The following is a 57,478-nucleotide window of genomic DNA, read 5'->3' as shown; positions in this document are numbered from 1 at the left end:
CTCGCGGCTGTTGTCCCCGGTGACCAGGACGACCCTGATCCTGCCGTCCCGGTACAGCCGCGCCGCCGCGTCCAGCCGGTGCGCGAGGTACGGCGACGGCTCCCCGTCCCACAGCCCGGCGCCGAAGACGACGGCGACGTCGGTGCGCGGCGCGTCCGCGGTCGTCCGGAGCCGGCCGGCCGTCGACACGTACAGCCAGGTGGCCGGCAGCAGCGCCAGCACGCACACGGTCATCACGGCCTGCACCAGGTGCCGTTGCCCGGCGCGGGTGCGCGGCCACCGCGGTCGACGGATCCTCATCCAGCCTCCATCCCTTCGGCTTCGACCATGGAGGACGCGAGGGACACCGATCCGGTTCGCCTCACGTCCCCCTCACGCCCGGCGACTGTCCGCCGTGATCGTACGGAAAACGCCCGTGACGGCCCGGCAACAGGGGGGCAACCTCACGGCGGCAGGATCCTTCCATGACGGCGCCGAACCCTCCCCGCGACGAGCCCCGCACGCCGCTCGCCCAGCTCGATCAGCTCGATCAACTCGACAGCGTGGCACATCTCATGGACAGCATCAGCAGCCGGCTCGCCGGCCGGCTCCGGCTCGTCCCGCCGCCCGTCCGCCGCCGCCCGGATCCGCCCGCCCTCGTCCTGGTCGCCCACGGCAGCCGCGACCCCCGCGCGCTCACCACGGTCCGGGCCCTGATGGACCGCGTACGACACCTGCGCCCCGCCCTCCCCCTCCACCTGGGCCACATCGAGCTGAACGAGCCCGCACTCCCCGACACCCTTGCCGCGCTCGCGTCCCGCGGCGACACCCCCGCCGTCCTCGTCCCGCTCCTCCTCGGCCGCGGCCACCACGTCAAGCACGACATCCCGCAGATGGCGGCAGCCTCCCCGGTACGCGCACGCGTGGCCGCCCCTCTCGGCCCCCACCCCCTGCTCGTGGACACCCTGCACGCCCGCCTCACCGAGGCCGGCTATCCCGCCGCCATGGACCCCGCCACCCGCCGCTCCACCGCCGTCGTCCTCGCCGCGGCGGGCTCCCGCGACCCCGACTCCGCCACCGACACCCACCGCACCGCCCGCCTCCTCGCCGCCCGCCTGAACGTCCCCGTGGTCCCCGCCTACGCCTCGGCGGCGACCCCGACGATCCCCACGGCGCTGCGGGCACTGGCAGCACGTGGCCGCCAGCGAGTGGCCATCGCGTCGTACTTCACGGCCCCGGGCCGCTTCGCCACCCAGTGCGCGGACCTCGCCCCCTGGCTGTCCTCGGCCCCCCTGGGCGCCCACGACTCCATGGCCCACCTGATCCTCCACCGCTACGACCAGAGCCTGGCGACGAGGGACGTCGAACTGGCTTCAGCCTGAAACCAGGGGCGCGGGGAACTCCCTCTGAAACCAGGGGCGCGGGGAATTCCCTAGGGGCGCGGGGCTGTGTCCGATATGCGGCTCCGCCGCGTGGGCGCGACCGACCACAACGCACCCGTACCCGCCCGAAAACAGATCCACGCAGACGATGAGGCGCACCACCATCCCCCGATTGTCACTGCCGACCTTTACTGTCGAAGCATGGAAGGCACAGCAGCACCCCTCCCCGCTTACGACCCGGCGTCAGCCGACCGCTGGGCACCCGAGCCGGACAAACGCCCCGGCCGCACCGCCTTCCAGCGCGACCGCGCCCGCATCCTCCACTCCGCCGCCCTGCGCCGCCTCGCGGGCAAGACCCAGGTCGTCACCCCCGGAACCCAGAGCCAGGCCTGGGACGCCAGCCCCCGCACCCGCCTCACCCACTCCCTGGAGTGCGCCCAGGTGGGCCGCGAGCTGGGCGCGGCCCTCGGCTGCGACCCCGACCTCGTCGAGGCCGCCTGCCTCTCCCACGACCTCGGCCACCCCCCGTTCGGCCACAACGGCGAACAGGCCCTGAACGAGTTCGCCCACGACTGCGGCGGCTTCGAGGGCAACGCCCAGTCCCTGCGGATCCTCACCCGTATCGAGCCCAAGCGGTTCACCCCGGAGGGCTCCGTCGGCCTCAACCTCACCCGCGCCGCCCTGGACGCCGCCACGAAGTACCCCTGGCAGCGCGGCGAACACCCCAGAGACCCGGCGTCCCCGAAGTTCGGCGTGTACGAGGACGACCGCCCGGTCTTCGACTGGGTCCGCAAGGAGGCCCCCGGCACCCGCACCTGCTTCGAGGCACAGGTCATGGACTGGTCGGACGACGTCGCCTACTCGGTGCACGACGTCGAGGACGGCCTGCACGCCGGCCACATCGACCCGGGCAGCCTGCACGCCGAGCCCGAGCGGCAGGCCGTCTTCGAGGTGGCCGTCGGCCGCTACGTCCCCGCCGGCACCGACCCCGCCGAACTCGCCGCCGCCCTCGACCGGCTCCTGGACGAGGAGTGGTGGCCGCACGGCTACGACGGCACGGCGGTCGCCCAGGCCCGCCTCAAGGACGCCACCAGCCAGCTCATCGGCCGCTTCTGCCTGGCCGCCGAGGGCGCCACCCGCGCCGCCCACGGCAGCGGCCGCCTCACCCGCTACGGCGCCGAACTCGTCGTACCCCACGAGACCCGGCTGGAGTGCGCGGTGCTCAAGGCGGTCGCCGACCGGTACGTGATGCAGCGCGCCGAGCAGGAGCGGCTGCGCGCCGATCAGCGGATCGTCGTCGCCGAACTGGCCGAGGCGCTCACCGCCCGCGCGCCCGAAGGCCTCGACCCGCAGTTCCGGGCGCTGTTCGAGACGGCCCCCGACGACCTCGCCCGCAAGCGGGTGATCGTCGACCAGATCGCCTCCCTGACCGATGCCTCCGCCCGCTCGCTGCACGCGAGACTCACCGGGGCATATGTGAAGGGAAAGTGACTCCGGATGGCCTGATTGGGTCACTCCCCCTTCCCGCACCACGCCGTGTGCGGGACGCTCGCATGTGGCGGCACCCTTAAGAGGAGGCATCAAGTGGTCGACGCGGATCAGACATTCGTCATCGTCGGAGGCGGCCTCGCCGGCGCGAAGGCGGCCGAGACGCTCCGGACGGAGGGCTTCACCGGGCGCGTGATACTGATCTGCGACGAACGCGACCAGCCGTACGAGCGCCCGCCGCTGTCCAAGGGCTATCTGCTCGGCAAGGAGGAGCGCGACAGCGTCTTCGTGCACGAGCCCGCCTGGTACGCGCAGAACGACATCGAACTGCACCTCGGCCAGACCGTCGACCGGATCGACCGCGCCGCGAAGACCGTGCACTACGGCGACGACGGCACCCTCGTGCACTACGACAAACTGCTGCTCGTCACCGGCGCCGAACCCCGCCGCCTGGACATCCCCGGCACCGGCCTGGCCGGCGTCCACCATCTGCGCCGGCTCGCCCACGCCGAGCGCCTCAAACACGTCCTGCACAGCCTCGGCCGGGACAACGGCCACCTGGTGATCGCCGGCGCCGGCTGGATCGGCCTGGAGGTCGCCGCGGCGGCCCGCGGGTACGGCGCCGAGGTCACGGTGATCGAGCCGGCCTCGACCCCGCTGCACGGCGCGCTCGGCCCCGAGCTGGGCAACATCTTCGAGCAGCTGCACCGCGAGCACGGGGTCCGCTTCCACTTCGGGCGACGGCTCACCGAGATCGTCGGCCAGGACGGCATGGTCCTCGCGGTCCGCACCGACGACGGCGAGGAGCACCCGGCGCACGACGTCCTCGCCGCGATCGGAGCGGCTCCGCGGGTCGGCCTCGCGGAGGCCGCCGGGCTGGAGCTGGCCGACCGGTCGCAGGGTGGCGGTGTCGTGGTCGACGAACGGCTGCGCACGTCCGACCCCGACATCTACGCCGCCGGTGACGTGGCCAACTTCCCGCTCGCGCTGTTCGGCACCCGGCTGCGGGTGGAGCACTGGGCCAACGCGCTCAACGGCGGCCCGGCCGCCGCCCGCGCGATGCTCGGTAAGGAGGTCGTCTACGACCGCGTGCCCTACTTCTTCACCGACCAGTACGACCTGGGCATGGAGTACAGCGGATGGGCGCCCCCGGGGTCGTACGACGAGGTGGTGATCCGGGGTGACGCGGGCAAGCGGGAGTTCATCGCGTTCTGGATGAAGGAAGGGCGGGTGCTGGCCGGGATGAACGTGAACGTGTGGGACGTCACAGAGCAGATCCAGAAACTCATCCGCTCCCGGGCCCAGGTGGACACCGAGGCCCTCGCGAACCCGCACACACCGCTCGACGGCCTGGCCTCCTGAGGCTCCTGACCTCCGAGGGCACCAGGACTGTCACACCGGCCCCGTAGAATTCATCCGTGGCAGGACGGATCAACGATGAGGACGTGAAGGCGGTACGGGACGCCGTTCCGATCGACGCCGTCGTGTCCGAATACCTCCAGTTGCGCAACGCCGGTGGCGGCAACCTCAAGGGGCTGTGCCCCTTCCACGACGAGAAGTCGCCGTCCTTCCAGGTCAGCCCGAGCAAGGGACTCTTCCACTGCTTCGGCTGCCAGGAGGGCGGCGACACCATCACCTTCGTGATGAAGGTGGACCACCTCACCTTCTCGGAGGCGGTGGAGCGCCTCGCCGGGCAGGCCGGCATCACGCTGCGCTACGAGGAGGGCGGGTACAACCCGGCCCACCAGCGCGGCGAGCGCATCCGGCTGGTCGAGGCGCACAAGGTCGCCGCGCAGTGGTACGCGGAGCAGCTCGCCACCAGCCCCGAGGCCGAGACCGGCCGGCTCTTCCTCGCCGAGCGCGGCTTCGACCAGGCCGCCGCCGTCCACTTCGGCGTCGGCTACAGCCCCCAGGGCTGGGACCACCTCACCCGCCATCTGCGCGGCAAGGGCTTCACCGACAAGGAACTCGTCCTGTCCGGGCTCGCCCAGGAGGGCCGCCGGGGCCCCATCGACCGCTTCCGGGGCCGCCTCATGTGGCCCATCCGGGACATCGGCGGCGAGGTCGTCGGCTTCGGCGCCCGCAAGCTGTACGAGGCGGACAACGGCCCCAAGTACCTGAACACGCCCGACACCGCGATCTACAAGAAGTCGCAGGTCCTGTACGGCATCGACCTCGCCAAGCAGAACATCGCCAAGGTCAGCCGGGCCGTCGTCGTCGAGGGCTACACGGACGTCATGGCCTGCCATCTGGCGGGCGTGACGACGGCCATCGCGACCTGCGGCACGGCCTTCGGCGGCGACCACATCAAGATCCTGCGCCGGCTCCTGATGGACAACGGATCGGCCCGTGTGATCTTCACCTTCGACGGCGACGCGGCCGGCCAGAAGGCGGCCCTGCGCGCCTTCGAGGACGACCAGAAGTTCGCCGCCGAGACCTACATCGCCATCGCCCCGGACGGCATGGACCCCTGCGAACTGCGCCTGGCCAAGGGCGACGAGGCGGTCGCCGACCTGACCGAACCCCGCACCCCGCTCTTCGAGTTCGCGCTCCGCCAGATCGTGGGCCGCTACGACCTCGACACCCCGGCCGGCCGCGCCGCAGCCCTGGACGAGGCCGCCCCGGTCGTCGCCCGCATCAAGAACAGCGGCGCGCAGCACGAGGTCGCCGTCGAACTCGCCGGCATGCTCGGCATCCTCGACACCCAGTTCGTCGTCAAGCGGGTGGCCCAGCTGGCCCGTTGGGCCCGCGAGCGGGGCGGCAAGGGTGGTCCGGGGCCCCAGCAGCAGCCACGCGGCCCCCAGCAGCAGTGGGACACCGCCCCCCGCCAGGCGAACGGCGGCCCGGCCCTCACCCTGCGCAACCCGGTCTTCGCCACCGAACGCGAACTGCTCAAACTCGCCCTGCAGCGGCCCGAGCTGGTGTCGCCCGCGTTCGACGCGTACGGCGTCGACGAGTTCACCGCGCCCCCGTACGCGGCGGTCCGCCAGTCGATCGCGGAGGCGGGAGGCGCCGAGTACGGCACGCAGGACGCCCAGGAGTACCTGGTCCGGGTCCGCGAGGCCGCGCCCGACGACGCGGTCCGGGCGATGGTGACCGAGCTGGCGGTGGAGGCGATCCTGCGCCGTACCGTCGACGAGTCGTACGCGGGCGAGCAGCTCGTCACCGTCCGTCGCAGGGCCGTCGGCCGCAGGCTCGCCGATCTGCAGAGCACGCTGACCCGGCTCGGGCACACGGACCCGGCCCAGTCGGCCGCCGTCCAGAACGAGATGATGGTCCTGACCAGGTACGAAAGGGCTCTCCAGCACGAGGGGCCGGCCGCTCTCTGACCCGCCCGCCGGGAGCGGGGTTCACCCGTCGGTCACGGGCCGGACGCAAAAAGTCACCGCACGCCCCTCGTGGCGGCGATGTGTCTTACTCCACACTGGGTGCGGTGCCCGAGTCCTCGGAGCGCAGGCCGTCGACTCTCCGCCCCCTCGTGCCGCTGCCGCACACCTTGAGCAGCGATCCTCCTGGAGGTCGCCCCCGTGCAGACCCAGACCCTCACCCAAAACGACAGCACCACCAGCGCCACCGCCGACGAGCCGGACGAGGACTCCGACGTCCTGGCCGCCGTCCCCCCGCAGGGCCGTGCCCTCCACCACCCCGAGTCCGGCCCGGAGCCGGGCCACGAGCAGGGCCTCGACCAGGGTCACGAACAGGGCCGCGAACAGGTCCTCGACCAGGGCCGTGAACCGGCCGACGAACCCGCGGAGCCGCCCGCCGAGGCGCTGGCGGAGGACCCCGACGAGCCGGGTGCGCCCGGCGCGTCCGACGAGGCCCCGGAACCCGCCGGGACACCGGCCGCCGCGCGTGGGGACACCGGCACCCCCACCTCGGACCTGTTCCGCCAGTACCTGCGTGAGATAGGCCGCATCCCGCTGCTCACCGCCGCCGAGGAGGTCGAACTCGCCCGCCGGGTCGAGGCCGGCCTGTTCGCCGAGGAGAAGCTGACCAGCACCCCCGACCTCGACAGCCATCTCGCGCTCGACCTGGACCGGCTCGTCGTCCTGGGCCGGATGGCCAAGCGCCGCCTCATCGAGGCCAACCTGCGGCTCGTGGTCTCCGTCGCCAAGCGGTACGTCGGCCGCGGCCTGACCATGCTCGACCTGGTCCAGGAGGGCAACCTCGGGCTGATCCGCGCGGTGGAGAAGTTCGACTACGCGCGCGGCTACAAGTTCTCCACGTACGCCACCTGGTGGATCCGGCAGGCCATGTCCCGCGCCCTCGCCGACCAGGCCCGCACCATCCGTGTGCCGGTGCACGTCGTGGAACTGATCAACCGGGTCGTCCGCGTCCAGCGCCGCATGCTGCAGGAACGCGGCTACGAACCCACCCCTGAGGAAGTCGCCGCCCACCTGGAGCTGCCGCCCGAGCGGGTCTGCGAGGTGCTGCGGCTCGCCCAGGAACCGGTGTCCCTGCACGCGCCGGTCGGCGAGGAGGACGACGTCGCCCTCGGTGATCTCATCGAGGACGGGGACGCGGCGAGCCCTGTCGAGTCCGCCGCGTTCCTGCTGCTGCGGCAGCATCTGGAGGCGGTGCTCTCCACTCTCGGTGAGCGTGAACGCAAGGTGGTCCAACTGCGGTACGGCCTCGCCGACGGGCGTCCGCGCACCCTGGAGGAGATAGGCCGCCTCTTCGGCGTGACCCGGGAACGGATACGCCAGATCGAGTCCAAGACCCTGAACAAGCTTCGCGATCACGCGTACGCGGACCAGCTGCGCGGTTATCTGGACTGAAAAGGGGGTCGCTCAACGGAAGTGAGCGACCCCCCTCATCCGGAGTCAGTGATGGTGAAGGTCAGTCCACCTCGGCCACAGCCTGCGCGAACTGGGCCTTGTACAGGCGGGCGTACGCTCCGTCCGCCGCCAACAGCTCCGCATGCGCGCCCTGTTCGACGATCGAGCCGTTCTCCATGACCAGGATCGTGTCGGCGTCCCGGATGGTGGAGAGGCGGTGGGCGATGACGAACGAGGTCCGGCCGTGGGCGAGTTTGGCCATGGCCTTCTGGATCAGCACCTCGGTACGCGTGTCGACGGAGGACGTCGCCTCGTCCAGCACCAGGATCACCGGGTCGGACAGGAACGCCCGCGCGATCGTGATGAGCTGCTTCTCACCGGCGCTGACCCCCGTGCCCTCGTCGTCGATCACGGTGTCGTAGCCGTCGGGCAGGGTGCGGATGAACCGGTCGGCGTGCGCGGCCCGCGCGGCCTCCTCGATCTCACCCCGGGTGACCTCACGCGAGGCACCGTACGCGATGTTGTCCGCGATGCTGCCGCCGAACAGCCAGGTGTCCTGCAGCACCATGCCGATCCCCGAACGCAGTTCGTCCCGGGACATCCTGCGGATGTCCACGCCGTCCAGGGTGATCCGCCCGCCGGAGACGTCGTAGAACCGCATCAGCAGGTTGACCAGCGTGGTCTTGCCCGCGCCGGTCGGGCCGACGATCGCGACCGTGTGGCCGGGTTCGACCTTCAGGGAGAGGTCCTCGATCAGCGGCTTCTCCGGGTCGTACCGGAAGGACACGTTCTCCAGCGCCACCCGCCCGCGCAGTTCGGCCGGCCGCTCGCCCGGTACCGGATCCGCCTCCTGCTCCTCCGCGTCCAGGAGTTCGAAGACCCGCTCGGCCGAGGCGACACCCGACTGGACCAGGTTCGCCATCGACGCGACCTGCGTCAGCGGCATCGAGAACTGCCGCGAGTACTGGATGAAGGCCTGCACGTCACCGATGGACAGCGCGCCCGACGCGACCCTGAGGCCACCGACGACCGCCACCAGCACGTAGTTCAGGTTCGACACGAACATCATCAGCGGCTGCATCACCCCGCTGTTGAACTGCGCCTTGAACGCGGCCTCGTACAGCGCGTCGTTCTGCTCGGCGAACTGCTTCGCCGACTCGTCCTGCCGCCCGAACACCTTCACCAGGGTGTGCCCGGTGTACATCTCCTCGATGTGCGCGTTCAGCGTGCCCGTGGAGCGCCACTGCTGCACGAAGTGCGGCTGCGACCGCTTGCCGATCCGGGTCGCCACCAGGAACGACAGCGGCACGGTCACCAGCGCGACCAGCGCCAGGATCCAGGAGACGTAGAACATCATCGCGAGCACGCCGATGATCGTCAGCAGCGAGTTGATCAGCTGGCCCATCGACTGCTGGAGCGTCTGCCCGATGTTGTCGATGTCGTTGGTCGCCCGGGAGAGCACCTCGCCGCGCTGGCGCTTGTCGAAGTACGACAGCGGCAGCCGCGACAGCTTGCCCTGCACGGACTCCCGCAGCCGGTACATCGTGCGGTTCACGGCCCGGTTGACCAGCCGCGTCGCCACCGCCATCAGCAGACCGGCGACCAGGAACGTGACCAGCGCGAGCAGCAGGACGTCGCCGACGGCGCCGAAGTCGATGCCCTTGCCGGGCGTGAAGTCGGTGCTCCTGAGCATGTCCGCGACGGAGCCCTGGCCCCGCGCGCGCATCGAGTCGAGCACCTGCTCCTTGGTGGCCCCGGCCGGCATCTGCCGGCCGATGATCCCGGCGAACACCAGGTCGGTGGCCTTGCCGAGGATCTTCGGGCCGATCACGTTCAGGGCCACGCTGACGACCACGCACAGCAGCAGGGCGTAGATGGTGACCCGTTCGGGCCTGAACTGGGCGACGAGCCGTTTGCCCGACCCCTTGAAGTCCATCGAGCGCTGGTCGGGGCCGCCCCCGGCCATCATGCGTCCCATGGGCCCGGCCATCAGGCAGCCTCCGCTTCCGTGAGCTGGGAGAGGACGATCTCCCGGTAGGTCTCGTTGCCGGCCATCAGTTCGTGGTGCCGGCCGGAGCCGACCACCCGGCCCTCGTCCAGGACGATGATCCGGTCGGCGTCCCGGATGGTCGCCACGCGCTGCGCGACGATCACCACGGTGGCCTCGGCGGTCTCCTCGGCGAGCGCCGCGCGCAGCGCCGCGTCCGTGGCGTAGTCGAGCGCGGAGAAGGAGTCGTCGAAGAGGTAGATCTCCGGGCGCTGGACGAGCGTGCGCGCGATCGCGAGGCGCTGGCGCTGGCCGCCGGACACGTTCGTGCCGCCCTGCGCGATCGGTGCGTTGAGACCCCCCTCCAGCTTGCTCACGAAGTCCTTGGCCTGCGCGACCTGGAGCGCGTGCCACAGTTCCTCGTCGGTGGCGTCCGGATTGCCGTAGCGCAGGTTGGTGGCGACGGTGCCGGCGAACAGGTACGGCTTCTGCGGCACCAGTCCGACGGTCCTGGCGAGCAGGCGCGGCTCGACCTCCCGGACGTCGGTGCCGTCCACCAGCACCTCGCCCTCGGTGGCGTCGAACAGCCGCGGCACCAGCCCCAGCAGGGTCGACTTGCCGCTGCCGGTCGAGCCGATCACCGCGGTCGTCTCACCGGGCCGGGCCTCCAGACCGATGGACTTCAGCACCGGCTCCTCGGCCCCCGGATAGCGGAAGCCCGCGCCGCGGATCTCCAGATGCCCGTGCCGGCGCAGCTCGGTGACCGGCGCGAGCGGCGGCACCACGCTCGACTCGGTGTCCAGCACCTCTTCGATGCGCTCGGCGCACACCTCGGCGCGCGGCACCATCATGAACATGAAGGTGGCCATCATCACGGACATGACGATCTGCATCAGATAGGCGAGGAACGCGGTCAGGTCGCCGATGCGCATCCCGCCGCTGTCGATGCGGTGCGCGCCGAACCACACCACCGCGATGGACGACAGGTTCACCACCGTCATCACGATCGGGAACATCAGCGCGAGCATCCGGCCGGTGGCCAGCTGCATCTCGGTCAGCTCGGCGTTGGCCTTCCCGAACCGGCCCTGCTCGTACTCGTCCCGGACGAAGGCGCGGATCACCCGGTTGCCGGTGATCTGCTCGCGCAGCACCCGGTTCACCGTGTCCAGACGGACCTGCATGCTGCGGAACAGCGGCCGCAGCCGGCGCACGATCAGCGTCACGCAGATGCCGAGCACCGGGACGACGGCGACGAGCACCCCGGACAGCGGCACGTCCAGACCGAGGGCCAGCACGATGCCGCCGACGCACATGATGGGTGCCGACACCATCAGCGTGAACGACAGCAGGACCAGCATCTGGACCTGCTGGACGTCGTTCGTCGTCCGGGTGATGAGCGAGGGTGCCCCGAAGTGACCCACCTCACGCGAGGAGAAGGACTGCACCCGGTCGAAGACCGCGCCGCGCAGGTCCCGGCCGAGCGCGGAGGCGGTCCGGGCGCCGTAGTAGACGGCACCGATGTTGCACACGACCTGGAACAGCGAGATGCCGATCATCACGGCACCGGAGGACACGATGTAACCCGTGTCACCCTTCACGACACCGTTGTCGATGATGCGTGCGTTCAGGTTGGGCAGGTAGAGGGTGGCGCAGGTCTGCAGGAACTGCAGCAGCACCAGAAGTGCGATGGGTTTCTTGTAGGGCCTGAGATAGGTCCGCAGAAGTCGTATGAGCACGCTACGTCTCTCGGAGTCGGCGGTGGGGGCAGGTGTGCCCCTGGCCCCTATCGTCGGACACTCCACCGGCGTTACCTCAACCGATTAACCCAACAGCGGATATTCGTAAGGCCTTACGGGTGCGGTCTGAATCCAACGCGTTTACGACGTAATGCCCCTTATGTGCTTCCCCGGTGTTCCCGGTGTTCCCTAACCCTGGAACGCCCCCGGATGGGTCTGCTCACGCACCGCCGTGAACTGCTGGCGCACCGCCTGGCCCACGGGCAGCTCCTCACCCGGCTCCAGCACCTGCGCGACCGGGCCCTGCCAGGCCGGCGGGGTGCGCGGATCGAGCGTGCCCTGCGACACCCCGAGCGCCCAGGCCGCCTGCCGGGCCGCACCGATCGCCGTGTAGTCGGCGGGCTGCGGTACGACGACCTGCGCCGCGAACAGCGAGGGCGCCGCGGCCTGCACGGCGGGCAGCTCGGCGGCCGGGCCCAGCAGGAAGATCCGCCGCACGTCCACGCCCCGCCCGCGCAGCACGTCCAGCGCGTCCCCGAGCCCGCACAGCATGCCCTCGAACGCGGCCCGCGCCAGATGTTCCGGCCGCATCGACTCCCGCCGCAGCCCGGCGATCGTGCCGGCCGTGTGCGGGAGGTTCGGCGTCCGCTCACCCTCCAGATAGGGGAGCATGACCAGCCCGTGCGAGCCCGGCGTGGACTTCATCGCCAGCTCGGACAGGCTCTCCAGATCGGGCAGGCCGAGCAGTTCGGCGGTGCCGCGCAGGGTGCGCACGGCGTTCAGGGTGGTGACGACCGGCAGGTGCATGCCGGTGGCGTCGGCGAGCGAGGTGATCATCCCGGACTGGTCGGCGAGCGGCTCCGGGTGCACGGCCATCACCGACCCGGACGCCCCGAGCGAGACGACCGCGTCGCCGAGCCCGATGCCCAGCCCGAACGCGGCGGCCATGGTCTCCCCGGTGCCGGCGGAGATCAGCAGCCCCTCCGGCGTCGTACCGGCCGCCTCGGCCGGGCCGATCACCTCGGGCAGCATCGCCTGGTGCCCGAGGGCCAGCTCGACCAGGTCGGGCCGGTAGCCGCCGGTGGCCGCGGACCAGTACCCGGTGCCCGAGGCGCCGCCGCGATCCGTCGTACGGCGCACGGGCCGCCCGAGCAGCTGCCACACGAGCCAGTCGTGGGCCTGGAGCAGCACCGCGGTCCGGCCGGCGTTCTCGGGTTCGTTCTTCGCGAGCCAGCGCAGCTTGGTCACCGGCTGCGCGGCCTGCGGCACACAGCCGACCGCCTGCGCCCAGGCCTCCCGGCCGCCCAGCGCGTCGACCAGGTCGGCCGCCGCGATCTGCGTCCGCTTGTCACCGCCGGTCATCGCCGGGCGCACCGTGTTGCCCTGCGCGTCGAGCGGGACCACCGCGTTCTGCTGCGAGGAGACGCCGATGGCCTGCACACCCTCCAGCAGGCCGCCCCCGGCGGCCTCGCCCAGGGACAGCAGCCAGGCCTGCGGATCCACGTCACTCGGCCGCGGTGCGCCGTCCGGCGCCTCGACCGGGTGCGGTGCGTATCCCTGCCGTAGTACGGCACCGGTGTCCGTGTCGCAGACCACGATGCGAGTGAAATCGGACGAGCTGTCCAAGCCGGCGACTATCCCCATACGGAGAATTTTGCAGCATCGCGGCGCGTGCGGGAGTCCGGGGACGGTCACCTCGCCGGCTGCCCGTCTGTCCGGCGCCGAAAGTTCCCCTACGTGTTGCTGGTGCCCCAGTCGTCCTCCGGGGTGCCGTTCAGGTTGCGCAGGGAGCGGACGCGCTGGGCGACGGACTCGGGGACGCGGTCGCCGACCTTGTCACTGACGGTGTGGAAGGCCTTGCCGGCGTAGACGCGGCCCTGCTGGGCGGCGGTCTCGGCGGTGTTGCGCACCGCGGGGTTCTCGGCGATCCGGCGGGCGGACTTCTTCAGCTGCTCGTAGCGCTCGCGTCCGGCCCTGGTGCCGAGCACGTAACCGAGTGCCAGTCCGGCGAAGAACGTGAGCCGGTAGCGCATGGCGGCCACCCTTCCCTTGCGTAGGTCTGTGGTGCGGCGTCGGGGCCTGGGGATACCGATTGGCGGAGCACCCCCCTGCTTGCGCTAATGTATGTGTCGCAGCGAGCGCCCGCCCCCTGGCGAATACCCAGGTAGGTGCGTTCGATGCAACGAGGCGATCCTCCGTAGCTCAATTGGCAGAGCAGCCGGCTGTTAACCGGCAGGTTACTGGTTCGAGTCCAGTCGGGGGAGCTTCGGTCCTCCGTAGCTCAATTGGCAGAGCAGCCGGCTGTTAACCGGCAGGTTACTGGTTCGAGTCCAGTCGGGGGAGCGCAGTGAAGAGGACCCCTTGGGGGTCCTTTTTCATGTCCCCGGGAACCACGGCGCGCGGCCGGAAGTCTCAAGGTCAGGAAGCCGAGCGGAAGCCGACCATCCGAAGCAGGAGATCGTATGAGCGGCTATGCTGCGGCAGACGGCGCGCACACTTGTACGCGACACGCCGCTATGGGGCGGTAGCTCAGCCGGTTAGAGCAGCGGACTCATAATCCGTCGGCCGTGGGTTCGAGTCCCACCCGCCCCACCACCGCTGGTCGGTGCAGGAACGATTTCACCTGCGCCGACTATGCACCTCCCGGGCTGACGGCCCGTGGAACGACACGACAGAGATCGCCTGCTCGCCCGCTGCTCGCCCGAAAGGCAGACGGTCAAGACATCGAGCGGCCCCGGCCGGATCGGCGGCCGGTCGGGGCCACGCTCGGTGCCGGCTCGTCGGTGGCGCCGAGGGCCAGAGGGTCAGTCGCGGCGTCGAGGCCGTGCGGCCGGTCGTACCGGGCAGGTCTGCTGGGGGAGGGGACGGCAGCGTTCCTCGTGCACGGTGGCGGTGATGCCGGGGCCGGTCGGGGCGAAGTGGTGGACGGTCACGTACCGCTCGTCGGGGCCGATGGGTTGGTCGCAGCGTGTGCAGATCATCGGCGGACACCCCCGCTCTCCGCGCGGCGGGCCGTCGACCATGCGCGGCGCAACCGGCCCGCCTCGGGGCATGCGACGGCGGTGTTCCTGTGGCAGGCGCGGCAGGTGGCGCAGTGCTCCAGCAGCGCCTTGTACTCGGCTGCCGCGGGCACGGCCGGGATGGTTCTGCTCTGGCCCATGTCGACGCTCCTCACGTGGCGTTGACCGCGCCCGGGGAGGCCCGTCGCCTCGCCGGGGTTCGTCATATCCACCGACGCTAGGAGTGAGGTGTGCGGCACGACCAGCGATGTGCAGATCTTTGCGGAATGCTGTTGCGGCCTGGTGAGCTGACGCGTTTACGCCCTTGACCGTGTGCGCCGGACGAGCCACGGTGACGCAAAGAACTGCACATCACATGGATGGAGGCAGGCGTGCCGCTACGGTTCGTCGGGATCGACCCCGACACCAAGACAGGAGACTCGCCGACCGTGTGGGTCGACCAGGAGAAGAACGAACTCGTCCTCCAGGGATGGAAGCCGGGCCCCGAACTCGAAGCGGAGTGCGCGGCGTTCGAGGTCCCCGGTCACGCGGTGGGCATCCCGGACGACGAGGCCGTGATCCGTATCCCCGCCAGGATGGTGCACATGATCCGGGAGGCGTGCGATGTCATCGAGCACCCCGACCATTGCTGACCTGATGAACGAGTGCACGCGCTCTGCCGTGCACCTTGAGATGCGCGACCACTACGGCGTGGCCGCCGAAGCCGACGACTTCCGCGAGTGGCTGGAGACCGGGCACGTCGACACCGACCCGGCCTCGCCCGGCTGGGCGCCGTGGGTCGGCCTCGTCTCCCGGGCCGCCGCGCGCGGCGTCGTCGTCCGCCGGGCCCGCATCGTGTCCGAGCCGGTCACCGACTACATCCGCTACGAGCACGCCTCCACCGTCGTCAACGTCGCGGCGGGCGAACAGGTCCGTTGGCTGCCGCGCCGGCAGGCCGGCACGATCGCCCTGCCCGGCAATGACTTCTGGCTGTTCGACGACCGTCTCGTCCGGTGGGGATACTTCTCCGGAGACGGCGCCCTTGTCGGTCACGACATCTCCGACGACCCGGGCGCCGTCAAGCTGTGCGCGGAAGCCTTCGACGCCGTCTGGGACCGCGCCACCCCGCACGACCAGTACCGGATCCACTGACCAGAAAGCACCGGCAGCCAGCTCATGCCCGCCTCGCCGTCCTCTTCCGCCCAGGCCGCCCGTGAAGCCGTCGCCCACCGGCTGCGCGACCTCCGTAAGGAAGCCGGCCTGACGGTCGTGCAATTGGCTGCCGCGTGCGGCTGGCACTACTCCAAGACGAGCCGCATCGAGAACGCCCTCACCGGCCCGTCCGCCACGGACATCCGCCATTGGTGCACGGCCGCCCACGCCGACGACCAGGCGCAGGATCTGGTCGTCCAGTCCATCAACGCCGAGTCGATGTACCGGCAGTGGCGCGACCAGGTCCGCGCGGGTCTTCGCCATGTCCAGGAGAGCCGCGGCAAAGCCTTCCGCGCGACCGAACACTTCCGGGTCTATTCCTCCGGCCTGGTGCCCGGACTCCTGCAGACCGAGGGCTACGCGCTCGCCGTCCTCCACATGGCGGCCGGCATCCACGACGTGGAGACCGACGACAGCGCGGAGGCCGCACGAGCCCGCGTCGAACGGTCTCGCATCATCCACGAGCAGGGGCACCGCTTCGTCGTCGTCATCGAGGAGGCGGTGCTGTACTACCAGGTCGCCGACCCGGAGGCGATGGCCGCCCAGTTGGGCTACCTGCTCACCGCAGGCGCGCTGCCCGCGGTGTCCCTCGGCATCATCCCGATGACGGCCCGGCGGACGCGCTGGCCTGAGGAGACCTTCCACGTCTACGACGAGCGTCTCGTATCGGTCGAGTTGGTGTCCGCCGAGGTGAGCGTCACCCAGCCCTCGGAGATCGCCCTGTACGTGGAGGCGTTCGAGCAGTTGCGCGGCATGGCCGTGTACGGGGCCGACGCCCGCGCGCTGATCGTGAAGGCCATCGACGCGCTGCGCTGACCCCGGACAGGACGGACCGGCCGTGCCTTCCGGGGCGATGAGAACGGGTCGGCAGAGCAGTCGGTGGCACGTGCATGTGAAGGGACTCATACCGGAAATGTCAACGACCTAGCCCGACCGGCGGCGGAATGGGCACAGACACCGGAGGTGCCCGCGTGCTCGAGGCGGCAGGTCTGACGGCGGACCGCTCTCCGAGACCGATCGCCGGCTGCTCTCGCTGCTCATGGCGGGCGTCGCGGACAAGGCGATCGCCAGTGAAATGGGGCTGAACCGGCGTACGGTCCAGCGTCACATGCAGCACATGATGATGCCGGCGGGCGCTACCACGCGGATGCGGCCGGCCCGGCAGGCAGCACGGCGCGGCCGGCTCTGGGACGCGAGCGCTCGCTTCACGCTCCGTCGCCGCGCGCGACGCCCGTATCCGAGTGATCTGCCCTACGGCGGCAGGGAGGTGTGTTCGCCCGGCTCGGTAGCCCGCTCAGGCAGCTGCTACGGCAAAGGGAAGGGTCCGGCTCCGTCCTCGAAGGCGGTGAAGTTCTGGTGAACCCTCTTGCCCCACGGGTTCACGCTTTTTCGCGGGTCGGAACTGGTGTCCCTGATGGGGACGATGAGCGTTGCGAAGGTGCGGAGGCGCACCGCACGGCGGTACGCGGAAGATGACTTCGGCCCGTGCCATGCTCCTCACCATTGCTTCACAGAACCATTGCTTCACAGCGGCCGGCCGCTCCGAACCATTGCCTCACAGCGGCCGGCCGCTCCGAAAGCCAGCGACAGCGAGCGACAGCGAGTCGGCCGGCCCGTCGCCTTGGATGACCTGATACACGGCAAAGGGTGCATGACATGAGCGTCAAGGGCCGATTCGAGGAGCGCGCGGAACTCGCGCACCTGCTGGCGCAGTTGCGCGAGGGCATGAGCGGCGTCACCGTACTGCGGGGTGATGCCGGTATCGGCAAGTCCGTGCTGCTCGACCACACGGCCTCCGAAGCGGCCGACCTTCGGGTGCTGCGCGTCGTCGGCGTGGAGGCCGAGGCCGGTTTCGCCTTCGCGGCTCTGCACCGGATGCTCGTGCCCCTCCTGGACGACCTGAAGGAGCCGGGCGCGCTGCCCGCCGCCCAGCACCAAGCCCTCAGGGTGGCCTGTGGACTGTCGGACGGCCGGGCCGCCGATCGCTTTCTGGTCGGACTCGCCACGCTCACGTTCCTGGCGGAGACGGCCAAGGAGCGTCCGGTGCTGTGCTGTGTCGACGACCTCCAGTGGCTGGATCAGGAGTCGCTCGGCGTCCTGACGTTCGTGGCCCGCAGGGTGCATGCCGAGGGCGTCGGTCTGCTCTTCGCCGCCCGGACGGGGTTCGACGTACCGGCGGATCTGCCGGTCACCGAGGTCGCCGGTCTGCGAGAGGCGGACGCGCTGGACCTGCTGAGGTCGGTGGTGTCCGGACCGCTGGACTCCCGGGTGGCCGCGCGCATCGTCGCCGCGACGGGCGCCAACCCGCTGGCCCTGACCGACCTGGGCCAGGAGCTGTCCGCCGAACAGCTCTCCGGTGGCCTCGCGCTGCCCGAACCGCTGCCCGTGGGCAGCCGGCTGGAGGAGCACTACCTGCGGCAGGTGCGGGCGCTGCCGGAAGCGACGCAGACCTGGCTGGTGATCGCCGCGGCGGAACCCGGCGGGGACCTCACCGGCATCGAGGGCGCCGCCGGCCTGCTGGGCCTCGGGCCCGACGCGCCCTCGTCGGCCGAGACGGCGCGGCTGGTGACGGTGGGCGCGACGGCACGCTTCCGCCATCCGCTGGTGCGGTCGGCGGTGTACGGCGGAACGACGAGCGTGCGGCGACGGCAGGTCCACCGTGCCCTCGCCGAGGTCACCCGGCGCCCCTCGGACGTCGATCGCCGAGCGTGGCACCTGGCCGCCGCCTGCGTGATACCCGACGAGGAGGTCGCCGCCGAAGTCGAACGCTCGGCCGACCGGGCGGGCGCCCGCGGCGGTCACGCCGCCCGCGCCACGTTCCTCACACGCGCGGCCGAGTTGACCCCCCAGGGCGACCGCCGCGCCGGCCGGCTGCTCGCGGCGTCCGAGGCGGCTCTGACCTCGGGGGCGCCGCAGCAGGCCAGGACACTGCTCGACGCCCTCACCCTGAGCTCACTCGACGACGTCAGCCGGGGCAGGGCCCAACTGGTGCGTGCGCATGTGCTCATGGCCATGGGCGAGGCCGACTCCTTCGCGCAGGCGCCCGGCATGTGCCTGGATGCCGCCGTGGCCTTCGGCGAGCAGGCGCCGGATCTCGCCCGGGACGCCTTGATGCGTGCCGTCGAGCGCGCGATCGCCGCGGAACACCTCATGCAGCGCACGACGGTGGACGAGATCGCCCGGACGATCACCCGCCAGCTCGGCCGCAGGAACGAGGACACGGTGCTGGAGGCCGTACTGCACGCCTTCGCCGCACTCATCTCGGACGGCTACGAGTCGGCGATTTCCCGGATCCGCCGGGCATGCGCCATGTTGCTGGATCCGCGTACCCCGGACGAAGTCGTCCTGCGCGGCTATCTGCCCTGCGTGACGCTGAGCACGATCCTCTGGGACGAGCCGACGCAGACGGCGGTCATCCACCGGGCCATCGACTCCGCCCGGCGGAGCGGCGCCTTGTGGCATCTGGACACCGCCCTGTACTGCGCGACTCTGTGCGCGACGAACCTGGGACAGCTGGCGGAAGCCGACGACCTGCAGACGGAGGGCAACCAGATCCGGGCCGCGATGGGCGCGAACGACGAGGTCTGGGCGATCTACCGGTATCCCGAACTCCTCGCCTGGCGTGGGGGCGACGACCTCGAACCCGTCCTGCGCGGCTCGATGGAGTCCGCGGCCCGGCTGGGCATCGGCTTGGTCGAGTCCATCGCCCGTATCGGGATGGCCGTGCTGGGCTCCGGCCGGGGTGACTACGGCGCGGCGAGCGCGATCGTCCGCGACCTCGTCGACCACGACACGACCCGCCTCCATTCCCGGCTGCTGCCGCAGCTCGTGGAGGCCGCCGCGCGCTCCGGGGACCGGCTGCTGGCCAGTACCGCCCTGGACACCCTGAGCAGGCGCGCCACCGCGGCCGGCACACCGTGGGCCCGCGGGCTGCTGGCGCGTTCGCAGGCCCTGCTGGCCCCCGTCGCGGAGGCCGAACCCCTCTACCGCGGGGCGATCGAGGTGCTCTCCGGGACCCGGGCCCGATCCGACCTTGCCCTCGCCCATCTGCTGTACGGCGAGTGGCTGCGCCGGCGCAAGCGCCGCAAGGACGCCCGTGAACCGTTGCGGGCCGCCCTGGCGCTGTTCGAAGGCATGGGGGCCGCGGGGTACGCCGCGCGGACCGCTCAGGAGCTTGCCGCCACCGGCGAGCAGGTCCCCCACGGGCATGCCGGTCCGAAGGACGGGCTGACGGCCCAGGAACTCACCATCGCCCGGCTCGCCCGGTCCGGGGCGACGAACGCCGAGATCGCCGCTCAGTTGTTCATCAGCGCCAACACGGTCGACTACCACCTGCGCAAGGTGTTCCGGAAGCTGGACGTGACCTCCAGACGGCAACTCACCCAGGCATTGGACGAGAGATAGCGGTCAGCGGACGAGAGATAGCGGTCGGCGGACGAGAGACAGCGATCGGCGGACGAGAGACCGCGGTCAGTACTACGTGCTGTACGTGGTGCGGGCTCCCCTCCACCCGGCCGATGCTCGGAGGGCAGGAAAACCCCTTGAGACAAGAGGATTCCCATGCCCTTCGTCACCGCATCCGACGGCGCCCAGATCTACTACAAGGACTGGGGTACGGGCCGCCCGGTCGTCCTCAGCCACGGCTGGCCGCTGAACTCCGACAGCTGGGAGGCACAGCAGCTGTTCCTGGCCACCCACGGCTACCGGGTCATCGCCCACGACCGGCGTGGCCACGGCCGCTCCGACCAGACGTGGAACGGCAACGAGATGAACACCTACGCCGACGACCTCGCCACCCTGATCGACACCCTCGACCTGCGTGACGTCACCCTGGTCGGGTTCTCCACCGGCGGCGGCGAGGTCGCCCGCTACGTCGGCCGGCACGGCACCTCTCGCCTCGCCCAGGTCGCGCTCGTCTCCTCCGTCCCGCCGTTCATGCTCAAGACCGACGACAACCCCGGCGGGGTCCCGGTCGAGAACTTCGACGCGATCCGCGCCGGTTCCCTCGCCGACCGCTCCCAGCTCTACCGCGACCTGGCCGACGGGCCGTTCTTCGGCAACAACCGCCCCGGCGCCGACGTCTCGCAGGGCATCCGCGACGCCTTCTGGCGCCAGAGCCTCCAAGCCGGTCACCGCGGGGCCTACGAGTGCGTGGCCGCGTTCTCCGCGACCGACTTCCGCGCCGACCTGGACGCCATCGACGTACCCACGCTGGTCGTCCACGGCGACGACGACCAGGTCGTGCCCTTCGACGTCGGTGGCAAGGCGTCGGCCGCCCGGATCAAGAACGCGACCCTGAAGGTCTACCCGGGCGCCCCGCACGGCATCACCGACACCCACAAGGAACAGCTCAGCGCCGACCTGCTGGACTTCCTCAACTCCTGAGGACCTGAGGACCAGACCACCCCTGTCCCGGCGGCAGCACCGCCGCGGACCACCCGACCCCAGGAGCCCACTCGATGAACCCCACCCGACGGCGGCCCGGCCGCCGTGTCCTCAGCGCCGGCCTGCTCGCCGGTGCCCTCGTTCTCGGCACCGGTGCGGCTGTCGCACCCGTCTCCGCCAGCGCAGCGGAAACGAGCGGTCCCAAGCCCACCGTGGTCCTCGTCCACGGCGTCTTCGCCGACGCCTCCGGCTGGTACCAGACCATCGACCAACTGCAGAAGGCCGGCTACCCGGTCATCGCCCCCGCGAACCCCCTGCGCGACCTGAGCGGCGACTCGGCCTACGTCTCCAGCATTCTCGACACGATCGAAGGCCCGGTCATCCTGGTCGGACACTCGTACGGCGGTGAGGTGATCACCAACGCCGCACGCGGCCATGCCAACGTCAAGGCCCTCGTGTACGTCGCCGCGTTCGCGCCCGACCAGGGCGAGAGCGCGCTGCAACTGGCCTCGAAGTTCCCCGGCAGCAAGCTGCCGACCGCATTGGTCCCCCGTGACTACCCGCTGCCCGACGGCGGCACCGGACAGGACGGATACATCGACCCGGCGAAGTTCCGCGAGGTGTTCGCCGCCGACCTGCCCTGCTCCCAGACGCGGCTGATGGCCGCCGCCCAGCGTCCCGGCAGCGTCGGAGGGCTGGCCGGCACCAGTGGCGAACCGGCCTGGAAGAGCCTGCCGTCCTGGTACGTCATCCCCACGAACGACAACGTCATACCGGCCGCCGTGCAGCGCTTCATGGCCGAGCGCGCCCACAGCCGCACCGTCGAGGTGAGGGGCTCGTCCCACGTCGTGATGATGTCGCACCCGGACGTCGTGGTCCGGCAGATCCAGGCCGCCTACCTGGCCACCCGTTGAGGAGCGCACCGATGCAACCCGACACGATCGTCCTCGTCCACGGCTTCTGGGTGACACCACGGGCCTGGGAGAACTGGATCACCCACTACCGGAGCAAGGGCTTTCGCGTCATCGCCCCGGCCTACCCCGGCTTCGAGGTGGAGGTCGAGGCTCTCAACGCCGACCCGAGTCCCATCGAGACCTTGACCGTGCCCGCCATCATCTCCGCCCTGGAGAAGATCCTCACCGAGCTGGACCGCCCGCCGGTCATCATGGGGCACTCGGCCGGCGGCGCGTTCACCCAGATCCTGCTCGACCGCGGCTACGGCGCCGCCGGAGTGGCCATCAACTCCGCACCCACCGAGGGCGTGGCCGTCGTACCGCTGTCCCAGGTCCGCTCCACCTTCCCGGTGCTGAAGAGCCCGGCCAACCGCCACCGCGCGGTCGGTTTCGACTACGACCACTGGCGCTACGCCTTCACCAACACCTTCCCCGACGACCAGGCCCGCGCCACCTACGAGCGCTACCACATCCCCGCACCGGGCAGCATCGTGTGGGGCAGCGCGCTGGCCAACATCCACCCCGGACACTCCGACACCTACGTCGATTACCACAACGCCGGCCGGGCGCCGCTGCTGTTCTGCTCCGGTGAGCACGACCACCTCATGCCGCCCAAGGTGCAGCAGTCCAACGCCAAGCACTACAAGGCCGACGGCACCGTCACCGAGGTCACGGTGTTCCCCGGCCGCTCCCACCTGATGCCCGCCCAGGACGGCTGGCAGGAGGTCGCCGACCACGCCCTGGACTGGGCTCTCGCCCACGCCTGAGTCAACGCCGTCCACGTCTGAGCCCTCGCCGCCCGGCCCATGCTTGAGCCATCGTCGCCCACGCCTGAGCCATCGCCGCCCGGCCCGGGACGAGCGTCGCTCGTCCCGGGCCCGGAAGGACACCCTCATGAGCGACCTGCGCATCACCCACATCGGCGGCCCGACCACGCTGATCGAGACCGGTGGCTGGCGACTGCTGACCGACCCGACCTTCGACCCGCCGGGCCGGCGCTACGCCTTCGGCTGGGGCACCTCCTCGCACAAGCGGACCGGTCCCGCCCTCGCCCCGGCGGACCTGCCGCCCATCGATGCCGTCCTGCTCAGTCACGACCATCACGGTGACAACCTCGACACCGCCGGCCGTGCGCTGCTGGGGACGGCGGACGTCGTCCTGACCACCCCGGCCGGCGCCCGGCGGCTCGGCGGCAACGCCCGTGGCCTGACGCCGTGGGCCGCGACCCGCCTGCACGCCCCGGGCCGCCCCGCCATCGACGTCACCGCCACACCCGCCCGCCACGGCCCACCGCTGTCCCGGCCGCTCACCGGGCAGGTGACCGGCTTCGCCCTCACCTGGGAAGGGCAGCGGCACGGCGCACTGTGGATCTCCGGGGACACCGTCCTGTACGACGGCCTGCGGCAGGTCGCCGAACGGCTGACCGTGGACACCGCGTTGCTGCATCTGGGCGGCGTGCGCTTCCCGATCACCGGCCCCGTCCGCTACACCATGACCGCGGCCCAGGCCGTGGACCTCTGCCGTCTCCTGCGCCCCCGCACCGCCATACCCGTCCACTACGAAGGCTGGCACCACTTCCACGAAGGCCGCGACGCCATCGAGCGCCGCATCGCCGCCGCTCCGGCCGACATCCGCAACCGGTTCCGCTGGCTGCCCGCCGGAACCGCCACCGACATCGAGTGACACCACATCGAGTGACACCACATGTCGTGGCACGACATCGCGTGACACGACATACACCAGAGCCAGATGCGAGGTACAGATCATGACCACCGACGGCTACGACAGCTCCCGCACCGCCCTCCTGCTGGTCGATCCGTACAACGACTTCCTGTCCGAGGGCGGGAAACTGTGGCCGCGCGCGAAGCAGGTGGCCGAGGCCGTGAACCTGCTCGACCACATGCGCCAGGTACTCGCCGCCACCCGCGAAGCCGGCATCCGCACCTTCTTCGTCCCCCACCACCGCACCGCGCCCGGCGACTACGCCGACTGGGCCCACCTGTCCGCCTCCCAGGCCGGGACCGCGCAGGGGAAGATCTTCGAGAAGGGCTCGTGGGGCGGCACGTTCCACCCCGACTTCCAGCCGCGGGACGGCGAGATCGTCGTGGCCGAGCACTGGTCCGCCAGCGGCTTCGCCAACACCGACCTCGACCTCCAGCTCAAGCAGCACCGCATCTCCCGCATCGTGCTGATCGGCATGCGCGCCAACACCTGCATCGACACCACGGCCCGCTTCGGCCAGGAACTCGGCTACCACGTCACCCTCGTCAAGGACGCCATCGCCTCCTTCCGGCCCGAGGAGATGCACGCGACGTTCGAACTCAACGCCCCCACCTACGCCCACGGCATCCTCACCACCGACGAATTCGTCAAAGCCCTCCCGCGACACGCCGCCTGACCGCCCTCGACATCCCCGGAGACTGCCATGTCCGACATCCGTACCGACCTGGCCGTGACCCAGTCCACGTTCACCGCCACGATCAACGCCCCCCTGAACACGGTCGACATCGCCAAGTGGCTGTTCGGCCTTCCGGAAGCCGAGTACCAGCGGTGCGCTCCGCCGGACCACATCGCCTGCGGATCCACGATCACCGACGACGGCCGCCCGATGTCCATCAACGTCGAACAGGTCGGCCCCACCCTGATGGTCCAGCACTACGTCGGAGAGATCACCGAACCCCATCACTGCCGGTTGGTCTCCTTGTCCGACCTGTTCACCCCCTACGGCCGCTACAACGCCCAGGTCATCTGGGACCTCAGCGTCACCGCCGTCGACGCCGATCGCTGCCGGTTCACCAACAGCGTCACCGCCCACCCCGCCGACAACTACCTCGCCGCCCTTGAGGAGCACGGCGTGGCATTCGAAGACGCGGTCAAACTCAGCCGGCCCGCCGGCGAAGACCACAACCGCCGGGAGACCCCCTTGTTCGCCGCCAGCATCGAACGGGCAGCCCTCGGCAGTCGGTGAACCGGACCGGGACGCGCAGGAACGTCAGGCGCCGGGGCGGTCGCCGGGCTCGTTCAGCTGGAGACTGTTGATCCAGATCCGGTTGAGGCTGGTCACCAGGCGCTCGAAGCCGATGCGCTGCTCCAGCACGAACACGAAGTAGGCCATCCGGCTCACCATCATCGACAGCGCGTGCGCCGTCACCAGCGGGTCGAGCCCGGGGTCGGCCTGGCCGCTGTCCTGCAACTGCCGGATCAGCCTGGCGTTGCGCTGTGCGAACGCGTTGCCGCGCTGGATACGCAGGTCGCGGAACCGCTCGTCGACCTGCGCGACCTGCTCGAAGAGCGCCATCAGGCGGGCGTTTCGCTTGTAGGAGCGCAGGTACTCGCGGTTGGAGGCGTCGATGAGTTCCCGGGCGTCGGTGATGCCGGTGCGTTCGCGCAGGTGCGGGTGGAGCATTTCCTCCTGCACCTGTGCGACGACCGCCGCGAAGATCTCTTCCTTGTTGGTGAAGTAGGTGTAGAAGGACCCGGAGGCGACCCCTGCGGCCTGGGAGATGTCGGTGATCCGCGCGTCCAGGTAGCCGTCGCGTTCGAACACTTCACGAGCACCGGCGACCAGCGCGTTCCGGGTCCGCTCACCACGCTTGCTGCGTGGGGGGTTCGTCCGCGCGCCCGCCGCGTCGTCGGCCGGGACCTGGGCTGCCACACGTGTCCCTTCGCTCGCCTCGGCGGCTTCGGGCGTCCGGGCGAGGCACCGCCCCGGCCGCCGCCCGGGATGATACCAATCGCCTTCCTGCCCCGGCGAGTTGCGCCGGCACGCCCGCTCCGTTCCGGGGTCACCGTGTCGTCGGTACGGCGCGCGTCCTGTCGTGGTTGGGACATGTCGCAGATGCGACTCCGGATGCCGCCGACACCCCGTGTGTGGGGGGCGGCGGCCCGTCGGTGTGCTCAGGCGAAGCGGCGGACGAACGTCAGGGCCGTGTCGGCGACTTCCTGCCAGCCGCTGTCGATGGTGAGGGCGTGGCCCCGGTCGGGGATCTCGGTGATCTCGGTGACGCCGGGGTTGTGCAGCTGCTGCTTGTAGGACGCGTTGGCGATGGCCCACGGGACGGTGTGGTCCTTCTCGCCGGAAATGATCAGGAGCGGGCCGCGGCCGGGGTTCTCGGTGTCGACCCTGGCCTCCGTCCACGGGTTGACGTTGGCGGTCGCGGCCTGGAAGACCGGGGCGCCGGGGGCCGGGACGGCGAACGTCCCGAACAGGTACTTGGCCTCCTCCTCGCTGACCGCGTTGGCGAAGGCGTAGCGGAACTGCTCGAAGGTGAGCGGGACCGCGCGGTGCCGGTTGGCCGGGTTGCTCAGCACCGGCGCGGACGAGCGCAGCGCGGAGACCGGCAGGGGCAGCACCCCGCGGAAGGGGGCCGGGTCGATCGCCACGGACGCCGCCGACAGACCGCGGCCGGCGAGGATCTGGGTGAGCAGGCCGCCGAAGGAGTGACCGATGACGACCGGCTTGCGGTCGAGGCGGCCGATCAGGTTCTCCAGGTGGTCGGCGACCTTGCCGACGGTCTTGCCGGCGAACACCTCGGGGTTGCTGTTGGCCTCCTCCACGGTCTGCGGGTCGTCCGGCCAGGAGAGGGAGACGGCGGCGTACCCCGCCTGGTCGAAGTACTCCACCCAGCGGTCCCAGCTGCTGGGCAGCAGCCACAGCCCGTGGACGAAGACCACGGGGGTCAGGCCGGATTCGTTGGCGGCCTTGATCTGCTGTTCATCATGTGCGGACATGGCGGCAGGCTAGGAGGCGCCGGCCGCGGGGCGGGATCGTCAGATGACGGGGCGGCCGACGTATTCGGTGCGTCAACGGTGCGTCAACGGTGCGTCAACGCGTGTCAGCCGCCGGGTGCTCACTGCGGCTGGGACCGCAGGGCGTCGCGCAGCGCCGCGCGGGAGCGGATCCCCAGCTTGGGGAAGATCTTGTACAGGTGGGTGCTGACCGTCCGCGGCGAGATGTACAGCCGGGCGCCTATCTCCTTGTTGCTGAGTCCCGTGGCCGCCAGTTCGGCGATCTCCAGTTCCTGCCGGGTCAGCAGTCCCTTCTCCTCGGCCGGTTCCGGCTCCGCCGGCCGCGCGAGGGCGTCGAGTTCCGCGCCGGCGGCGTCCGCCCAGGGGCGGGCGCCCAGCGCGTCCAGGGCGCGCCGCGCGGTCGTCAGGTGCTCGCGGGCGGTTTCGGCGCTCCGCCCGTGCGTGCGCAGCCAGCGGCCGAAGGCGAGCTGGACCCGGGCCCGGTCGAACGGGGAGTGGGCGCCGGTGACCGCCAGCGCGCGCCGGAACCCGGCCTCGGCCGCCTCCACCGGACCGGCGAGGGCAGCCGCCGCGTGGGTCAGCAGCTCCAGCCGGGGCGAGAGTTCGTCCAGCCGCGCGCGCCGCGCCATCGCCGTGTGGACGCGTGCCTCGGCGATCCGGCCCGTGTACACGGCCGCCTCCACCAGGTCGTACACCGACCAGATGGCGCGCGGGTTCAGCTGGGGCAGGCTGCCGGGCGGGCTGACCAGCGCGCAGTCGCGGTACGCCGCCTCGTAGTCCCCCTGCCCCAGGGCGAGCAGCGCGCGGGCCTGCCGGGCGGACACCTGGAGCAGGCCGAGGCGGCGCGGTTCGCTCCAGGCGAGGATGTCCCGGGTGAGCGTGCCGACCGTGTCGGCGTCGCCCCGTACGGCCGCCACCGTGGCGAGCTGGGAGGCCAGCCGGAACTGCGAGAGAGTGTGCCCGAGTTCCTCCGCCATCGCCAGACCCTCCCGGGCCATCGCCTCGGCCTCCGCGAAGCGGCCGGCGAAGAAGGCCTCGTGGCCGAGCAGGACGGTGCCGTAGCACCACTGCACGAAGGTGCCGCCCTCCCGGGAGCGCCGGGCGACCTTGCAGCCGACGTCCCGGGCGACGGTCAGGGGGAGGGGTTCGATCGAGGTGGGCTGGTCCACGATCACCAGCACGGTGCCGAACTTCGCGGCCGGCTTGTCGAGGACGGCCCGCAGCTTCGGCTCGCTGCTGGGCAGTTGTTTATCGAAGACCTTCTTCCTGGCCGGGGTGAGCCCGTGTCTGCGATGGGCGCTCATGGCGATGTTCAGGCCAAGGAAGGCGCCCACGTCGTCGAAGTCGTACAACCCACCCTGCCGAATCGGGTACGTGCTGGGCTGGCCAGCGAGTTGGCGGCGTATGCGCGGCATCCACGTTGTGCAGACCTGCCGCCCGTAAGCGGTCGGGCATCGCGTCGGGCCAGGCGGTAGTCGGACCTCTCGTCAGCATCTCCAACGGCGCCTCTTGGGCACGGTGACACCACCCCCAGGTCATCCGCTCGACAGGGGGAACAGCCATGCCGGGCCCGGAGGCCAGCAGTCCCGTCGCGGAACCGCGAAGAACACAACGGGGGAGACCCGGACTTGGCCGCCGGCGACTTCGGCCACGCCGCCTGAGCCGGTCGACGGGATCCAGGGACGGCGGCAGCCCGTCGGCCGGGGAGCCGTGATGAGTGCGATGTTCACTGTCCGAATTTGATGGGCACACTTCGAGTGATGTCGTGCTCCTACCTACTCCAATGCGCCCTGCCGGGCCTGGTTTAGTTCGGAGCGTTCAGGGAAGCGAGGGACAAAGTGCCAGGAAGCGAGTACGCGACGTATCTCATGCTCCCCAAGCTGCTGAGCTTGCAGCAGCCCCGCAGCTGCGGCCAGGGGGAGGCGGTCCGGGACTCCGAACACTTCTTCATCGTGGTGCATCAATCCGCAGAGCTGCTGCTCGGGCAAGTCGTCGGCGATCTGATCGCAGTCGCCCGCGCCGGTGAGCGAAACCCGTGCGACTGGGCCGAGGTGGAGTCGCGGCTGACTCGCGCCGTTGGCATCGCAGGCCTTCTCCAGCGGCATATCGAGGTACTGGAGCACTTGCCGCGCGAACACTTTCACGCTTTCAGGGCGCAACTGGGCACAGCCACCGGCGGCCAGTCCGAACAGTTCGCACGAATATTCGCCATGCTCGGCAGGGGCGAGCCGACCGGCTCCTCGGAGCCTGGGCGGGACAGTGGCGGCATGTTGGAGGGACCGGGTGGACCACCCCCCGCGGGCGTCACGGAGGGGCTGGCCGCCTTGAGGCAGGCGATGCGTCGCTGGCAGGTGGCCCATATCGCCCTGGCGGAGCGGATGCTCGGGGACGCGCCGGGCACGGGTGGGACTGCGGGCTCAGCCTGGCTGCGATCGCGCCTGCTCCCGGTTCCGGATCCCGGTAGCCGGGCATGGTCGACACGCCGGGCATGCCCGGCCCACATTGGAGGGGCGGATCCCGCATGAATGCCGACCGGCTCTCTCTCAGACAGACGGTTGCGGCAGCCGCGACAGGCCGTATGTCGGCGGTCGACCAGGTGCGCGCCTGTGCCGACGTGCACGTCCGGTCCCGCTCGCTGCGTGCCTTCACCCAGGTAGATGTCGCAGCGGCACTCCGGGAAGCGGAGCAGGCCGATTACCTCGCCGGGGAACGGGAACTGCCGCTGCACGGGGTGGTCCTGGCGGTCAAGGACAACATCGACACGTCCGGGTTCGCCACAACGGCAGGGACCCCGGCCCTTAAGGCGCACCGCCCCCGCACCGACGCCGCAGCGGTGCGGGCCCTGCGCGAAGCCGGCGCCGTGGTGCTGGGCAAGGCCAATATGCACGAACTTGCCTACGGTGTGACGACTAACAACGCGCTCTTCGGGCGGGTACGCCACCCATTGCGCCCGGAGCGGATCGTCGGCGGCAGCAGCGGGGGCTCGGCGGCTGCGGTGGCCGCCGGGATCGTATCGGCGGCGCTGGGCACCGAGACGGGCTGTTCGGTGCGGGTACCAGCGGCTCTGTGCGGGCTGGTGGGATTCCGGCCGACCACCGGCGCCTACCAGGCGGAGGGCGTGGTACCGGTCTCCTGGACCCGGGACACCGTGGGTGTACTGACACGTTCCGTAGATGACGCCGTTGTGCTGGACACCGTCCTGCGCGGTCAGCCTGCGCTCCCGGCCACCGTCGTCGACGGCGGCCTACGCGGGCTCAGGCTGGCTGCCCCGCGGCGGCCGTTCCGCGAGGGCATGAGTGCCCCGCTGCTGGCCATATTCGACGCCTGCCTGGCCACCCTGGAGAACGCCGGCGTCGAGATCACCGAGGACGACCTTCCCGAGGGCGTCCAGGAGACGGTGACCGCGTGCGGGATGCCGATCGCCTTGTACGAAACCCCTCGCGGTATCGATCGCTATCTTCACGGACACGGACAGCCGATGCGGTTTTGCGACATCGCCGCCCAGGTGGTCGGCGCCGACGTCGCCGACCTGCTGCGTCCCCTTACAGAACACGGTGTGCCAGACGAGCAATATCAGGATGCGCTCACCCACCGTGCGCGTCTGGACCGCGTGCTGCGCGGTTTCCTCGCCGCACGGCACGCGGACGGGCTCATCGTCCCCAGTGCCCCAGTGACGGCCCCTAGGCTGCTGCCCGGCGAGCACCTGGACGTCGACGGCCGCCCCGAACTCGCCTTCCCCTTCCTGGTCCGCAACGCCGATGCCTCCAGCATCCTGGGTTGGCCGGCGATCAGCCTTCCCGCTGCCAGGGACGCACAGGGACTTCCCTTCGGCATCGATCTGCAGTTCCCCCCGGGCGGTGACCGCGCCCTGCTCACCGCAGCCCGCGCCTGCGAGCAGGTATGGCGTCAAGAAGGCCACCACCGCGGCACGCACTGACGGCATCCCGCCCTGGAACAGGAAGGAAGTCCTGCCATCCACGATCTCGCCGACATCGTCGCCGACCACGGCTACCCGACCCCCTACGACGACGCCGCTCTTCTCCACGAGTACCAGGCCACCGGACACGACCCGGCCGACGTGATCTACCTCAGCCTGGGTGAGACCTGGAGCCAGGCCGCCCCAGGCCTGCGTGACGCCCTCGCGGCAGACCTGCCGGCGCACTGCCACGGCTACGTCCTCAGCCCCTACGGCCTGCCCGACCTCCACCGCCTGCTGCGCACCTACATCGCCCGTGACCACGGCCTGGACGCCGTCGCTGTACCCGGCACCGACTACGAGGTGGCCGTCTCCCAGAACAGCACCCGCAACGCCATGTTCCACTTCGGGCGATGGCTACGCGAAAACACCCCGACGCCCGCTGGCGGCAGACCTATCGCCTTGTGCTCCACGCCAGGCTGGGACTACCCGGGTGTCTACACCGCACTCGGTTACGAGATGCGCTGCTTCCCCCTCGACCCGCTGACCGGCTATCAGCCCGACCCCCAAGAAGTGGCCCAGCTCCTGCGCCAGGCGCGGCGCGACACAGACGGCCCTCTGCTGCTGATTGTCAACGCCCAGCACAACCCCACCGGCGCCAACTGGGACCCGGACACCGTGCACTTCATGATCCGCGCCGCTATCGACACCGGTGCCGACCTGCTCATCGATGACGCCTACTACGCCGTGCACAACCCGGACATCGCTCCCACCAACACCCTGCGCATCCTGCTCGAAGAGCTCAGCGCCCTACCGCCCGCACGCCACCCCCGCTGGCTGGCGGTACGGTCCCTGGGGAAACAGTTCCACTGCAACGGCTGGGGCATCGGTGCACTGACCGCCGCGCCCCACACGCTCACACAGCTCCTCACCCGTCTACTGCCCCAGTACACCTACGTATCCGCGGTCCCTCTCCAAGCGGCAATGGCCCGGTGGCTCCAGTCACCCACCAGCGAGCGCTATCTCGCCCAGCAGCGCTCCGAATACGCCGCGAAACGCGCGGAGGTCACCCGCCTCCTCACCGGAAGCCTCGGCTACCCGAGGACGGCCTTCTTCCCCGGCGAGTGCGCCTCCTACCTGCTGCTGCGTATCCCTCCCTGGTACCAGGGCACGGCCCGCGGCTCGCAAGAGGACTTCCGGCTCCACTGCCTGTACCGCAGTGGCGTCCTCCTCGGCGAAGCCCACATGTCCACTCCCGGCCGGCCGGCGAACGACTCCCAGGGCTATGTCCGCCTCTATCTCGGCCCACCCCAACCGGTGCTCACCGAAGCCCTGGAGAGGATGCGCGCCGCCGGACTGGTGTGGAACCCGGCCCCGGACTACAGCACCACAGCCTGACAGTGAGGATTGACCATGGCATCGTCCGGAGGTCTGACTCCCCGCCCGACTGACGTCTCGGCTGTCCCTGGGGCGAATCGCCGGCCGGCCGGGCGATGCCGCGTGGCGCGTGCCCTTCGCTACGTACAAGTTGGAAGGGCAGTACACACCAGCATGGCGACAGCCGAGATAGCGGTCATCGGCGGGATCGACACCCCCGCCGATCTCCACCAGGCCGCGGTCGCCGACGGCATCGGTCGGTGCGTGGCCACCGAAGCGTTCGCCACCACACGGAGGGGGAGACCACCAGCGGCTACTGGACTGGCTTAGCTCGCATGGCGCGGTCCTGGCCGTCGGGATCGTAGGCACCGGTGCCTACGGGGCTGGGTCTGCTCCGTTCCTCGCGGCAACCGTCCATGTGGTCCACCCCGCTCACCCGTTCCAACAGACCCTTCGACGTATAGGAGCTTCGACCCCAGCACCGCCGCCTTCCCCGCTAACAGACTACGACCACGGAGGTAAGGAACCATGAACAAGAACGCGGGATCCCGTCTGGAGCGCGGACGAGCCATGATGCACAGCATCTCGCCCGATGTGGGTGACTCCATGGTGGACAATCTGCGCAGCGTCGCCCCGGATTTCGAGAACCTGCTCGTCGGATTCGCCTTCGCCGACATCTGGGCGCGGCCCGGCCTCCCCCTGCGCGAACGCGCTTTGATACGGCTCGCCGCCCTGGCTGCCCTGGGCGCTCCGCCAACCGCCACCCGGGCCAACATCGATTCCGCCCTCCACATCGGCCTGTCATCCGACGAAGTCGCCGAAGCCTTCCTCCAGACCCTGCCCTACGTCGGCTTCCCCCATCTGATCAACGCCCTGGAAACCCTCAAGACAGTCGTCGACGGACCCGCACCCAACGACTTTCACAAATGAGTAGTTCCGCGGGGCTGCTGGACCCCAGCGGGCCATGTCTGGATTGTCCCTGATCTTCATTCTCGCGCCCTCTCGCAGAACAGCTTTCGCACGAAACTTTCCGCGAGAGGCCCTGCGGCATGCGAACCGCGTAGGAGCCGGTCTGAATGTGTCGTGTCGCGGGGAGGGTGATATATCGGAAGAAGGGTCGGTCGGCTGATCCCAGCCTGGTGGTGCTTGACACCCAGAACGTGCACGCGTCTGCCGGGGTGCACGCGAAGACGACCGGACGGTGCGCGGTGAGAAGGTGCCAGGCCGCAAGAGCGGCCTGGCCATTGGCGTGTTAGCCCTGTAGTACTAGTGATCGCGGTGGTGACGATGGCTGCCTCCGCCCAGGACAATGCCGTCGGCACCGTCCTGGGACAAGGTCGCTGCTGGGACCGACACGTCCCAAAACCTCTGGTCGAGCAGGGGTTCAGGAACACCGTGGTGCCCACGGCGAGTAAGTGGGCATCACGGTCGAAGTGGTCGGGAACGAACCCGGCGGACGCCGGGTTCGTTCCCGAGGGCGATGTCCTCGTCGGGGTGGACCGCCGCCAGTGCCCGGTGCCACACCCGGCGGTCCCGGTCGTACTCCTCGGCGGCCAGCGCCTCGTGGACCCGTCGGCGCTCCTCGGCCGGCGCCCCGTGGTACACCGCCGAGCGCAGCAGCGGATGCCGGAAACCGACCCCCTGCCCGAGCACCAGGAACCCCCGCTCCTCGGCGAGGACGGCCGCCCGGCACCCAGCCTGCTTGCGGCCCGCCACACCAGATGGGTGTTCCCGGAGGTCTCGGCGGCGGCCACCAGCAGCAGGGTCCGGGTGTCGGCCGGGACCGCCGCCACCCGGTGCCGGAAGACCTCTTCGAGACGGCGCCCCACCGGCAGCGGGTCCGGGAGCGGGGCCGTGCCCGACAACTGCTCGGCGGTCAGCTCCGCGCGCAGTTCCAGCAGGGCCAGCGGATTGCCACGGGTGCCGGCGACCAGCCGCCCGGCGACCCGGTCGTCGATGCGCGCCCCGTCGAGCAGGTCCCTCGCCAGGTCCTCCGGGAGCCCCTCCAGGCGCAGTTCGGGCAGACCGGCGAGGACCGGGCCGCGGTCGTCCGGGTGCCGGTGCCGAACAGCAGGGCGATCCGGCCGGAGCCGACGCGCCGGGCGGCGAAGGCGAGGGTGTCCGCGGACTCCCGGTCCAGCCACTGGGCGTCGTCCACGACGCACACGACGGTCCGTCCGCCGGCCGCCTCCGCCAGCAGGCCCAGCGTGGCGAGACCGACCAGGAAGCGCTGCGGCGCGGGACCGGACTCCAGGCCGAACGCCGTGCCGAGCGCCCGGCGCTGCGGCTCGGGCAGGGCGGGCAGACCGTCCATGAACGGCGACAGCAGCAGGTGCAGTCCCGCGTACTGCAGGTCCGACTCGGACTCGATCGCCGCGATGTGGCTCACCCGGGCGGCGTCGGCCGCGACCACCGCGTTGCGCAGCAGCGACGTCTTGCCGACCCCGGCCTCCCCACGGACCACCAGCACCCCGCCGTCCCCACGCCCCGCCCGCCCGATGACGTCCCGCACCGCGACCAGCTCAGCGACGCGACCGAGGAACCGGGTACCGGCCGGGGGCGGTTGGGTGACGGTGGGGGGCGGGGGTCGGGTGCCGGCCGGGGAGGGTTGCGTGCCGGCTGGGGAGGGTTGCGTGCCGGCTGGGGGCGGTTGGGTGCCGGTCGGGGAGGGTTGTGTGCTGGCTGGGGGCGGTTGGGTGCCGGTCGGGGAGGGTTGCGTGCCGGCTGGGGGCGGTTGGGTGCCGGTCGGGGAGGGTTGCGTGCTAGCCGGGGGCGGTTGGGTGCCGGTCTGGGACGGTTCGTCCGCCGGGGGATGCCGGGTGTCGGCCGGGGACGGTTCTGTGCTGGCTGGGGACGGCCCTGTGCCGGGCGAGGACGGCTGTACGCCGGTCGGGGAGGGTTGTGTGCTGGCTGGGGACGGTTCGTCAGTCGAGGACGACTGTGTGCCGGTCTGGGACGGTTCGTCCGCCGGGGGGTGCCGCGTGCCGGTCGAGGACGGCCCTGTGCTGGCCGGGGACGGCTGTGTGCCTGCCGGGGGCGGTTGGGTGCCGGCCGGAGAGGGCTGTGCGCTGGTCGGGGACGGTTCGTCGGTCGAGGACGGCTGTGTGCCGGTCTGGGACGGTTCGTCCGCCGGGGGATGCCGGGTGCCGGTCGGGGAAGGCCCTGTGCCGGCCGGGGACGGTCCTGTCCCGGTCGAGGACGGCTGTGTGCCTGCCGGGGAGGACCCTGTGCCGGCAGGGGAAGACCCTGTGCCGAGCGGGGACGGTCCTGTGCCGGTGGGGGAGGACCCCGAGCTGACCGGGGACGGCTCTGTGCCGGCCGGGGAGGGCTGTGTGTCGGCCGGGGGTGGTTCGTGGGACATGGTGGCTCCTTCAGCCTGCCCGGCCGGTCAGTCCCGGGGGCCGTCGGCCGGGAGGCTGCGCGCACGCCATTCGCCCGGCGGCATGCCGTAGGCATCCTTGAACAGGCGCCCGAAATGACTGACGTCGGTGAAGCCGTGACCGCGGGCCACCGAAGCGATCGTCAGCCGGCTCCCGCGCGGATCGGACAGGTCGGCGCGGCACGCCTCCAGCCGGCGGGTGCGGATCCACTCGCCCAGTTCGATGCCCGCGCGGGCGAGAACGCCGTAGAGATGACGGACGGAGATGCCGAACTCCCCGGCGATCCCCGCCGCGCTCAGAGCGGGATCGTCGATACGGCGCCGTACGTGCTCCATGATCCGCAGCGCCAGCGTGTTCTCCAGCGGTTCGCGGGCCCGGTCCGCCGCGCCCAGCTGGGTGGCGATCATCGCGCGGACCAGTTCGACGGCCGCCCGGTCCACCGCGTGCGCGCCGGGACTCTCCGCCAGCGCGCGGGAGCGGGCCAGCCGCGACATATGGGTCGCCGCCAGGGCGGCCACGGGGTTGTCCGGACCGAGCCGGGTCGCGGTGATCTCCCCGAGCATCCGGTCGGGCAGGGCGAGACGGGCCCGCGGAACACAGAAGTAGTGGTGGTGGGTTCCGTCCTTGTTGACGGCGGTGAAGGGCTGCGAGCTGTCCACCAGGACCATGTCGCCGGCGTGTACGACCGCCTGCCGGTCGTTCTGTACGACCGTGGCGGTGCCCGACCGCTGCACGGCCAGGATCAGCCGCGTCTCGGAGCCGTCCCGCGTATGCCGCGGGGTGCGCCGGATCGTCATCGGAGTGGTCCGGACGGAGAACTGGGTGAGCCTTCCGACCCGGCGGATCGTGCCCCGCGCGGCGATGGTGCGGTCGGCGGCGTGGTGGTCGACGTCGACCCACAGGACCGAGGGTCCGACGGCGGCGCGGAGCGCCTCGGCCCGGTCCACCGGGGCCAGGTCCCGCACGTCGAAGGTCACGGCCGTCATGATCGGTTCCTCCGAGCTGCTCGAACGGTCGACGCCGGCCACGGCAGGCGCGGCCCGCCTAGAGAATAGGCTTCCGGCACGCCACCGGAGCCGCCGTTATATGCACGGTCGTCTGCGTACTGTGCACATCTGCTTCTCAACCGTGTACACGGGACCGCCATCTGTGCACACCTGTTGCCCACCCGTGCACACGCCCCCTCGCCCGTCATCTCGGCCGATTACGCTCGTCGGCACGCATGAAGATGCTCTGGAGTACTTCGAGGTACACCGTCGACGACCGGGCCGAGGCGATTCGGCAAACGATCCGGGACCGCGTCGCACCGGTGCACATCACGCTGCCCGAGCGGCCCGCGGACGTGCACTGCGAGGTGTCGATCACCAGCATCGGACGCGTCCAGCTGACCACCGCCCTGGCCAACCCGGCGATCGTCGAGCGGTCGGCCCGGCCGGCCGCGGACGACTGGGAACCCTGCCTCTTCCTCGGCCTCCAGAACGCCGGTAGCAGCACCGTCGTCCAGGACGGCCGGGCGGCCACCCTCCGGCCCGGCATGCTGAGCTTCTGCGACACCCGGCGCCCGTACACCCTGCTCTTCGACCGCGGGGTGGACGCGCACTTCTTCCGGATACCGGTGGCCGAACTGCGCCTGCCGGACGCCGTCCTGCGCGAGGTCACCGCGCGCGCTCTCGGCGGCGGCGACTCGGCCGTCGAGCTCGGCGCCTCCTTTCTCTCCCGGCTGGCGGCCACCCCCGACCTGCACACCGGACCGGCGGCCGAGCACCTGGCCGTGACCACTCTGGAGATGGTCCGCGCGGTGATCGCCGACGCCTGTGACCTGGAGGTGGCGGCCCGCGCGGCCCGCGAGGAGACCCTCGGCCCGCGCATCCTGGAGTACCTGCGGCAGCATCTGACCGACCGCGACCTCACACCGAGCGCGGTGGCGAGGGCCCACCACATCTCCCTGCGCCACCTCTACGCCGTACTCGCCCAGGAGGGCGTCAGCCCCGGCGAGTGGATCCGCAGACAGCGCCTCGAAGGGGCCCGCCAGGAACTGGCCGGCGCCGAGGCCGGCCGCGACGCCATCGCCGCCGTGGCCCACCGCTGGGGGTTCACCGACGCCGCCCGGTTCGGCCGGTCCTTCAAGGAGGCGTACGGCGTGAGCCCGCGCGAGTACCGGGAGCGGCCGCACGAGTACCGGGAGCGTTCGCACGAGAGCTGAGGCGTCGTCGCCTCCGCCTGCTGCCTGCTGCCTGCTGCCTGCTGCCTGCTGCCTGCTGCCTGCCGCCTGCCGCCTCCGTCTGCCGTTCGCTGTCCTCCGTTCGCTGTCCTCCGTCCTCAGTCCTCCGTCCTCAGTCCTCCGTCCTCCTCGGTCATCCGACCCTGCCGAGCCCGCGCGCACGTCGCGGGCCGCAGTCATCTGACGCATGTCCGACGGCGGATGTCCTGGCCCACGATGAGCGGGTTCCCCGCGACATCGGAAGGTGCCCATGGCGCAGATCAGTCAGTACGACCATGCGGAAGCGCTGGTCGACGGAGCCCATGAAGCGTTCGGTTTCCATCCCGGTTACCGTGCCCTGCACGCGGACGGCCGGATCTACCGCGGTGCGTTCCGCGCCCTGCCCGCCGCCCGCCTCTACACCCGTGCCGTTCATCTCCAGGGCGGCCTGATCCCCGTCTCGGTGCGGTTCTCCAAGGGCGGCGGCAAGCCGGACGCCCCCTTCGGTGCCACCGTCGGCATGGCCACGCGCTTCTACCTGCCCAATGGCCGTACCACCAACCTGGTGATGCTCAGCCAGCTCCTCTTCCCGGCCCGCACCCCCGAGGACCTCCTGGAGATCATCGCGCTGGCCGCGCCGGACGAGCCCGGCGGCCCGCTGGACAAGGCGGCGCTGGGGCCGTTCCTGGCCGGGCATCCCGAGGTGGAGCGGCTGGGCAACGCCCTGTCCGAGGTCCTCGATGCCGCCAGTTGACGGCGGGGGTGCCCTGGATCTGGACCAGATCCAGGGCACCGCCCCGCGTGAACGCCCCACACCGGAGCGGCTGCTGCCCCATGTGACCACGGCCGCGGGCCGGGAGGAACGCCGTGTGGTCGTCCCGTCTCCAACGGGTGGCCGAAGGGGAAGAGTTGGTCCGGATCTGGCTTGGACACGCTGTGTCCGGGGCACGGTCCTCCTACCGGCGTCCACCGCCGGACGGTGCCGGCAGGAGGAGGGCGTCATGGACCGTCGGATCCGAGTGCGTGTCAGTCGTCGGCCCGCGGCCCCGCGCGGGCAGGAGATCGACCGCAGGACCCCTTCGGGGCGCATCCTGCCGTACTGACCGGGAGAGCGTGCCCGCGGGCGGGTCAGGCGGCCAGCGGGTTCAGGACCAGGGGTTCGATCCTGCCCTCCATCATCGCGCCGAGACCCTGCGCGGCGCAGATGTCGGGGCGCTCGGCGATGTGCACCGGCATCCCGGTGGCCCGCCGCAGCATCTGGTCGAAGCCCGGCAGCAGCGCGGAGCCGCCCACCATCGTGATCCCGCGGTCGGCGAGGTCGGCCACCAGGTCGGGCGGGCAGACGCGCAGCACCTTGCCGATGGCGTCGAGGACGGCGGTCAGCGGGGTCTGGATGGCGTCGCGCACGGCGGCGGTGTCCACCCGTACGCTGCGCGCGAGGCCGGTGGCCACGTCCCGCCCGTGGATCTCGGTGGACGACGGCCCCTGCGAGGTGAGCCCGGTGTCGGACAGAGCGATCTGCAACGGCCGTACGGACTGAAGGGGCAGCATCAGTTCGTGCGCGTGCCGCAGGTGCTGCACGATCGCGTTGTCCACGGCCTCACCGCCGACCGGGATCCGCTCGGCGGTCACGATGGACCCGAGGGAGAGCACGGCGACCTGCGTGGCCGCGGCCCCGCACACCATGATCATGGTGGCCTCGGGCTGCTCCACGGGCAGCCCGCAGCCCACCGCGGCGGCGATCAGCGTGTCCACCAGCTCCACGCGCCGGGCACCGAGCCCGACCAGCGTCTCGATCGTCGCGCGCTGGGCCAGCGGATCGGCGTCGTGCGGGGTGCAGGCGGCCGCGCGCAGCCGGGCCTTGCGGCGCAGGGCGCGGCGCATCTTGTCGCCGATCAGGTGCCTCAGCATGCGCTGCGCCATCTCGATGTCGACGACCGTGCCGCCGGACACGGGCCGTACGACCCTGATGTAGCTCGGCGTCCGGCCCGTCATCTTCTCGGCGAGTTCACCGACCGCGATCAGTGCGCCGGTACGGGTGTTCACGGCCGCGGCCGAGGGCTGGTCGACGACGAGACCGGCGCCCTTCACATACACCCTGGTGCGGGCCGCACCCAGGTCGACGGCGAAGTGGCAGCGGCGCAACTGCTCCAGACTGACGGTCACGGCGATTCTCCCGAGCAGGCGGTCCTTGAACGGCCGCCGGATCGGCGGTCCCACTGGCATCCTGCGCGGGATGCGGGGTCCGGTGCCTTCTGGAGGGGGCCGGGCGGGGTGCCGCTGAATGGGGGGTCTCCGGCGTGTCGCTGCCGGAAATCGGGCGTGTCCCCTGCTCAGAGGGATCGTGCGGCGTGCAGGAGGGAGGGGAGGCCACCGGAGACGACGACGTAGGTGTTGAGCGGGTTCAGCTTCTCGATGCCTTGGAGGTGCAGGTACCTGATGCCGGCCGACGCCGCCGCGGCCCGCTCGGGGCGGGTCGCGCAGATCAGGAGACACTTGTGCGCGGGGACGCCGAGCCGCCGGGCGGCCTGGAGCAGACGGTCCGGGGCGGGCATCGGCGCACCGCTGCCGCCGCGCCCGTGGACACCCCCGGGCAGACAGTCCCGGAGCCCGTGCGCGTCGAGGTAGGTGAGGACGGCCCGGTCGGAGCAGTTGGTCACCACGGCCAGCGGAACGCCCTTGTCGGCCAGGACACGCAGCAGCAGGCCGGAGTGGGGGAGGGGGCCCGCGTCACGGACGGCGGCCTCCTCCAGGTGCGTCAGGCGGTCTTCCTCGGACGGGTCCGGCGCGTCACCGGGACCGGCGGCGTCCAGGCCGAGCCGGGTCAGGACGCCGTCGAAGCCGAAGAGGACGGCATCCGCCTCCCGCAAGGCGTCGACCAGACCGGAGGAGACCATGAGGGACCCGCGCGACGGGCGGGCCAGTTCGAGGGTGACGGTCCAGCGGACCTCGGTCCCGGGCAACGACAGAGCGCGCAGATCTGCCTCGAACGCGGTCCGCGACCGGGCCAGATCGCGGGAGGGATAGTCGCGGGAGACTTCACGCAGGCAGCGACCGAGGTGCCGTTCGATGGACTCGGCGGCAGCGAGCCCTGTCGTGGTGGCCCGCACGCCCTCCACCGGGTCGGTGATCCGCCAGATCGCCGCCCCCTTCGCCCCGAAGATCGCCGCATCCCTCTTCTCGAACGTTGCCGTCCCGTTGACGGGTGGCCCGAGTTCGTCCAGCTCCAGACGGCGTTCGGTGAGGTCCACCTCGTAGTAGGACGTCTCTCCGCGGGGGCGGTCGAGGGTGAACCCGGGGCCGTACTTCCCGAACACCACGGCTCTCGTGCCGCCGGAGGGCTTGGGCAGCGGAGTGTGCGCCGGGAGGCGGAAGGGACCCCGGACGGGAGGGGCCGTGCCGGGGGCGACGGGACGCGCGAGCAGGAACCACCCGTCCTCGGCCGTGCGGCGGGTCATGGGCTGCAGGTCCGGGCCCGGCCATCCGGTGCGGAACAGCTTCTCTCGGAGCGCGTGGGAGACGGTGACGATTCCCTGGGCGCCGCTCACCTCCAGGATGTGGTCGAGCAGTCCCTCCTCGGGGTGCCAGACCTCACGGCCGACGCCGTTCTCGCCGCCCCCGAGGCCGAGGAACGCCGCCCGCCAGCGCAGGCCGCCCGTCTCCGCGACCCGGTCGGAGAACTCCTGAAGGGTGACGGCGAGCAGCGCGAGCTCCGACACCTCCGGTCGCAGCCACACGCCGTAACCGGAGTCCTCCCACACCAGCTCGTACTGGTCCGGATCCAGCCCGCTCGTCACCAGCAGCCGTACGACCGCCCGGCCCACGGCCGCCCGGTCGTCGCGGCTCGGGGGGCTGTCCGCGCACTCGAAGAGGGCGACGGGCCGCAGCGGTGGAGCCGGCTCGCCGGGTTCGCCGTCCCGTTCCTCGTCCCGCTCGCCGTCCTGTTCGCCGTCCCGTTCCTCGTCCCGTTCCTCGTCCCGCTCGCCGTCCTGTTCGCCGTCCCGTTCCTCGTCCCGTTCCTCGTCCCGTTCGTCGTCCCGTTCGTCGTCCTGTTCGTCGTCCCCGGCGAACAGGCTCTCCGGTACCTCGTCCTGCGGCAGTGGCCGGTCCTCCGCCGGGTCCTCGGGGCCGTAGAGGAAGGACGGCGACTCGGTGAGGTAGGGATCCTCGTCCGGGGCGGACGCGGTGTCGTCGTCCAGTGCGATGGCGTATTCGTCCGCCGGGTCCTCGGAGGAACCGCGGTCGGCGTAGTCGCCCCGCAGCTCATGGCCCAGGGCCTGGAGCGCGGGATCGTCACCGCCCGACCACTCGTACTCCTCGTACACCTCCAGCGCCTCTTCGACACGTCCCAGGTGCTGCAGCGCGACCAGTAGCAGACGGCGGAAGTCCTCGCGGTCCGGGTACGCGTCCAGGAGGGCCCGGAGGTCAGTGGCCGCGCGCTCGTGCTCGCCCATGTCCAGGTGCAGTTCGGCCCGCTTGCGGTGCAGGTCGAGCCGCAGGGAGCTGGTGTCGGCCGGGCCGGCCGCAGCGCTGGGGGCCCTCGCGCCGGGGGCGGTCGCGTGGGGGTCCGTGTCGGGCCACAGGCGCAGTGCCTCCTGCAGGTACCACAGCGCCTCCTGACGGTGTCCCCGCTCGGCCAGGTCGGTGGCCCTGCGGTCCAGCACCTCGCACTGGACGAGGTCCACGTAGTCGGCGCTGGTGTGCAGGGCGTAGCCGTCGGGGAGGGACGCCAGCGCGCCGGGCCCCAGGGCGTCCCGCAGCCGGGTGGCGACCCGGGTCAGGACGGACCGGGCGTCCTCCGGTTCCTCGCCCTGTCTCCACAGGCGGGCCCTGAACTGGCCGTCGGTCACCGTGCGGCCGTTCCTGAGCAGCAGCAGAGCGAGCGCCGCCTGTTCCAGCGGTGCGAACTCCGGTGTGCTGTGCGGGAGTTCCACGTGCAGTCGGCCGAGGACGTGGTAGCGCCGAGGGCGGTACGACTTCCGGGCCCGGTTCAGCAGGTCGTTGTGCGTGAGCAGGTCCGCGCCCCGTGCCTGGTCCATGGGCAAGCGCGACATCAGCAGGGTGAACGCCTCGGCGTACGGGGCCCGTACGGACTCGGGGATCCGCCCGAGGGCCTCGGGCCGGACGGGCAGGGTCAGCCGGGAGGGCCCTGCCGTCAGCCGCAGCATCACCTCGCACAGCGCCCGCAGATCCTCGCTCCGCCCGGCCGGACCCGAGGTGCGGCCGGGGGCGAAGGGGATGAGTCTGGCCGTGCCGTTGGGCAGGAGCATGATCCGGGACATGCCGATCCCGCCGTGCGTGACGCCCGCCGCGTGCAGGGCGGTGACGGCGCGGGCGAGCCCGATGCCGACGCACGCCACCAACGGGGGCGGGATCAGGTAGCCGTTGAGCGACTCCAGGGCCTTCAGGGCGATGCCGTCCACGTACTCCATGGCGACGTAGGGGACGTCGCCCGCGAAGCCGGCGTCGTGCACGGCCACGACGTTCGGGTGGGTCAGTTCCCGCAGCCGTGCCGCGTCCTGGAGGAAGGCCTCCTGGCGCGCCGGATCCGTGACGGGCTCCAGCAGCCGCAGCGCGACCCGTTCCTTGTCCGCCACCCGCTCCGCCAGCCACACGGACCCGCCGGGCGAGAGGCGCCGCACCAGCCGGTGGCCGCCGAACAGCCCGGCCGGTGCGGCGGTCCGCCCGGACAGCCACCCGGACATCCGCCCGGTCAGCAGGCCCGCGGTCTCCCGGCGGACAGTAGCGAACGCCTCGCCGTCCGCCGCCGCCGGCGGGCCCGCACCGTCGGGTGCCACGGCGTGGAACTCCCCGGGTGCCGCCCCCGCACGTTCCTCGATCAGACCGCCCACGCGGGCCAGCAGTTCCGTCGTCCGGCCCCGGGCCGAGCGCGGCAGACCGCGCAGCAGCAGGTCCCGTACGCCGGGACGGAACGCGTACGACCCCGCCCGCCCGGGGACGGCGGTGAGCAGCCCGCTCAGGATCACCTCGGCCAGGTGCTGCGGGCGCGGGTCGTCCGTCACCGCGCGCTGCACCAGGCGCATCACCGGCAGGTCGGGCCGGCCCAGGGCCAGATGGCCCGCCAGCCGGAACGCCTGCGGGGAGGAGGTCCCGCGAAACCGCAGGACCAGTTCCTCGGGGCGCAGCCGGGACACGTCCGTGCGGGTGGCCGGGTCCGGGGGGAGACCGAGCGGGGCGGCCGAGCCGGGGTACGGGGTGCCGCCGGCCGAGGTCAGCAGGGCCGCCCAGTTCGCCAGCCACCTCGGGTCAGGCTCCAGCACGGGCAGCGGTACATGGCCGGCCGGTTTGCCGTCATAGGTGTCGTACCCCTTGTGCCCGCCGTACCCCTCGTGCCCGTCGTACGGGGCGAAGGTCAGGGCGGCCGTCGGCGCGGCCGGATGCGGGGCCGACAGGAGTCCGGGTACGGCGGGCAGCGCCGTGTCGCGCCACAGGTGTTCGGGCAGCGGCTGGACGACGGCGACGGGCATGTGCCGGGTCCAGCGGCGCAGGGTGGTGTACCAGTGCCGCCCCGCCTCGCCGGGCCGCCACTGCGGGCCCATGCAGTCGCTGAGCACGAGGGTGACCGTGCGGCCGTCGGCGGGAGCGTGGGCGCCGTGCCCGTGGACCGTGCCGTCGGGGTCGGCGCGGACGGAGGTCACGGTGCGGAAGATGCCCGACTGGGCCAGCGCCGTGCGCAGTTCGCGGACCAGCGGAAGCCAGACGGGCATCGTCGGGCCGGTGTCCTCCACCAGGTTCAGCCGCAGCCAGCGTTCCCGGGCGGGGCGCAGCACCGGCAGCCACCACTCGGGCGCGGCGCCGAGGCGGGCGATGCGGTCCGCCGTCGCCCGCTCGTCCAGCCGGTGCCCGAAGGGGGCGTCGGTACGGCGTTTGAGGGGGCGCAGGGCGCGTTGCAGGCCCAGCGGGTGGCGGAGCATCGGGGGCACCGGTGCGAGGAGGGCGGCGTGCACGGCCGGTGCGGACGGGTCGGGGGAGGGGAGGTGGAGGGGGACGCGGGGGGCTTCCGGGGATACGTCCGGGGTGGGGCCCGGTGGAGAGGGAGGGGGGTCCTCGGCTGGCGGCGGGGGCGGTTGTTGTCGTTCGTCCGGCGCCGGCGCCGGTGTGGGCGGGGCGGGCTCCGGCTGTGCGGGCGACGGCGGCGGTTCCTCGCCCCGCGGCTCCATCTGCCGTGCCAGCCACAGCAGTTCCGCCAGTTCCCGTGCGGTCGGGCGTACGCCGTCCGCCGCCTCGGCCAAGACGTCGGCGAGGCGGGCGAGCGGGTCCGGGGAGCCCGGACGCTCAGAAGGCATCGGGACGCTTCGCCTCGCCGAGATGGGGCATGAGCTGTTTCGCCAGCGCGTCCAGGGAGTCCGTGGACAGGTCGGAGGAACGGGCCAGGTAGATCGCGTTGAGCAGCTGGTCGGTGGCCAGGTCGCCCCCGCCCACGCGGGCCAGGAAGCGGCTGATCAGGGTCTGCGCGTAGGCGTCCGGCTCGCCGTCGAAGTGGGCGCGGACGATGTCGGCGAGCCGGCTGTCGTCGGGCTGGCGCAGGCGCAGGGTGACGCAGCGGCGCAGGAAGGCCGGCGGGAACTCGCGCTCCCCGTTGCTGGTCAGGACGACGAACGGGAAGGCACGGCAGCGGACCCGGCCGTGCCCGACGGGGACGCGCTCGTGGGTGCCGTCGACCATGACCTCGGCGGGTGCCTTGTCCGCGCCGGCCGAGCGGACCAGCTCGGGGATCTCGTACTGGCCCTCCTCCAGGACGTTCAGAAGGTCGTTGGGCAGGTCCAGGTCCCCCTTGTCGATCTCGTCGACGAGGAGGGCGCGGGGGCGGGCGTAGGGCAGGAGGGCGGTGCCGAGGGGGCCGAGGCGCAGATGGTCCTCGATGCCGGACTCCGGTGCCGGGGTGCCGGGGGCAGCGGCGGCGGCCTGGCGGGCCGCGTAGAGACGGGAGAGCGGGTCGTAATGGTAGAGACCGTCGTGCAGGGTGCTGCGGCTGGTGACGTTCCAGCGCAGCACCGGACCGAGCTTCAGTTCCCGGGCCACCGCGTAGGCCAGCGAGGACTTGCCGGTGCCGGGCGGGCCCGTGACGAGGAGGGGCCGGCGCAGGTAGAGGGCCGCGTTGACGAGCTGGACGGTCTGCTCGGTGGCCCGGTAGGTCGCCGCGCGGTGGACACGGTCGGGGGAGGAGGCCGCGGTGTCGGCGTCCTCGGCGGGCGTGTCCAGCACGGGGCCGCCGTCGAAGGCCCGCCAGGGCGGGGGCGCGGGCAGCTCGGTGATGCCGTCGTGCGGCTCCTTCGTGCCGGTGTACACGGGCCACAGAGACATGGGTTCCTTCTCCGTCGGGGCTGCTCGGGGGCGTTCAAGTGGCGGGCTCGGGTTGCGGATTCGGGTGGTGGGCTCGGTGCGTTGGTCCGAGCGGCGGGCTCGGGTTGCGAGTTCGGGTGGCGGGTCCGGGATGTGGGTTCAGGTGGCGGATTCGGGTGGTGGGTTCGGGTGGTGTGCTCGGGTTGCGGGTCCGAGCGGCGGGTTCGGGTGGTGTGCTCGGGTTGCGGGTCCGAGCGGCGGGTTCAGGTGGTGTGTTCGGATTGTGGGTCCGAGCGGCGGGTTCAGGTGGTGTGTTCGGATTGCAGGTCCGAGCGGCGGGCTCGGGTGGCGAGTTCGGGTTGCGGATTCGGGTTGCGGATTCGGGTCGCGAGTTCGGGTGGTGGGTCCAGGGCGTGGGGGTGTGGGTTCAGGTTGTGGATTCGGGTTGTGGGTTCAGGCCAGAGAGGAGCGGGTGGCGGAGTCGTACGGCGTCGGCGCTCTCACGCGACCGGTGAGTGCAGGCTCGCCGCGGGTGCGGGGAAGCAGCGTGGGTCGTCCCACAGGAGCTGGATGTCCCGGGCCCAGTGCCGTGACGGGTCCTCCTCGGCGGCAACCTCCTCCCTCAACTCCCTTATGCGGCGCGGGATCTCGGCGGGCGGGACCCCCTCCAGGCGCGGGGCGAGCCCGTCGAGGAAGGCGGTTCCCGCGCAGGGCGCCGCGTGGTCGGTGCCGGGGCAGCCGGTGCGCGGCCAGAGGAGGACCGGGACCGGGGTGGTCAGGCCGGCCTCGAACCGGTCCGGCGCCGAGTCGGGCGGGGTGGCGTAGCCCGCGAGTTCGGTCTCCTCCTCGCGGAGCCGCTTGCGCAGGCCGGCCTGGTTCTCCCGGCTGCCGCAGTCGACACGGTGCAGCACCGGGGAGCCGGCCGCGTCGGTCGTCGACTTCTCCCATTTCTTGCCCAGTTGGTGGCGCAGCCGGCCACTGCGGTGCCGGAACCGGTCGGCGACGACCACCGGGTGGGCGCAGCCCAGCGGCGTGGAGTCCTCGGGCCCGCACTCCCAGTGGGCCACGGGTTCGTTCAGCCACTCGCGCGGCAGCACAAACGTGATCAACTCGTCGGCGCCGGGGGTGAGATGGGCGAACGCCTCGTCCACGCACTCCTGGACGTAGGACCGTACCCGGGCGCGCGGAAGCCGGACCGCGCCCACGGGCCGGCGCCGCCCGTCCCGGTACGCGGACACCTCGACGGTGACCTGGTCGGCGCCGGCGCCGCTGCGGTCCAGCTCGACCAGGATCGGAGACCAGGAGACCGGGACCGGAGCCGGAGCCGGGGCCGGGGCGTGCGCTGCGGACAGCAGCCGCTCCAGCCGGTCGGCGAACCGGGCCAGGGCCTCGGCCGGCTGCTCGACCTCCCACTGGACGTAGCCGACCGCCTTGCGCAGGGAGGAGAACCCGCCCGGCGGCAGTGCCGGGCCGAAGTCGCCGACGGCATCCATGAACAGCCGGTCCGGTGAGCACTCCAGCCCGTCGGCCTCGGCCCGCCGCACCAGCCCGTACAGCCGCCGCGTCGGGTCCTGGCCGCCGGCGCGGGCCGGGACCAGCTCGCTCAGGCCGGTCCAGTAGCGGGCCATCACCGCGACGGGGAGCATCCGGGCGACGCGCACGCCCTGCTCACCCGCCACCTGCGCCACCATGCCGACCACGCGGCCGTCCTTCAGCGTGACCGCGGCCCCGCTGAAGCCGGGGGCCAGCGGCTGGCCGTGGGCGGTCACGGCCTCCAGCTGCACCCACTCGTCGGCGATGAGCGTGGCGGACACGGCCCGGTACTCGGCGATCTGGCCCTCGCCGTAGCCGTTCGGGAAGCCGTAGGCCTCCAACGCGGGGGCGGGCAAGCCCTGTTCGGCTCCCGGTGGCGCGAAGCCGGCCGGGCGCATCGGTAACGCCCGGTCCAGTTCGAGGACGGCGAGGTCGCCGGGGTCGGTGGCGCCGCCCGCCCAGCCGCCGTGCACGGTCACGGTCGCGGGCACGGAGAGAAGGTCCCGGCGGCCCGGGAAGGACACGGTCAGCGGCGCCCGCTCGCTGCCCTGTACGACATGGGCGCAGGTGAGCACCGTCCGGGGAGCCACCAGGAAGCCCGCCCCGACCACCAGGCCCCCGCACTCGACGCGGGCGTTCCAGGCACCGCCCGTCATGAGTGTGCGACCGGCTCCGGCGCAGCGGGCGTCGCCGGGCCCGGTACCTGCGGTGCGGGGGTCGCGTCCTGGGCCGGGCCGGGGGACGTCCACGCCATGCGGACGACCAACTGGCCCTCGCCCGCGCCCTTGGCGATGATCGCGCCGGCCTCGGCGGTCAGTTTCACCCCGAACTCCAGCTCGACGGAGTCGGGGCGCAGGGTGCCGTCGCGGAAGACGCGCAGGGCGGAGAGGGTGGCCGCGCGCACTCCGTCCAGGGTCGCTTCGAAGGTCCGGGCGACCTGGGCCGCGGGGCCGCCCTGGGGGTGGGAGACCAGCCGGGTCCCGCCGGTGGGGTCCGTGGCCTCGACCGTGACGACGGCGCCGTCCTCCGTGGTGAACTCCATCAGCTCGTTCATGTCGACGTGCGTCCCCCGTCTGCGTGTTCCGGTGCCCTGCGGCCTGCTTCATTGTCGCCTGCGGGGAGTTGGGATGTCCCCCTTTTCACCCCGGGGGCGGTGGATCCCGGTTCCGGGGTGTCCGCCCGCTGGCGGGAACCCGCCAGGACGGCATCCCGCCACTGACGCGCGACAGCCGTGCACCACCGAGCACATGAAACTCGTCCCAGCACTTGGCGTACACGACACGAGAAGAGACGTGGATGACCAGAGGACCAGTCAGACGCGGAGCGGCAATGCTGTCGGCGGGGCTTGCGATCGCCCTGTTGCCGTCGGCACCGTCGGTCGCGCGGGACGCCGCCACCGCGGCACTCCCGCGCACCCCGGACGCCGCCACCACCGTCACCCTCGTCACCGGTGACAAGGTGACCGTCACCGACCTGGGACAGGGGCGGAAGACGGCCACCGTGCAGCGGCCCCGAGGGGCCACCGGTGCCGTACGGACCCAGATGCAGAACGGCGACATCACCGTCGTACCGGACGAGGCGCTGCCCTATCTGAAGGCCGGCACCCTGGACCGGCGGCTGTTCGACGTGAGCGGGCTGATCCGGCAGGGGCTCACGGACGCAAGGACCGACGCGACGCCGCTGATCGTCACCTACGGCAAGTCCCGTTCCGCCGCAGCCCCGGCCGGCACCGAGCGGACCCGGAACCTGCCGAGCCTGGGCGGGGCGGCCGTCGACGCCCACCGCGGGCGCACCTTCTGGAAGGCCTTCACGCGCGGCGACAGCGTCGGCAAGGTGTGGCTCGACGGGCAGGTGAAGGCCGACATGGCCGACAGCAACGCCCAGATCGGGACGCCGTCGGCCTGGGACGCCGGGCTCACCGGCAAGGGCGTCACCGTCGCCGTCCTCGACACCGGCGCCGACCTGAGCCACCCCGACCTCGCGAACCGGGTGAGCGTCTCCAAGAGCTTCATCGAAGGGCAGGAGATCGCCGACCGCAACGGCCACGGCACCCACACCCTGTCCACCGTCGGCGGCAGCGGCGCCGCCTCCGACGGCAAGGAGAAGGGCGTCGCGCCCGACGCCACCCTCGCGGTCGGCAAGGTGCTCAGCGACCAGGGCTCGGGCAGCGAGTCCCAGATCATCGCCGGCATGGAGTGGGCCGCCCGGGACGTGCACGCCAAGGTCATCTCCATGAGCCTCGGCTCGACCGAGGCCAGCGACGGCACCGACCCGATGGCCCAGGCCGTCAACACCCTCTCCGCCGAGACCGGCACCCTCTTCGTCATCGCCGCCGGCAACACCGGCTCCCCGTCCTCCATAGGCTCGCCGGGCGCCGCCGACGCGGCCCTCACCGTCGGCGCGGTCGACTCCGCCGACCAGGCCGCCTACTTCACCAGCGGCGGCCCCCGCTACGGCGACAACGCCCTGAAGCCGGACATCTCCGCGCCCGGCGTGGGCATCCTCGCCGCCCGCTCGCAACTGGTCTCCGGCAGCGGCTACTACACGACCATGAGCGGTACCTCCATGGCGACCCCGCACGTCGCCGGTGCCGCCGCCCTGCTCGCCCAGGAACACCCCGACTGGACCGGCGCGCAGCTGAAGGACGCGCTGATGTCCAGCTCCAAGCAGCTCGACGCGTCCCCCTACGACCTGGGCGCCGGCCGCCTCAGCGTCTCGGGCGCCGTCGCGGCGGACATCACCGCCACCGGCAGCGCCGACCTCGGCTTCTACGGCTGGCCGTACGACGGGAACAAGCCCGTCACCCGGACGGTCACCTACCGCAACTCCTCCGACCAGGACGTGCGGCTGAACCTCTCCGTGCGGGGCGCCCCGGACGGCGTCGCCACCCTGGCCGACTCCTCCCTCACCGTTCCCGGGCACGGCGCCGCCTCCACCACCGTCACCGGTGACGGCTCCAAGGCGCCGGTCGGGCAGACCGGCGGGCAGATCGTGGCTGCCGGCACGGACGGCACCGAACTCGCGCACACCGTCTTCGGGCTGGTCAAGGAGGAGGAGCGCTACACGCTCACCGTCCACGTCAAGGACCGTGACGGCGCGCCCACGTCGGCCTTCCTCGGCGTGCAGACCCTCGCCGCGGGCGTGGACGCGTTCCCCGCGCAGGTCGACGACTCCGGCACCCTGAAGCTGCGCCTGAAGCCGGGCACCTACAGCCTGACCTCGTTCCTCGACGTGCGCGGCAGCCACGGCGCCGACTCGCTCGGCCTCGGCTTCCTCTCCGACCCCGAGATCACCCTCGACCAGGACCGTGACGTCACCCTGGACGGGCGGAAGCTGCGCGAGATCAAGGCCGACGTCGACAAGCGCACCGAGGCCCAGCAGCTGATCATGGAGGACGACCGCGACGCGAACGGCTCCGACCTGTTCAACGCGTATCAGGTGCCGCTGACCTACGACAGCATCTTCGCCGCGCCCACCAAGAAGGTCACCCAGGGCAGCTTCGAGTACCGGACCGTGTGGCGGCTCGCCAAGCCCCTGTTGGAGGTCAAGGGAGTCACCGAGGCGACCGTCCAGCCGGGCGGCGCGCTTCCCGACGGGCGGACACGGCTGCCGCTGGTCGACGCCGGTGACGGCCCCCTCACCGGGGTGTCCGGCAAGGCGGTGCTCGCCCGGCTCGCACCCGGCGCCGACCCCGGCGCCCTCGCCCAGGCCGCCCAGGACGCGGGCGCCAAGGCCCTGTTCGTGACCGACGACGAGCCCGGCCGGCTGATGCGCTGGTGGGGCGCCGACGACGGCTCCGCCCGGACCCTGCCCATCGCCACGGTGAACGCGCCGGACGCGGCACGGATGCGGGCCGCGGGCAAGGTCGACATGACCGGCACCCCCAATTCGCCGTACGTGTACGACCTGACCAAGAGCTACCCGGGCGCCGTCCCGGACCGGGACCTCACCTTCGCCCCCACCGGGAAGGAACTCGCCGCGATCAAGGTCAAGTTCCACGCGGCCGCGCCGGACAGCGGCAGTGAGTTCCGCTACTCGATCACCGACACCTTCAAGCTCGGCCTCGGCTTCCAGCAGCGCGTCGACTTCCCGGCCGAGCGCACCGACTACGTCTCCACCGGCACCGGCCAGGTCTGGCTGGAGTCCGTCTACGCCCACGGCTCGGCCCTTGAGGAGCGCAGCGGCCTGGTGCGCTACGAGGGCGGCACGAGCCCGAAGCGGAACTGGTTCCGTCCGGTGTGGCACCCGTACCTGGGCACCGGTCTGGGCTGGGGACAGCAGCGCGCCGGGAACCAGATCCAGCTGAACACCCCCGGCTGGGGCGACTCCGGGCCCGACCACACCGGCTTCGGCGACGTGTGGACCCCGGACAACGGCATGACCCAGACGTCCGCCGTCTACCTGGACGGCACCCTGGTCGACCGGGTGCGCACCAGCTCCGCCGCCTACGTGTGGGACGCGCCGTCCGACGAGCACACCTACAAGATGGTCACCGACACGGCGCTGGACCCCGGTAAGTGGAAGTCCGCGTCCAAGGGCCACAGCGAGTGGACCTTCCGGTCGGCCGCCACCCCGACCGACCACTGGACCTACCTGCCGCTGATCAACCTCTCCTACGACGTCGACACCGACCTCGCGGGGAAGGTGGCCGCCGGCAAGCGGATCCCCATCGGCCTCGGCGCCGCGTACGTGGCGAACGCGTCCGGCACCGGAAGGCTCGGCGGCGGAAAGCTGGAGGTGTCGTACGACGAGGGCAGGACCTGGCGGACGGTGTCCCTCACCGCCGGCCGCGGCGCCTCCTGGAACGGCACGCTGAGTGTGCCGGGCGACGCCACGTCCGTCTCCCTGCGGGCCTCGGCCCAGGACGACAAGGGAGGCTCGGTGAAGCAGGAGATCATCGACGCGGTCGCGGTGAAGTGACCGCGGGAGTGAAATCGCAGGACTGAATCGGTTCGGGACTCAGTTCAGGTCCGAAGCCGCTCAGCACTGAATCCGTTCAGGAACCAGGGTGGTCCGGGGTGTCGACGATGCCCCGGACCACTCCCAGTTCCACCAGGTCCTGCGGCCGGATGCGCAGCTGGTCCGCGGTCGCCTCGACCTCTTCCGGCGGGCGTTTGAGGATCGCCGCCGCGAGTTCCGGGGCGATCACCGAGAAGTAACTGTCCGGCGTGGCCCAGGTGTTGCCGGGCGCGGCCAGAGCCAGTGCCCCGCCCGAGCCGCCCTCGCCGATGACGAGCGTGGTGACCGGCACCCGCGCGGAGGCCACCTCCCCGAACAGCTCGGCGATCGCGGCCCCGGCGCCCTGCCGTTCGGCCTCGGCGTCGTTGGCCGCGCCCGGCGTGTCCACCAGGGTCAGCACCGGGATGTCCAGCCGGTCCGCGAGCCGGATCAGCCGGGCCGCCGTGCGGTATCCGGCCGGCCGGGTCGCCGCCCCGGTCTGCGCCGCGTACGCGACCGTACGGCCGTCCCGCTCGCCGAACCCGCACAGCATGCCGTCGGGGTCCGTGCCGCCGCAGCGGTCGCCGCTGAGGGCGACGCGGTGGGTGAAGTAGGCGTCCAAGTAGGCGTGGGCGCGGGGGCGTTCGGGGGAGCGGGCACGACGGACGGCCTCCCAGCCGGTGGCCGGGAGGTCCGGGGCACCGAGGGCGTACGGGGCCGGGGCCCCGGGCGCCGGGGTGGTGAGCAGCCGCAGCCAGCGGCCCAGCGTCTCCCGCAGCTCCCGCGGGCGCACCACCGCGTCCGCCGAGCCCACCGCGACCTGCGCCTGCGCCGTGTAGGCGGCCGGGTCCGCGTCCGGGGGCCGGACCCGGGAGCCCGCGAAGCCCACCTGGACGCCCGGGAGGGCCAGGATCACATCGGCGCCGGCGCCCAGGGTGGCCCAGCCGCCGCCGGTCGTGGGGTCCCGCAGGACCGCGATCTGCGGCAGGCCCGCCTCACGGGTCAGCGCCGACTCGCGGGCCACCCGCTGGAGCTGGGTCAGGGCGAGCATGCCCTCCTGCATCCGGCTGCCGCCGGTGGCGACCAGCGGGACGACCGGGAGCCGGTGGGCACGGGCGTGGTGGTAGGCGGCCTCTATGCGGTCGCCGGTGCGCTCGCCCAGGGAGCCGCCGAGGTAGCCGAACTCGAACGCGATCAGGACGGCACGGGTGCCCGCGACGTGCGCGGTGCCGCAGACGACGGACTCCTCCTCGCCGGTGCGTTCGGCGGCGCGGTCGCGCGAGGCGTCGTAGCCCTCCCAGCCGAGCGGGCCGTCCGTACGCGACTTCCTTATCAGGCCGGGGAGTTCGGCGAAGGTCCCCTCGTCCGTGACCAGGGCGAGGACCTGACGGGCGGACAGTCGCTCAGGCATCGGCGACCAGCGCCCTCTTGTAGACGATCAGCGCCGGGTCGCCGTCGGAAACCCGCACGTCCGGGAGGCTCGCGGCGGCGGACACGTCGACGTCCACCCGCTCCGGAGCGCCGAGCGCGGCGGGCAGTTGGGCGTCCGGAGCGGCCGGCACCAGGCTCGGCGCACTGTCGCCGAGGATGTGCGCCAGCTCCTTCCCGCCCGACTTCGGGTTCAGCGGCACCGCGGCCGACCCGGCGAGCAGCACCCCCGTCACCGCGACGGCGGTCTCCAGCTCCGGGGCCGCCCACACCGCGACCCGGGCGGCGCCCCGCACCCGGGCGGCGCCCCGGACCCGGGCGGCGCTCCGGACCCGGGCGGCGCTCCGGACCCGGGCGGCGCTCCGGACCCGGGCGGCGCTCCGGACCCGGGTGGCGCTCTGGACCAGGGTGGCGCTCTGGACCAGGGTGGCGCTCTGGACCAGGGTGGCGCTCTGGACCAGGGTGGCGCTCTGGACCAGGGTGGCGCTCTGGACCCGGCCGGCGCTCCGCACCCGGGCGGCGACCGCGCCCGCAGTCGCCGCGAGCCCGCCGTACGTCAGCGACCGCTCGCCGAACCGCAGGGCGACCTTCCCCCGGACGTCGTCCGGGGGCACCCCCATCGCGCTGCGCTCGCCCGGACCGTCCGCCAGGGCGGGAAAGAGGGAGGACACGCGGCGTACTCCTTGGCTGTCGGGGGACAGGGCCGTCGGGCGACGACACCCCCTTCCTACACCAGGACCCTCGTCCCCACGACCGTGCTCAAGTCGGACGCAAGCCGCAGTTCAGCCGCCCGCAGCGCGGGATGCTCCAGCCAGTGCAGCCGGGCGCGGTCCACAGCGCCCTCGTGCGGCGGCGGCCAGGTGGCCGCCGGGGTGAAGTCGTCCACGACGACCGTCCCGCCCGGCACCGGCAGCCGCTCGACGTCGGCGGCCACGTCCCCGGGCGCCTTCCCCTGCCCGCCGCCGTCGAGCACGAGCAGATCGAACGGCCCGTGCTCCTCGATCCGCCGCCAGTCCCCGCACAGCACGCGCACCCCGGCCCGCCCGGCGAACACCTCCGCGGCGACCCGCGCCCGCTCGGGGTCCCGCTCCACGCTGACCACCCGCACCCCGGGCCGCGCCCCCGACACCAGCCACGCGAGCCCGACCCCGAGCCCGGTACCGGTCTCCCCGATCCGGGCACGGGCGCCGCCTGCCAGGGCGTGCAGCAGACGGCCCTGTTCGGGGCGGCAGGAGTACGGGAAGCCGTGGGTGCGGGCGCGGCTCAGTGCCGCCCGCACCAGCTCAGGGAGCCCGTCGACGCCGTCGTACGCCTCGGTACCGAGATCCGCCACGCGCCCACTTCTCCCTATGCCTCCCTCTCCCTCCCTCTCCTGCTTCTACCCAGCGGTCCGGCCGGTGGGCAGGGTGACGTCGGCGACGACGCAGCTCACGTTGTCGGGGCCGCCCGCCGCGTTGGCCTCGTCGATCAGGGCGTGAACGGCGTCCTCCCCGCTCAGCAGCTCCTTGATCCGCTCGTCCGGGACGACACCGGTCAGCCCGTCCGAGCAGAGCAGATACCGGTCGCCGGCCCGTGCCTCGTGCAGCCGGAGATCCGGGACCGGGGGAGTGCCCGTGCCCAGGGCCTTCAGCAGCAGGGCCCGCCGGGGGTGGCTCTCGGCCTCCTCCGGCGTCAGCCTGCCCTCGTCCAGCAGGGACTGGACGACGCTGTGGTCGTGGGTGATCCGGAACAGCTCGCCGTCCCGCAGCAGGTAGGCACGGGAGTCCCCGATGTGGACAAGAGCGAGCTTGGACCCCGTCCACAGCAGCGCGGTCAGCGTGGTGCCGGCCTCCGCGTCCCCCTCGCCCGCGACATCCCGTACCGCTTCACCCGCGGAGCGCACCGCGTCCTCCAGCACGTTCAGCACGCTCCCGGCCGCGATCTCCTCCCCCTCGTCCAGAAACCTCAGCGCCTCCACGGCGGCGCCGCTCGCGAAGGCCCCCGCGGGGCCGTACCCGTCGGCCACGGCGAGCAGCCTGCGGCCCGCGTACGCGGTGTCCTGGTTGGCGGGGCGGACGCGCCCGCGGTCGGAGCGGGCGGCGGCATAACGCAGTTCCAGCATGGTGGTGGGGTCCCTTCTCGACTCGGCTGCCGACCGGGCGGTCAGCTGGTCGACGAGGAACGCGGCGAGATCCCGCCGTACGGCCGTCTCCGCCTCGACACGCGCCCAGTACGCCCGTATCTCCCGCGCGGCACCGGCCGCGTCGAGCGCGCACACGGCGCGGATCTCGGCGAGCGGCATGCCCAGTCGGCGCAGCCAGGCCACGAGCCGGGCCCGTGGCAACTGCCCGGCGGTGTAGTACCGGTAGCCGGTGTCCGGGTCGACCCGGGCGGGCCGCAGCAACTCCAGCTCGTCGTACAGCCGCAGTGCCTTCGGCGACAGCCGGCTCGCCTTGGCGAAGGCGCCGATCGTCAGCAGCTCCATGAAGCACCTCGCGCTCCTCGTCGTCCGCCACCGATGCTGGGGCTTCACCGAAGGTGAAGGTCAAGGCGGACGTCAAGGTGGACGTCAAGGTGATGGTCAGACGGTCTGTTCCGGTTCCCCTGGTCTGTGGTCTGTGGTCTGTTCCGGTTCCCCGCACGATTGTTAGCCTCGCTGGTGATCGAACCCCCGTACGACAGGGAGCCCGCCGTGCCCCGTATCGCCCTCGCCACCTACGACCCCGGCACCGAACCGGGCAAGGACGCCGACCTGCCGGTGCTGGTACGGGCGCTGCGCGAGGCGGGCGCCGAGGCGGAGGCCCGGCACTGGGACGACCCGGGCGCCGACTGGGGCGGCTACGACCTCGTCCTGATCCGCTCGACCTGGGACTACAGCTGGCGCGCGGCGGAGTTCGGGGCCTGGGTGGACCGGGTCGGCGCCGTCACCCGCCTGGCCAACCCGGCCGCCGTGGTCCGCTGGAACACCGACAAGCGTTATCTCGGCGAACTGGCGGCGGCCGGCGTGCCGACCGTCCCCACCCGCTACCTCGCCCCCGGCGCCGGCGACCCCGTCGGCCTGCCCGCCGGCCACGAGTACGTGATCAAGCCGACCTCCGGCGCGGGCGCCCGGTTCGCCGCCCGCTACACGCCCGCCGAGCACGAGACGGCCGTACGCCAGCTGGCCCGGATGCACGCCGAGGGCTTCACCGCGATGGTGCAGTCGTACATGCCCGGCATCGACGTCACCGGCGAGCGCGCCCTGCAGTACTTCGGCGGCCGTCTGCTCCACGCCAGCCGCAAGGGCGCCGTCCTCGCCCCCGGCACCCCGTACGACGCCGACAAGACCGCCCACCCCGACCTGGAGCCCTGGCAGCCCACGGACGCCGAACTCGCCGTCGCCGAGCAGGCGTTGGCGGCCGTACCCGGCGGGGCCGTACCCGGCGGGGCCGTACCCGGCGGCTCGGCCGGGCTGCTGTACGCGCGCGTGGACCTCGTGGACGGCGAGGACGGAGAGCCCCGGCTGATGGAACTGGAACTGGTGGAGCCGAACCTGTTCCTCTTCCTCCACCCCGCCTCGCTGCCCCGCGTGACGGCCGAGATCCTGGCAGCGGCCTCGGGCGTCTAGCCCCTGGCCCCTGGCCCCTGGCTCCTGGCTCCTGGCTCCTGGCTCCTGGCTCCTGGCTCTTACTGATCGTTTCAGAATGAGGTTCGTAGGCGGCGGAGGCATATGAGACTGCAGGCCAGTTCGAGCAGGCCCTGGTGGAGATCGGCGCGTCGTTCGTAGCGGGTGCGG

General features: G+C 71.9%; 45 protein-coding genes, 3 tRNA genes and 4 pseudogenes (1 of these 52 cut by a window edge). 27 read left to right on the top strand and 25 right to left on the bottom strand.

What is annotated here, in order from left to right:
• A protein-coding gene (locus ACGFYV_RS13335; protein WP_393878486.1) for a vancomycin high temperature exclusion protein crosses the window boundary here: on the bottom strand, positions 1–300 show its 5' end (the start). It extends 381 nt beyond the left edge of the window; only the first 300 of its 681 coding nucleotides appear in the window; its start codon is at positions 298–300; its stop codon lies off the left edge, out of view.
• A 164-nt stretch (positions 301–464) separates the two neighbouring features.
• On the opposite strand from ACGFYV_RS13335, the gene ACGFYV_RS13330 reads away from it, so the two are divergent.
• The 5 genes from ACGFYV_RS13330 (at position 465) to ACGFYV_RS13310 (ending at position 7,627) form a co-directional block, all read left to right on the top strand.
• On the top strand, positions 465–1,361 hold the full coding sequence (locus ACGFYV_RS13330; RefSeq protein ID WP_393878485.1) for a sirohydrochlorin chelatase: 897 nt from the start codon (positions 465–467) through the stop codon (positions 1,359–1,361).
• A 201-nt stretch (positions 1,362–1,562) separates the two neighbouring features.
• Positions 1,563–2,852, top strand: coding sequence for a deoxyguanosinetriphosphate triphosphohydrolase (locus ACGFYV_RS13325; RefSeq protein WP_393878484.1), 1,290 nt, complete (start codon positions 1,563–1,565; stop codon positions 2,850–2,852).
• Positions 2,853–2,945: 93 nt separating this feature from the next.
• Complete coding sequence (locus ACGFYV_RS13320; protein WP_393878483.1) at positions 2,946–4,211, top strand: NAD(P)/FAD-dependent oxidoreductase; 1,266 nt, start codon at positions 2,946–2,948, stop codon at positions 4,209–4,211.
• A 56-nt stretch (positions 4,212–4,267) separates the two neighbouring features.
• Complete coding sequence (gene dnaG / locus ACGFYV_RS13315) at positions 4,268–6,178, top strand: DNA primase (protein WP_393878482.1); 1,911 nt, start codon at positions 4,268–4,270, stop codon at positions 6,176–6,178.
• A gap of 177 nt (positions 6,179–6,355) precedes the next feature.
• Entirely contained in the window at positions 6,356–7,627 is a 1,272-nt protein-coding gene (locus ACGFYV_RS13310; protein WP_393878631.1) for a sigma-70 family RNA polymerase sigma factor, read from the top strand.
• 61 nt (positions 7,628–7,688) lie between these two features.
• On the opposite strand, the gene ACGFYV_RS13305 is transcribed toward ACGFYV_RS13310, so the two are convergent.
• The 4 genes from ACGFYV_RS13305 to ACGFYV_RS13290 all read right to left on the bottom strand — a co-directional run bounded on the left by ACGFYV_RS13305 (position 7,689) and on the right by ACGFYV_RS13290 (position 13,383).
• Positions 7,689–9,617: an ABC transporter ATP-binding protein gene (locus tag ACGFYV_RS13305; protein ID WP_393878481.1), complete on the bottom strand. Its 1,929-nt coding sequence runs from the start codon at positions 9,615–9,617 to the stop codon at positions 7,689–7,691.
• Positions 9,617–11,350 carry an ABC transporter ATP-binding protein gene (locus ACGFYV_RS13300; protein ID WP_393878480.1) on the bottom strand — a complete coding sequence of 578 codons (1,734 nt, stop codon included), beginning with the start codon at positions 11,348–11,350 and terminating at the stop codon, positions 9,617–9,619. Before ACGFYV_RS13300 ends, ACGFYV_RS13305 begins: the two co-directional genes overlap by 1 nt.
• A 189-nt stretch (positions 11,351–11,539) precedes the next feature.
• Positions 11,540–12,994, bottom strand: coding sequence for an FGGY-family carbohydrate kinase (locus tag ACGFYV_RS13295; RefSeq protein WP_393878479.1), 1,455 nt, complete (start codon positions 12,992–12,994; stop codon positions 11,540–11,542).
• 89 nt (positions 12,995–13,083) lie between these two features.
• On the bottom strand, positions 13,084–13,383 hold the full coding sequence (locus ACGFYV_RS13290) for a YtxH domain-containing protein (protein WP_393878478.1): 300 nt from the start codon (positions 13,381–13,383) through the stop codon (positions 13,084–13,086).
• Positions 13,384–13,541: 158 nt separating this feature from the next.
• Between ACGFYV_RS13290 and ACGFYV_RS13285 the strand changes: the two genes are divergently transcribed.
• The 3 genes from ACGFYV_RS13285 (at position 13,542) to ACGFYV_RS13275 (ending at position 13,945) form a co-directional block, all read left to right on the top strand.
• A tRNA-Asn gene (locus ACGFYV_RS13285) sits at positions 13,542–13,614 on the top strand.
• A gap of 6 nt (positions 13,615–13,620) precedes the next feature.
• Positions 13,621–13,693, top strand: a tRNA-Asn gene (locus ACGFYV_RS13280).
• Positions 13,694–13,868: 175 nt separating this feature from the next.
• Positions 13,869–13,945, top strand: a tRNA-Ile gene (locus ACGFYV_RS13275).
• A gap of 209 nt (positions 13,946–14,154) precedes the next feature.
• Here the strand turns inward: ACGFYV_RS13275 and ACGFYV_RS13270 are convergent.
• Positions 14,155–14,331, bottom strand: coding sequence for a hypothetical protein (locus ACGFYV_RS13270; protein WP_393878477.1), 177 nt, complete (start codon positions 14,329–14,331; stop codon positions 14,155–14,157).
• Complete coding sequence (locus tag ACGFYV_RS13265) at positions 14,328–14,510, bottom strand: hypothetical protein (protein ID WP_393878476.1); 183 nt, start codon at positions 14,508–14,510, stop codon at positions 14,328–14,330. Before ACGFYV_RS13265 ends, ACGFYV_RS13270 begins: the two co-directional genes overlap by 4 nt.
• Positions 14,511–14,741: 231 nt before the next feature.
• On the opposite strand from ACGFYV_RS13265, the gene ACGFYV_RS13260 reads away from it, so the two are divergent.
• From ACGFYV_RS13260 to ACGFYV_RS13210, 11 genes are all read left to right on the top strand, one after another.
• The gene (locus ACGFYV_RS13260) at positions 14,742–15,002 is read left to right on the top strand and encodes a hypothetical protein (protein ID WP_393878475.1); all 261 of its coding nucleotides are present in this window, start codon (positions 14,742–14,744) and stop codon (positions 15,000–15,002) included.
• Positions 14,974–15,501 (top strand): DUF6879 family protein, encoded by a 528-nt coding sequence (locus tag ACGFYV_RS13255; RefSeq protein ID WP_393878474.1) that lies wholly within the window; start codon positions 14,974–14,976, stop codon positions 15,499–15,501. Before ACGFYV_RS13260 ends, ACGFYV_RS13255 begins: the two co-directional genes overlap by 29 nt.
• Before the next feature lie 24 nt (positions 15,502–15,525).
• Positions 15,526–16,377: a helix-turn-helix domain-containing protein gene (locus ACGFYV_RS13250; protein WP_393878473.1), complete on the top strand. Its 852-nt coding sequence runs from the start codon at positions 15,526–15,528 to the stop codon at positions 16,375–16,377.
• Between the two features lie 223 nt (positions 16,378–16,600).
• A complete protein-coding gene (locus ACGFYV_RS13245) occupies positions 16,601–16,921 on the top strand; it encodes a hypothetical protein (RefSeq protein ID WP_393878472.1) in 321 nt (106 codons plus the stop codon).
• Positions 16,922–17,217: 296 nt separating this feature from the next.
• Positions 17,218–19,965, top strand: a complete 2,748-nt coding sequence (locus ACGFYV_RS13240) for an AAA family ATPase (RefSeq protein WP_393878471.1) — start codon at positions 17,218–17,220, stop codon at positions 19,963–19,965.
• A gap of 156 nt (positions 19,966–20,121) precedes the next feature.
• Complete coding sequence (locus tag ACGFYV_RS13235) at positions 20,122–20,946, top strand: alpha/beta fold hydrolase (RefSeq protein ID WP_393878470.1); 825 nt, start codon at positions 20,122–20,124, stop codon at positions 20,944–20,946.
• Between the two features lie 74 nt (positions 20,947–21,020).
• The gene (locus ACGFYV_RS13230; RefSeq protein WP_393878469.1) at positions 21,021–21,860 is read left to right on the top strand and encodes an alpha/beta fold hydrolase; all 840 of its coding nucleotides are present in this window, start codon (positions 21,021–21,023) and stop codon (positions 21,858–21,860) included.
• 11 nt (positions 21,861–21,871) lie between these two features.
• Entirely contained in the window at positions 21,872–22,666 is a 795-nt protein-coding gene (locus tag ACGFYV_RS13225; protein WP_393878468.1) for an alpha/beta hydrolase, read from the top strand.
• 127 nt (positions 22,667–22,793) lie between these two features.
• Positions 22,794–23,582 (top strand): MBL fold metallo-hydrolase, encoded by a 789-nt coding sequence (locus tag ACGFYV_RS13220; protein WP_393878467.1) that lies wholly within the window; start codon positions 22,794–22,796, stop codon positions 23,580–23,582.
• A gap of 82 nt (positions 23,583–23,664) precedes the next feature.
• A complete protein-coding gene (locus tag ACGFYV_RS13215; protein WP_393878466.1) occupies positions 23,665–24,297 on the top strand; it encodes an isochorismatase family cysteine hydrolase in 633 nt (210 codons plus the stop codon).
• Between the two features lie 27 nt (positions 24,298–24,324).
• Positions 24,325–24,867, top strand: coding sequence for a hypothetical protein (locus tag ACGFYV_RS13210; protein ID WP_393878465.1), 543 nt, complete (start codon positions 24,325–24,327; stop codon positions 24,865–24,867).
• A gap of 24 nt (positions 24,868–24,891) precedes the next feature.
• Here the strand turns inward: ACGFYV_RS13210 and ACGFYV_RS13205 are convergent, their stop codons facing one another.
• From ACGFYV_RS13205 to ACGFYV_RS13190, 4 genes and pseudogenes are all read right to left on the bottom strand, one after another.
• A complete protein-coding gene (locus tag ACGFYV_RS13205) occupies positions 24,892–25,554 on the bottom strand; it encodes a TetR/AcrR family transcriptional regulator (RefSeq protein ID WP_393878464.1) in 663 nt (220 codons plus the stop codon).
• 242 nt (positions 25,555–25,796) lie between these two features.
• On the bottom strand, positions 25,797–26,630 hold the full coding sequence (locus ACGFYV_RS13200) for an alpha/beta hydrolase (RefSeq protein ID WP_393878463.1): 834 nt from the start codon (positions 26,628–26,630) through the stop codon (positions 25,797–25,799).
• A gap of 119 nt (positions 26,631–26,749) precedes the next feature.
• The gene (locus ACGFYV_RS13195) at positions 26,750–27,277 is read right to left on the bottom strand and encodes a response regulator transcription factor (RefSeq protein WP_393878630.1); all 528 of its coding nucleotides are present in this window, start codon (positions 27,275–27,277) and stop codon (positions 26,750–26,752) included.
• A 471-nt stretch (positions 27,278–27,748) separates the two neighbouring features.
• Positions 27,749–28,000: pseudogene (locus ACGFYV_RS13190) on the bottom strand (transposase); the annotation flags it as partial.
• Between the two features lie 516 nt (positions 28,001–28,516).
• Here ACGFYV_RS13190 and ACGFYV_RS13185 point away from each other — a divergent pair.
• From ACGFYV_RS13185 to ACGFYV_RS13170, 4 genes are all read left to right on the top strand, one after another.
• On the top strand, positions 28,517–29,173 hold the full coding sequence (locus ACGFYV_RS13185; protein WP_393878462.1) for a tryptophan 2,3-dioxygenase family protein: 657 nt from the start codon (positions 28,517–28,519) through the stop codon (positions 29,171–29,173).
• Entirely contained in the window at positions 29,119–30,585 is a 1,467-nt protein-coding gene (locus tag ACGFYV_RS13180) for an amidase family protein (protein WP_393878461.1), read from the top strand. Before ACGFYV_RS13185 ends, ACGFYV_RS13180 begins: the two co-directional genes overlap by 55 nt.
• 141 nt (positions 30,586–30,726) lie before the next feature.
• Positions 30,727–31,962 (top strand): pyridoxal phosphate-dependent aminotransferase, encoded by a 1,236-nt coding sequence (locus tag ACGFYV_RS13175; RefSeq protein ID WP_393878460.1) that lies wholly within the window; start codon positions 30,727–30,729, stop codon positions 31,960–31,962.
• A gap of 507 nt (positions 31,963–32,469) precedes the next feature.
• Entirely contained in the window at positions 32,470–32,871 is a 402-nt protein-coding gene (locus ACGFYV_RS13170) for a carboxymuconolactone decarboxylase family protein (RefSeq protein WP_393878459.1), read from the top strand.
• Between the two features lie 492 nt (positions 32,872–33,363).
• Here the strand turns inward: ACGFYV_RS13170 and ACGFYV_RS13165 are convergent, their stop codons facing one another.
• The 3 genes from ACGFYV_RS13165 to ACGFYV_RS13155 form a co-directional block, all read right to left on the bottom strand.
• Entirely contained in the window at positions 33,364–33,657 is a 294-nt protein-coding gene (locus ACGFYV_RS13165; protein WP_393878458.1) for a hypothetical protein, read from the bottom strand.
• Between the two features lie 160 nt (positions 33,658–33,817).
• Entirely contained in the window at positions 33,818–35,302 is a 1,485-nt protein-coding gene (locus ACGFYV_RS13160) for an AAA family ATPase (RefSeq protein ID WP_393878457.1), read from the bottom strand.
• Positions 35,303–35,329: 27 nt separating this feature from the next.
• Complete coding sequence (locus ACGFYV_RS13155) at positions 35,330–36,307, bottom strand: helix-turn-helix domain-containing protein (RefSeq protein WP_393878456.1); 978 nt, start codon at positions 36,305–36,307, stop codon at positions 35,330–35,332.
• A 236-nt stretch (positions 36,308–36,543) separates the two neighbouring features.
• On the opposite strand from ACGFYV_RS13155, the gene ACGFYV_RS13150 reads away from it, so the two are divergent.
• On the top strand, positions 36,544–37,524 hold the full coding sequence (locus ACGFYV_RS13150; RefSeq protein ID WP_393878455.1) for a helix-turn-helix domain-containing protein: 981 nt from the start codon (positions 36,544–36,546) through the stop codon (positions 37,522–37,524).
• Positions 37,525–37,792: 268 nt separating this feature from the next.
• The gene (locus ACGFYV_RS13145) at positions 37,793–38,275 is read left to right on the top strand and encodes a hypothetical protein (protein ID WP_393878454.1); all 483 of its coding nucleotides are present in this window, start codon (positions 37,793–37,795) and stop codon (positions 38,273–38,275) included.
• Positions 38,276–38,649: 374 nt separating this feature from the next.
• Here ACGFYV_RS13145 and ACGFYV_RS13140 read toward each other — a convergent pair whose 3' ends face one another.
• The 5 genes from ACGFYV_RS13140 to ACGFYV_RS13120 form a co-directional block, all read right to left on the bottom strand.
• Positions 38,650–39,687 carry a rod shape-determining protein gene (locus tag ACGFYV_RS13140; RefSeq protein ID WP_393878453.1) on the bottom strand — a complete coding sequence of 346 codons (1,038 nt, stop codon included), beginning with the start codon at positions 39,685–39,687 and terminating at the stop codon, positions 38,650–38,652.
• A gap of 167 nt (positions 39,688–39,854) precedes the next feature.
• The gene (locus ACGFYV_RS13135) at positions 39,855–44,828 is read right to left on the bottom strand and encodes an SAV_2336 N-terminal domain-related protein (protein WP_393878452.1); all 4,974 of its coding nucleotides are present in this window, start codon (positions 44,826–44,828) and stop codon (positions 39,855–39,857) included.
• A complete protein-coding gene (locus ACGFYV_RS13130; protein ID WP_393878451.1) occupies positions 44,818–45,846 on the bottom strand; it encodes an AAA family ATPase in 1,029 nt (342 codons plus the stop codon). The genes ACGFYV_RS13135 and ACGFYV_RS13130 overlap by 11 nt, the downstream gene beginning before the upstream one ends.
• Positions 45,847–46,325: 479 nt before the next feature.
• Positions 46,326–48,014 carry a trypsin-like peptidase domain-containing protein gene (locus tag ACGFYV_RS13125; RefSeq protein WP_393878450.1) on the bottom strand — a complete coding sequence of 563 codons (1,689 nt, stop codon included), beginning with the start codon at positions 48,012–48,014 and terminating at the stop codon, positions 46,326–46,328.
• Positions 48,011–48,412, bottom strand: a complete 402-nt coding sequence (locus ACGFYV_RS13120; protein WP_393878449.1) for a CU044_2847 family protein — start codon at positions 48,410–48,412, stop codon at positions 48,011–48,013. The genes ACGFYV_RS13125 and ACGFYV_RS13120 overlap by 4 nt, the downstream gene beginning before the upstream one ends.
• Positions 48,413–48,654: 242 nt before the next feature.
• On the opposite strand from ACGFYV_RS13120, the gene ACGFYV_RS13115 reads away from it, so the two are divergent.
• The gene (locus ACGFYV_RS13115; protein ID WP_393878448.1) at positions 48,655–52,278 is read left to right on the top strand and encodes a S8 family serine peptidase; all 3,624 of its coding nucleotides are present in this window, start codon (positions 48,655–48,657) and stop codon (positions 52,276–52,278) included.
• Positions 52,279–52,354: 76 nt separating this feature from the next.
• On the opposite strand, the gene ACGFYV_RS13110 is transcribed toward ACGFYV_RS13115, so the two are convergent.
• The 5 genes and pseudogenes from ACGFYV_RS13110 to ACGFYV_RS13090 form a co-directional block, all read right to left on the bottom strand.
• A complete protein-coding gene (locus tag ACGFYV_RS13110; protein ID WP_393878447.1) occupies positions 52,355–53,707 on the bottom strand; it encodes a carboxyl transferase domain-containing protein in 1,353 nt (450 codons plus the stop codon).
• 19 nt (positions 53,708–53,726) lie between these two features.
• Positions 53,727–54,029 (bottom strand): annotated as a pseudogene (locus ACGFYV_RS13105) (AMP-binding protein); the annotation flags it as partial.
• A gap of 216 nt (positions 54,030–54,245) precedes the next feature.
• Positions 54,246–54,395: pseudogene (locus ACGFYV_RS13100) on the bottom strand (acyl-CoA synthetase); the annotation flags it as partial.
• A gap of 56 nt (positions 54,396–54,451) precedes the next feature.
• Positions 54,452–55,057 carry an O-methyltransferase gene (locus tag ACGFYV_RS13095; protein WP_393878446.1) on the bottom strand — a complete coding sequence of 202 codons (606 nt, stop codon included), beginning with the start codon at positions 55,055–55,057 and terminating at the stop codon, positions 54,452–54,454.
• A 45-nt stretch (positions 55,058–55,102) separates the two neighbouring features.
• A complete protein-coding gene (locus ACGFYV_RS13090) occupies positions 55,103–56,188 on the bottom strand; it encodes a MerR family transcriptional regulator (RefSeq protein WP_393878445.1) in 1,086 nt (361 codons plus the stop codon).
• Between the two features lie 207 nt (positions 56,189–56,395).
• Here ACGFYV_RS13090 and ACGFYV_RS13085 point away from each other — a divergent pair, with 207 nt between their 5' ends.
• A complete protein-coding gene (locus ACGFYV_RS13085) occupies positions 56,396–57,310 on the top strand; it encodes a RimK family alpha-L-glutamate ligase (protein ID WP_393878444.1) in 915 nt (304 codons plus the stop codon).
• A 71-nt stretch (positions 57,311–57,381) separates the two neighbouring features.
• Here the strand turns inward: ACGFYV_RS13085 and ACGFYV_RS13080 are convergent.
• Positions 57,382–57,478: pseudogene (locus ACGFYV_RS13080) on the bottom strand (IS5/IS1182 family transposase); the annotation flags it as partial.

It is taken from the genome of Streptomyces sp. NPDC048297 (genome assembly GCF_043201585.1).
Lineage (GTDB): Bacteria > Actinomycetota > Actinomycetes > Streptomycetales > Streptomycetaceae > Streptomyces.
This window is presented reverse-complemented; position numbering and strand designations above follow the sequence as displayed.

Excerpts from the sequence above, each read along its gene's own strand:
- ACGFYV_RS13330 (WP_393878485.1), top strand. The coding sequence starts at position 465 with ATGACGGCGCCGAACCCTCCCCGCGACGAGCCCCGCACGCCGCTCGCC.
- ACGFYV_RS13325 (WP_393878484.1), top strand. The coding sequence starts at position 1,563 with ATGGAAGGCACAGCAGCACCCCTCCCCGCTTACGACCCGGCGTCAGCC.
- ACGFYV_RS13305 (WP_393878481.1), bottom strand. The coding sequence starts at position 9,617 with ATGGCCGGGCCCATGGGACGCATGATGGCCGGGGGCGGCCCCGACCAG.
- ACGFYV_RS13295 (WP_393878479.1), bottom strand. The coding sequence starts at position 12,994 with ATGGGGATAGTCGCCGGCTTGGACAGCTCGTCCGATTTCACTCGCATC.
- ACGFYV_RS13290 (WP_393878478.1), bottom strand. The coding sequence starts at position 13,383 with ATGCGCTACCGGCTCACGTTCTTCGCCGGACTGGCACTCGGTTACGTG.
- ACGFYV_RS13270 (WP_393878477.1), bottom strand. The coding sequence starts at position 14,331 with ATGATCTGCACACGCTGCGACCAACCCATCGGCCCCGACGAGCGGTAC.
- ACGFYV_RS13265 (WP_393878476.1), bottom strand. The coding sequence starts at position 14,510 with ATGGGCCAGAGCAGAACCATCCCGGCCGTGCCCGCGGCAGCCGAGTAC.
- ACGFYV_RS13255 (WP_393878474.1), top strand. The coding sequence starts at position 14,974 with ATGTCATCGAGCACCCCGACCATTGCTGACCTGATGAACGAGTGCACG.
- ACGFYV_RS13250 (WP_393878473.1), top strand. The coding sequence starts at position 15,526 with ATGCCCGCCTCGCCGTCCTCTTCCGCCCAGGCCGCCCGTGAAGCCGTC.
- ACGFYV_RS13245 (WP_393878472.1), top strand. The coding sequence starts at position 16,601 with ATGGCGGGCGTCGCGGACAAGGCGATCGCCAGTGAAATGGGGCTGAAC.
- ACGFYV_RS13240 (WP_393878471.1), top strand. The coding sequence starts at position 17,218 with ATGAGCGTCAAGGGCCGATTCGAGGAGCGCGCGGAACTCGCGCACCTG.
- ACGFYV_RS13235 (WP_393878470.1), top strand. The coding sequence starts at position 20,122 with ATGCCCTTCGTCACCGCATCCGACGGCGCCCAGATCTACTACAAGGAC.
- ACGFYV_RS13230 (WP_393878469.1), top strand. The coding sequence starts at position 21,021 with ATGAACCCCACCCGACGGCGGCCCGGCCGCCGTGTCCTCAGCGCCGGC.
- ACGFYV_RS13225 (WP_393878468.1), top strand. The coding sequence starts at position 21,872 with ATGCAACCCGACACGATCGTCCTCGTCCACGGCTTCTGGGTGACACCA.
- ACGFYV_RS13220 (WP_393878467.1), top strand. The coding sequence starts at position 22,794 with ATGAGCGACCTGCGCATCACCCACATCGGCGGCCCGACCACGCTGATC.
- ACGFYV_RS13215 (WP_393878466.1), top strand. The coding sequence starts at position 23,665 with ATGACCACCGACGGCTACGACAGCTCCCGCACCGCCCTCCTGCTGGTC.
- ACGFYV_RS13210 (WP_393878465.1), top strand. The coding sequence starts at position 24,325 with ATGTCCGACATCCGTACCGACCTGGCCGTGACCCAGTCCACGTTCACC.
- ACGFYV_RS13200 (WP_393878463.1), bottom strand. The coding sequence starts at position 26,630 with ATGTCCGCACATGATGAACAGCAGATCAAGGCCGCCAACGAATCCGGC.
- ACGFYV_RS13195 (WP_393878630.1), bottom strand. The coding sequence starts at position 27,277 with ATGGCGCGGCGCGCGCGGCTGGACGAACTCTCGCCCCGGCTGGAGCTG.
- ACGFYV_RS13185 (WP_393878462.1), top strand. The coding sequence starts at position 28,517 with ATGCTCCCCAAGCTGCTGAGCTTGCAGCAGCCCCGCAGCTGCGGCCAG.
- ACGFYV_RS13180 (WP_393878461.1), top strand. The coding sequence starts at position 29,119 with ATGGTCGACACGCCGGGCATGCCCGGCCCACATTGGAGGGGCGGATCC.
- ACGFYV_RS13170 (WP_393878459.1), top strand. The coding sequence starts at position 32,470 with ATGAACAAGAACGCGGGATCCCGTCTGGAGCGCGGACGAGCCATGATG.
- ACGFYV_RS13160 (WP_393878457.1), bottom strand. The coding sequence starts at position 35,302 with ATGTCCCACGAACCACCCCCGGCCGACACACAGCCCTCCCCGGCCGGC.
- ACGFYV_RS13155 (WP_393878456.1), bottom strand. The coding sequence starts at position 36,307 with ATGACGGCCGTGACCTTCGACGTGCGGGACCTGGCCCCGGTGGACCGG.
- ACGFYV_RS13150 (WP_393878455.1), top strand. The coding sequence starts at position 36,544 with ATGAAGATGCTCTGGAGTACTTCGAGGTACACCGTCGACGACCGGGCC.
- ACGFYV_RS13145 (WP_393878454.1), top strand. The coding sequence starts at position 37,793 with ATGGCGCAGATCAGTCAGTACGACCATGCGGAAGCGCTGGTCGACGGA.
- ACGFYV_RS13135 (WP_393878452.1), bottom strand. The coding sequence starts at position 44,828 with ATGCCTTCTGAGCGTCCGGGCTCCCCGGACCCGCTCGCCCGCCTCGCC.
- ACGFYV_RS13130 (WP_393878451.1), bottom strand. The coding sequence starts at position 45,846 with ATGTCTCTGTGGCCCGTGTACACCGGCACGAAGGAGCCGCACGACGGC.
- ACGFYV_RS13125 (WP_393878450.1), bottom strand. The coding sequence starts at position 48,014 with ATGACGGGCGGTGCCTGGAACGCCCGCGTCGAGTGCGGGGGCCTGGTG.
- ACGFYV_RS13120 (WP_393878449.1), bottom strand. The coding sequence starts at position 48,412 with ATGAACGAGCTGATGGAGTTCACCACGGAGGACGGCGCCGTCGTCACG.
- ACGFYV_RS13115 (WP_393878448.1), top strand. The coding sequence starts at position 48,655 with ATGACCAGAGGACCAGTCAGACGCGGAGCGGCAATGCTGTCGGCGGGG.
- ACGFYV_RS13110 (WP_393878447.1), bottom strand. The coding sequence starts at position 53,707 with ATGCCTGAGCGACTGTCCGCCCGTCAGGTCCTCGCCCTGGTCACGGAC.
- ACGFYV_RS13090 (WP_393878445.1), bottom strand. The coding sequence starts at position 56,188 with ATGGAGCTGCTGACGATCGGCGCCTTCGCCAAGGCGAGCCGGCTGTCG.